This is a genomic window from Azospirillum sp. ST 5-10, from assembly GCF_051225715.1.
Lineage (GTDB): Bacteria > Pseudomonadota > Alphaproteobacteria > Azospirillales > Azospirillaceae > Azospirillum.
This window is the reverse complement of sequence record NZ_JBPJSP010000023.1, coordinates 1-54,429: the sequence shown is the minus strand read 5'-3', so window position 1 is coordinate 54,429 and position 54,429 is coordinate 1. Positions and strand designations below refer to the sequence as shown.

The 54,429-nt window shown below is 72.3% G+C and carries 55 protein-coding genes and 1 pseudogene (1 of these 56 only partly in view); 36 read left to right on the top strand and 20 right to left on the bottom strand.

The annotated features are described in order from the left end of the window. A protein-coding gene (locus ACSBPG_RS22305) for a hypothetical protein (RefSeq protein ID WP_435539422.1) crosses the window boundary here: on the bottom strand, positions 1–12 show its 5' end (the start). It extends 576 nt beyond the left edge of the window; 12 of the gene's 588 nt are visible here — the first part of the coding sequence; it begins with the start codon at positions 10–12; the stop codon falls past the left edge of the window. Between the two features lie 981 nt (positions 13–993). Between ACSBPG_RS22305 and ACSBPG_RS22300 the strand changes: the two genes are divergently transcribed. From ACSBPG_RS22300 to ACSBPG_RS22240, 13 genes are all read left to right on the top strand, one after another. Continuing rightward, positions 994–1,734, top strand: a complete 741-nt coding sequence (locus tag ACSBPG_RS22300) for a hypothetical protein (RefSeq protein ID WP_435539421.1) — start codon at positions 994–996, stop codon at positions 1,732–1,734. After that, a complete protein-coding gene (locus tag ACSBPG_RS22295) occupies positions 1,731–2,156 on the top strand; it encodes a phage holin family protein (RefSeq protein WP_435539420.1) in 426 nt (141 codons plus the stop codon). The genes ACSBPG_RS22300 and ACSBPG_RS22295 overlap by 4 nt, the downstream gene beginning before the upstream one ends. Positions 2,157–2,247: 91 nt before the next feature. Further along, positions 2,248–2,955 carry a hypothetical protein gene (locus ACSBPG_RS22290; protein ID WP_435539419.1) on the top strand — a complete coding sequence of 236 codons (708 nt, stop codon included), beginning with the start codon at positions 2,248–2,250 and terminating at the stop codon, positions 2,953–2,955. A 316-nt stretch (positions 2,956–3,271) separates the two neighbouring features. After that, positions 3,272–3,742 (top strand): SUF system Fe-S cluster assembly regulator, encoded by a 471-nt coding sequence (locus ACSBPG_RS22285; protein WP_435539418.1) that lies wholly within the window; start codon positions 3,272–3,274, stop codon positions 3,740–3,742. Between the two features lie 54 nt (positions 3,743–3,796). Continuing rightward, entirely contained in the window at positions 3,797–5,281 is a 1,485-nt protein-coding gene (gene sufB / locus ACSBPG_RS22280) for a Fe-S cluster assembly protein SufB (protein WP_435539417.1), read from the top strand. Between the two features lie 5 nt (positions 5,282–5,286). Continuing rightward, entirely contained in the window at positions 5,287–5,754 is a 468-nt protein-coding gene (locus ACSBPG_RS22275; protein ID WP_435539416.1) for a DUF29 domain-containing protein, read from the top strand. A 31-nt stretch (positions 5,755–5,785) separates the two neighbouring features. Next, the gene (gene sufC / locus ACSBPG_RS22270) at positions 5,786–6,538 is read left to right on the top strand and encodes a Fe-S cluster assembly ATPase SufC (RefSeq protein ID WP_435539415.1); all 753 of its coding nucleotides are present in this window, start codon (positions 5,786–5,788) and stop codon (positions 6,536–6,538) included. A gap of 3 nt (positions 6,539–6,541) precedes the next feature. After that, positions 6,542–7,903, top strand: coding sequence for a Fe-S cluster assembly protein SufD (gene sufD / locus ACSBPG_RS22265; RefSeq protein WP_435539414.1), 1,362 nt, complete (start codon positions 6,542–6,544; stop codon positions 7,901–7,903). Next, complete coding sequence (locus tag ACSBPG_RS22260; protein WP_435539413.1) at positions 7,900–9,174, top strand: aminotransferase class V-fold PLP-dependent enzyme; 1,275 nt, start codon at positions 7,900–7,902, stop codon at positions 9,172–9,174. The genes sufD and ACSBPG_RS22260 overlap by 4 nt, the downstream gene beginning before the upstream one ends. After that, on the top strand, positions 9,171–9,641 hold the full coding sequence (sufU, locus tag ACSBPG_RS22255; protein WP_435539412.1) for a Fe-S cluster assembly sulfur transfer protein SufU: 471 nt from the start codon (positions 9,171–9,173) through the stop codon (positions 9,639–9,641). The genes ACSBPG_RS22260 and sufU overlap by 4 nt, the downstream gene beginning before the upstream one ends. 20 nt (positions 9,642–9,661) lie before the next feature. Beyond that, positions 9,662–10,030, top strand: coding sequence for an SUF system Fe-S cluster assembly protein (locus tag ACSBPG_RS22250; protein ID WP_435539411.1), 369 nt, complete (start codon positions 9,662–9,664; stop codon positions 10,028–10,030). A 12-nt stretch (positions 10,031–10,042) separates the two neighbouring features. Further along, positions 10,043–10,381, top strand: a complete 339-nt coding sequence (locus ACSBPG_RS22245) for a HesB/IscA family protein (protein WP_435539410.1) — start codon at positions 10,043–10,045, stop codon at positions 10,379–10,381. Between the two features lie 451 nt (positions 10,382–10,832). Then, positions 10,833–12,461, top strand: coding sequence for an SLC13 family permease (locus ACSBPG_RS22240; RefSeq protein ID WP_435539409.1), 1,629 nt, complete (start codon positions 10,833–10,835; stop codon positions 12,459–12,461). A 13-nt stretch (positions 12,462–12,474) separates the two neighbouring features. Here the strand turns inward: ACSBPG_RS22240 and ACSBPG_RS22235 are convergent, their stop codons facing one another. After that, positions 12,475–13,101 carry a MarC family protein gene (locus ACSBPG_RS22235; protein ID WP_435539408.1) on the bottom strand — a complete coding sequence of 209 codons (627 nt, stop codon included), beginning with the start codon at positions 13,099–13,101 and terminating at the stop codon, positions 12,475–12,477. A gap of 233 nt (positions 13,102–13,334) precedes the next feature. Here ACSBPG_RS22235 and ACSBPG_RS22230 point away from each other — a divergent pair, with 233 nt between their 5' ends. Together ACSBPG_RS22230 and pepN are read left to right on the top strand one after the other, a co-directional pair. Continuing rightward, entirely contained in the window at positions 13,335–13,655 is a 321-nt protein-coding gene (locus ACSBPG_RS22230) for a hypothetical protein (protein ID WP_435539407.1), read from the top strand. Between the two features lie 171 nt (positions 13,656–13,826). Beyond that, a complete protein-coding gene (gene pepN / locus ACSBPG_RS22225) occupies positions 13,827–16,502 on the top strand; it encodes an aminopeptidase N (RefSeq protein WP_435539406.1) in 2,676 nt (891 codons plus the stop codon). Between the two features lie 74 nt (positions 16,503–16,576). Here pepN and ACSBPG_RS22220 read toward each other — a convergent pair whose 3' ends face one another. The 4 genes from ACSBPG_RS22220 to ACSBPG_RS22205 form a co-directional block, all read right to left on the bottom strand. After that, positions 16,577–16,981, bottom strand: a complete 405-nt coding sequence (locus ACSBPG_RS22220; RefSeq protein WP_435539405.1) for a c-type cytochrome — start codon at positions 16,979–16,981, stop codon at positions 16,577–16,579. A 202-nt stretch (positions 16,982–17,183) separates the two neighbouring features. Continuing rightward, positions 17,184–17,822, bottom strand: coding sequence for an SRPBCC family protein (locus ACSBPG_RS22215; RefSeq protein ID WP_435539404.1), 639 nt, complete (start codon positions 17,820–17,822; stop codon positions 17,184–17,186). A gap of 116 nt (positions 17,823–17,938) precedes the next feature. After that, a complete protein-coding gene (locus tag ACSBPG_RS22210) occupies positions 17,939–18,601 on the bottom strand; it encodes a TetR/AcrR family transcriptional regulator (RefSeq protein ID WP_435539403.1) in 663 nt (220 codons plus the stop codon). A gap of 88 nt (positions 18,602–18,689) precedes the next feature. Beyond that, positions 18,690–19,526: a universal stress protein gene (locus tag ACSBPG_RS22205; protein WP_435539402.1), complete on the bottom strand. Its 837-nt coding sequence runs from the start codon at positions 19,524–19,526 to the stop codon at positions 18,690–18,692. A gap of 233 nt (positions 19,527–19,759) precedes the next feature. On the opposite strand from ACSBPG_RS22205, the gene ACSBPG_RS22200 reads away from it, so the two are divergent. From ACSBPG_RS22200 to ACSBPG_RS22185, 4 genes are all read left to right on the top strand, one after another. Next, positions 19,760–20,941, top strand: a complete 1,182-nt coding sequence (locus ACSBPG_RS22200) for an efflux RND transporter periplasmic adaptor subunit (protein WP_435539401.1) — start codon at positions 19,760–19,762, stop codon at positions 20,939–20,941. A gap of 14 nt (positions 20,942–20,955) precedes the next feature. Further along, a complete protein-coding gene (locus tag ACSBPG_RS22195; RefSeq protein WP_435539400.1) occupies positions 20,956–24,096 on the top strand; it encodes an efflux RND transporter permease subunit in 3,141 nt (1,046 codons plus the stop codon). A 365-nt stretch (positions 24,097–24,461) separates the two neighbouring features. Continuing rightward, on the top strand, positions 24,462–27,005 hold the full coding sequence (gene amt, locus ACSBPG_RS22190) for an ammonium transporter (protein ID WP_435539399.1): 2,544 nt from the start codon (positions 24,462–24,464) through the stop codon (positions 27,003–27,005). Next, positions 27,002–27,403 carry a PilZ domain-containing protein gene (locus tag ACSBPG_RS22185; protein ID WP_435539398.1) on the top strand — a complete coding sequence of 134 codons (402 nt, stop codon included), beginning with the start codon at positions 27,002–27,004 and terminating at the stop codon, positions 27,401–27,403. Before amt ends, ACSBPG_RS22185 begins: the two co-directional genes overlap by 4 nt. 75 nt (positions 27,404–27,478) lie before the next feature. Here ACSBPG_RS22185 and ACSBPG_RS22180 read toward each other — a convergent pair whose 3' ends face one another. Together ACSBPG_RS22180 and ACSBPG_RS22175 are read right to left on the bottom strand one after the other, a co-directional pair. Continuing rightward, complete coding sequence (locus tag ACSBPG_RS22180; RefSeq protein WP_435539397.1) at positions 27,479–27,934, bottom strand: hypothetical protein; 456 nt, start codon at positions 27,932–27,934, stop codon at positions 27,479–27,481. Between the two features lie 77 nt (positions 27,935–28,011). Next, positions 28,012–28,944 carry a chorismate mutase gene (locus ACSBPG_RS22175; protein WP_435539396.1) on the bottom strand — a complete coding sequence of 311 codons (933 nt, stop codon included), beginning with the start codon at positions 28,942–28,944 and terminating at the stop codon, positions 28,012–28,014. A gap of 130 nt (positions 28,945–29,074) precedes the next feature. Here ACSBPG_RS22175 and folK point away from each other — a divergent pair, with 130 nt between their 5' ends. Further along, complete coding sequence (gene folK, locus ACSBPG_RS22170; protein ID WP_435539395.1) at positions 29,075–29,587, top strand: 2-amino-4-hydroxy-6-hydroxymethyldihydropteridine diphosphokinase; 513 nt, start codon at positions 29,075–29,077, stop codon at positions 29,585–29,587. Here the strand turns inward: folK and ACSBPG_RS22165 are convergent. Then, complete coding sequence (locus tag ACSBPG_RS22165; protein ID WP_435539394.1) at positions 29,581–29,859, bottom strand: hypothetical protein; 279 nt, start codon at positions 29,857–29,859, stop codon at positions 29,581–29,583. The genes folK and ACSBPG_RS22165 overlap by 7 nt on opposite strands. Then, positions 29,856–30,062 carry a hypothetical protein gene (locus ACSBPG_RS22160; protein ID WP_435539393.1) on the bottom strand — a complete coding sequence of 69 codons (207 nt, stop codon included), beginning with the start codon at positions 30,060–30,062 and terminating at the stop codon, positions 29,856–29,858. The genes ACSBPG_RS22165 and ACSBPG_RS22160 overlap by 4 nt, the downstream gene beginning before the upstream one ends. 275 nt (positions 30,063–30,337) lie before the next feature. Here ACSBPG_RS22160 and ACSBPG_RS22155 point away from each other — a divergent pair, with 275 nt between their 5' ends. Together ACSBPG_RS22155 and ACSBPG_RS22150 are read left to right on the top strand one after the other, a co-directional pair. After that, the gene (locus ACSBPG_RS22155) at positions 30,338–30,718 is read left to right on the top strand and encodes a hypothetical protein (RefSeq protein ID WP_435539392.1); all 381 of its coding nucleotides are present in this window, start codon (positions 30,338–30,340) and stop codon (positions 30,716–30,718) included. Positions 30,719–30,907: 189 nt separating this feature from the next. Further along, positions 30,908–31,075, top strand: coding sequence for a hypothetical protein (locus ACSBPG_RS22150; protein ID WP_435539391.1), 168 nt, complete (start codon positions 30,908–30,910; stop codon positions 31,073–31,075). Positions 31,076–31,150: 75 nt separating this feature from the next. Here the strand turns inward: ACSBPG_RS22150 and ACSBPG_RS22145 are convergent, their stop codons facing one another. The 3 genes from ACSBPG_RS22145 to cueR are packed head-to-tail and all read right to left on the bottom strand — an operon-like array spanning position 31,151 to position 32,960. Continuing rightward, positions 31,151–31,354, bottom strand: a complete 204-nt coding sequence (locus ACSBPG_RS22145) for a heavy-metal-associated domain-containing protein (protein ID WP_435539390.1) — start codon at positions 31,352–31,354, stop codon at positions 31,151–31,153. A gap of 53 nt (positions 31,355–31,407) precedes the next feature. Continuing rightward, a complete protein-coding gene (locus ACSBPG_RS22140) occupies positions 31,408–32,517 on the bottom strand; it encodes a divergent polysaccharide deacetylase family protein (RefSeq protein WP_435539389.1) in 1,110 nt (369 codons plus the stop codon). Continuing rightward, a complete protein-coding gene (gene cueR, locus ACSBPG_RS22135) occupies positions 32,517–32,960 on the bottom strand; it encodes a Cu(I)-responsive transcriptional regulator (RefSeq protein WP_435539388.1) in 444 nt (147 codons plus the stop codon). The genes ACSBPG_RS22140 and cueR overlap by 1 nt, the downstream gene beginning before the upstream one ends. A gap of 181 nt (positions 32,961–33,141) precedes the next feature. On the opposite strand from cueR, the gene ACSBPG_RS22130 reads away from it, so the two are divergent. From ACSBPG_RS22130 to lexA, 7 genes and pseudogenes are all read left to right on the top strand, one after another. Continuing rightward, a complete protein-coding gene (locus tag ACSBPG_RS22130; protein ID WP_435539387.1) occupies positions 33,142–33,732 on the top strand; it encodes an anthranilate synthase component II in 591 nt (196 codons plus the stop codon). Then, the gene (trpD, locus tag ACSBPG_RS22125) at positions 33,729–34,781 is read left to right on the top strand and encodes an anthranilate phosphoribosyltransferase (RefSeq protein WP_435539386.1); all 1,053 of its coding nucleotides are present in this window, start codon (positions 33,729–33,731) and stop codon (positions 34,779–34,781) included. The genes ACSBPG_RS22130 and trpD overlap by 4 nt, the downstream gene beginning before the upstream one ends. Beyond that, positions 34,778–35,575 (top strand): indole-3-glycerol phosphate synthase TrpC, encoded by a 798-nt coding sequence (gene trpC, locus ACSBPG_RS22120; protein ID WP_435539385.1) that lies wholly within the window; start codon positions 34,778–34,780, stop codon positions 35,573–35,575. Before trpD ends, trpC begins: the two co-directional genes overlap by 4 nt. A gap of 16 nt (positions 35,576–35,591) precedes the next feature. After that, a pseudogene (locus tag ACSBPG_RS22115) lies at positions 35,592–35,984 on the top strand (GNAT family N-acetyltransferase); the annotation flags it as partial. Between the two features lie 84 nt (positions 35,985–36,068). Further along, positions 36,069–36,554, top strand: coding sequence for a cyclic pyranopterin monophosphate synthase MoaC (gene moaC, locus ACSBPG_RS22110; RefSeq protein ID WP_435539475.1), 486 nt, complete (start codon positions 36,069–36,071; stop codon positions 36,552–36,554). Further along, positions 36,533–37,783 carry a molybdopterin molybdotransferase MoeA gene (locus ACSBPG_RS22105; RefSeq protein ID WP_435539384.1) on the top strand — a complete coding sequence of 417 codons (1,251 nt, stop codon included), beginning with the start codon at positions 36,533–36,535 and terminating at the stop codon, positions 37,781–37,783. The genes moaC and ACSBPG_RS22105 overlap by 22 nt, the downstream gene beginning before the upstream one ends. 137 nt (positions 37,784–37,920) lie before the next feature. After that, positions 37,921–38,670, top strand: a complete 750-nt coding sequence (gene lexA / locus ACSBPG_RS22100) for a transcriptional repressor LexA (RefSeq protein WP_435539383.1) — start codon at positions 37,921–37,923, stop codon at positions 38,668–38,670. 33 nt (positions 38,671–38,703) lie between these two features. Here lexA and ACSBPG_RS22095 read toward each other — a convergent pair whose 3' ends face one another. After that, positions 38,704–40,848, bottom strand: coding sequence for a ComEC/Rec2 family competence protein (locus ACSBPG_RS22095; RefSeq protein ID WP_435539382.1), 2,145 nt, complete (start codon positions 40,846–40,848; stop codon positions 38,704–38,706). 264 nt (positions 40,849–41,112) lie between these two features. Here ACSBPG_RS22095 and gltA point away from each other — a divergent pair, with 264 nt between their 5' ends. Beyond that, entirely contained in the window at positions 41,113–42,426 is a 1,314-nt protein-coding gene (gltA, locus tag ACSBPG_RS22090; RefSeq protein WP_435539381.1) for a citrate synthase, read from the top strand. Next, entirely contained in the window at positions 42,419–42,637 is a 219-nt protein-coding gene (locus tag ACSBPG_RS22085; RefSeq protein ID WP_435539380.1) for a hypothetical protein, read from the top strand. Before gltA ends, ACSBPG_RS22085 begins: the two co-directional genes overlap by 8 nt. On the opposite strand, the gene ACSBPG_RS22080 is transcribed toward ACSBPG_RS22085, so the two are convergent. Continuing rightward, positions 42,634–43,242 carry a glutathione S-transferase family protein gene (locus ACSBPG_RS22080; protein ID WP_435539379.1) on the bottom strand — a complete coding sequence of 203 codons (609 nt, stop codon included), beginning with the start codon at positions 43,240–43,242 and terminating at the stop codon, positions 42,634–42,636. The genes ACSBPG_RS22085 and ACSBPG_RS22080 overlap by 4 nt on opposite strands. Positions 43,243–43,326: 84 nt before the next feature. Here ACSBPG_RS22080 and ACSBPG_RS22075 point away from each other — a divergent pair, with 84 nt between their 5' ends. Next, positions 43,327–43,860 carry a hypothetical protein gene (locus ACSBPG_RS22075; RefSeq protein WP_435539378.1) on the top strand — a complete coding sequence of 178 codons (534 nt, stop codon included), beginning with the start codon at positions 43,327–43,329 and terminating at the stop codon, positions 43,858–43,860. Between the two features lie 6 nt (positions 43,861–43,866). On the opposite strand, the gene ACSBPG_RS22070 is transcribed toward ACSBPG_RS22075, so the two are convergent. The 5 genes from ACSBPG_RS22070 to ACSBPG_RS22050 are packed head-to-tail and all read right to left on the bottom strand — an operon-like array spanning position 43,867 to position 48,363. Continuing rightward, the gene (locus tag ACSBPG_RS22070; RefSeq protein WP_435539377.1) at positions 43,867–44,073 is read right to left on the bottom strand and encodes a DUF1656 domain-containing protein; all 207 of its coding nucleotides are present in this window, start codon (positions 44,071–44,073) and stop codon (positions 43,867–43,869) included. Further along, positions 44,070–46,079 (bottom strand): FUSC family protein, encoded by a 2,010-nt coding sequence (locus ACSBPG_RS22065; RefSeq protein WP_435539376.1) that lies wholly within the window; start codon positions 46,077–46,079, stop codon positions 44,070–44,072. Before ACSBPG_RS22065 ends, ACSBPG_RS22070 begins: the two co-directional genes overlap by 4 nt. Then, the gene (locus ACSBPG_RS22060; RefSeq protein ID WP_435539375.1) at positions 46,076–46,969 is read right to left on the bottom strand and encodes an efflux RND transporter periplasmic adaptor subunit; all 894 of its coding nucleotides are present in this window, start codon (positions 46,967–46,969) and stop codon (positions 46,076–46,078) included. Before ACSBPG_RS22060 ends, ACSBPG_RS22065 begins: the two co-directional genes overlap by 4 nt. Positions 46,970–47,005: 36 nt before the next feature. Continuing rightward, entirely contained in the window at positions 47,006–47,458 is a 453-nt protein-coding gene (locus tag ACSBPG_RS22055) for a MarR family winged helix-turn-helix transcriptional regulator (protein WP_435539374.1), read from the bottom strand. Positions 47,459–47,514: 56 nt separating this feature from the next. Then, positions 47,515–48,363 (bottom strand): glycosyltransferase family 2 protein, encoded by an 849-nt coding sequence (locus tag ACSBPG_RS22050; RefSeq protein ID WP_435539373.1) that lies wholly within the window; start codon positions 48,361–48,363, stop codon positions 47,515–47,517. A 230-nt stretch (positions 48,364–48,593) separates the two neighbouring features. Here ACSBPG_RS22050 and ACSBPG_RS22045 point away from each other — a divergent pair, with 230 nt between their 5' ends. From ACSBPG_RS22045 to ACSBPG_RS22030, 4 genes are all read left to right on the top strand, one after another. Then, positions 48,594–49,232 (top strand): ATP-dependent Clp protease proteolytic subunit, encoded by a 639-nt coding sequence (locus tag ACSBPG_RS22045; protein ID WP_435539372.1) that lies wholly within the window; start codon positions 48,594–48,596, stop codon positions 49,230–49,232. Positions 49,233–49,372: 140 nt separating this feature from the next. Then, positions 49,373–51,403, top strand: coding sequence for a M3 family metallopeptidase (locus ACSBPG_RS22040; RefSeq protein WP_435539371.1), 2,031 nt, complete (start codon positions 49,373–49,375; stop codon positions 51,401–51,403). Between the two features lie 93 nt (positions 51,404–51,496). Next, positions 51,497–52,594 (top strand): branched-chain amino acid ABC transporter substrate-binding protein, encoded by a 1,098-nt coding sequence (locus ACSBPG_RS22035; RefSeq protein ID WP_435539370.1) that lies wholly within the window; start codon positions 51,497–51,499, stop codon positions 52,592–52,594. A gap of 122 nt (positions 52,595–52,716) precedes the next feature. Then, complete coding sequence (locus ACSBPG_RS22030) at positions 52,717–54,351, top strand: fumarate hydratase (RefSeq protein WP_435539369.1); 1,635 nt, start codon at positions 52,717–52,719, stop codon at positions 54,349–54,351. The last annotated feature ends 78 nt before the right edge of the window (positions 54,352–54,429 follow it).

Genomic DNA, 54,429 nt, shown 5'->3' with positions numbered 1-54,429 from the left:
GGAAGCGGTCATGGACCCGGGCCTTTCAAAGAATTACTGTTGCTTGTTCCGGCGGCCGCTCGCGAACCTTCGTTTGCGCCCCGCGTCCGGTGACCCGAATTTCTGTCGATGCTGGTTAATGCGGGGTTAAACAGCGACAGGCTACCACCATTTTGCAGGCTTTTCAGGACATTTTTCTGGCAGAAGCGGGACCAACAGCGGACATGGCGCAAACAAGCGTCGAGTTTCGATTGGATTTTATGGTGCTGGATCAACCAGTTTTGCGGCGATTTTGATCCGCCCCGCGTGAAATGCGAACTCTCGGGCGCTCATGCGCATCGCGGTCGTGGGCGCACGCCGGATGGCCGCGGGTGGCGCGGCACCGGCGGCGGTTCGGGCGTGCAAGGTGGGAGATCCCGGCGGGCGGCGGACAAAACTTCGGCGGCGGGACCACCCGGGTATGGTCCCGCCGCCGTTCAGTCGGATGGGCAACGTGGCGTGAAAAGCCGTCCGCTTTCGGCTGCCGCTCCCGGCCGGGGCGGCATCCGGAGCCTGCGACGGCCGGACGGTTGCCTCTGGCGATCCGACCGTTCATCCGGCCGGCCGCGTGGCCGGTCGGCGTCGCGTGTCCGATGCTGTCTGTCGCATCATCGTCACGGCAAGAAGCGTGCACCCATCGAAACGCGCCGTCAATAGGCGGAACGCCGCACAAACAGGGGGGTCGCGCCGGCCGGATTAGGCCGATCGGCGAAGCGCGGCCGGCGGACGGGCGGGCGGACGGGCCGGCGAACGGAATGCGCGCGCGGGCCTGCGGCACCGGGGTTCCACGGCCCGCCGCCGCTTGCGGCGCCGATCGACGGCGCGGCATCCCCCCTTCGGAGTCCCTCGCCTTTCGGGCAGTGACTGACCGGAACCCCCACCCCTGGCCGGTGTTAACGCATCGAGTTTTCGCGTGGCGGCGCGGCGCTGCACATCCCGCCCCACCGCAACGATAAGTCCGTGAGGAGGATCAGCATGGCAAGGCGCGAGACGTCCGACATCGGCGGGGCGGAGCGGAAGGCCCGCGAGGCGATGGAGCGGGCGGAGCACGAGGCGGGTCGGATGCGGGAAGACGCCGCGGACCAGGGCCGCCACATGGTCGGCTCGGCCCGCGACCGCATCCGCACCCTGTTCGAACAGCAGTCCCACCGCGCCGCCGACCAGCTCGGCGGCGTCGCCCACGCGCTGCACCAGGCGGCGCAGCAGCTCGAGGAGGAGAACCAGGGGCCGGCGGCGCGCTACGTCGACACCGCCGCCGAACGGGTCGAGCGGATGGCCGACACCCTGCGCGACTCGAGCGTCGACGACCTCGTCGGCATGGTCGAGTCCTACGCCCGCCGGCAGCCGGAAATCTTCCTGGGCGCGGCCTTCGCCGCCGGCTTCCTGTTCTCCCGGTTCGTCAAGAGTTCGGGCGAGCGGCGCTACGGCGGCGGCGCGCCGGCCGCCGGGCGTCGCACCGGCTACGCCGGCTCCTACGGCAGCTACGCCCCGGCCGGCGCCGCCGGCAACGCGGCGCACGGCCCGGCCGGCTACGCGCCGACCGGCACCCGGCCCGCCTACCCCGCCACCACGCGCGGCGCCACGTCGGCCGCCGCCGGCCGGCCGGCCGGGGCGACGACGGCCAATCCGGCCCATGTCCCGGACGAGACGCTCGGCCCGACGCCGGCGCTCGGCGCCCGGCCGGACAACGGCACGCCCCAGGGGATCAAGCCATGAGCTTCGCCGAAGACCGCACCTACCACGACCGGCCGCCGCGGGCGGAACGCTCGGTCGCCGGCCTGATCGCCGACCTGGCGCGCGAGATGTCGAATCTCGTCCGTGCCGAGGTGGCGCTCGCCAAGACGGAGGTGTCGCACAAGGTCGGCGCCGCCGCCGGCGGCGTCGCCTTCCTGGCGGCGGGCGGGCTGATCGCCTTCGCCGGCTTCCTCTATCTTCTGGCGGCGGCGACGATCGCGCTGTCCGCCGTGGTGGAGCCCTGGCTGGCCGCCCTCATCGTCGGCGGCGTGGTCCTGCTGATCGGCCTGGCCTTCGTGATGGCCGGGCGCAGCCGCCTGAAGCCGGCCAATTTGCAGCCCGAGCGCACCATCGAGACGCTGCGCCAGGACAAGCGCTGGGCGCAGTCGCAACTCAGCCGCTGAGGGGCAAACCGAACGAACCGGTCGCCCGCCGGACCGTCCCGCCGCCGGCGGGCGCCGTCCGGCGGCGCAGAAGACCAGGATGGAGAGGACCATGAACCGCACGAACAAGACCACCTATTACCCCGGGTCCTACGACGCCGACGACCATCGCGGCGCGTCCTGGGGCGAGACCCTGCGCGCCAACCCGATCCCGCTGGCGATGATCGGCCTCGGCGTGGGCTGGATGCTGCTGTCGGGGACCGGCTACGACCGCCGCATCGCCCACAGCAGCACGATGCGCTCGGTGCGCGAGCGCGCCTACGGCGCGGCCGGCAGCGTCCGCCAGGCGGCCGAGCACGCGTACGACCGGGCGGGCGAATCGCTGCATCACGCCGGCGACCGCGTCGGCGGCGCCATGCAGCGCGCGCGCGGCGCGGCCGGCCGTATGGGCGATCAGATGGGCGGCCACGAGAGCGCCGGGCGCGCCCGGAGCATGGCCAGCGGCTTCTGGGACATGGTCGACGACCATCCGCTGGTGGCCGGCGTCCTCGGCGTCGCCATGGGGGCGGCGCTCGGCGCCAGCATCCCCTCGACCCGTTACGAGGACCGCTGGGTCGGCGACTACGCCGACGAGGCGTACGACCGCGCCCGCAGCTACGCCGAGGATGCCATCGACCGCGGCACCCGCGCCGCCAAGGCGGCGGTGGAGACCGCCCGCGAGGACGTCAAGGAGGCGGTCGGCGACATGAAGGACGCCGCCAAGAACGTGGTGAACGACAGCAAGCAGGCGGCCAAGGAGGAAGCCAAGAAGTCCTCCTGACCGGAGCGTCCCCGGGCAATCCGGCGGCCCCGCGCGCGGCGCGGGGCCGCCGTCTTCTTTTTGGGGAACGGCCATGCCGTCCGCTGCGGCGGAACGCCGGATGATCCCGTGCGGCGGAACGCCGGACGATCCCGTGCGGCGGAACGCCGCTACCCAATCCGTACCGTTCCGGTCTAGAATGCCCGCCGGCGCCGTGGCCCCGCCATAAAACCGACGCTTTCGCTTGACTTTCCGACCGGCCTGACCACGTAATCAGGACCGATTTAGTCCTGTTTGAGCGGCGGCCCTCCCCGGCCGCCCGCGCGTGGGAGCGGCGATGATCCGTCTCAGCAAGCTGACCGACTACGCCATCGTCGTGATGAGCGAGATGGCCCGCCAGATGGGCACGGTGCACACCGTGTCCCATCTGGCCGATCGCACCGGCGTGCCGGCGCCGACCGTGGCCAAGCTGATGAAGGCGCTGGCCCAGGCCGGCCTGATGACGTCGCACCGCGGGGCGGCCGGCGGCTACGCGCTGGCGCGGCCGTCCGGCGCCATCAGCATCGCCGACATCGTCACCGCGCTGGACGGGCCGATCGCGCTGACCGCCTGCGTCGAGGGCGCCGACGACCAGTGCGGGGTGGAGAGCCTGTGCCCGATGCGCGGCAACTGGGAGAAGATCAACACCGCGATCTGCGCCGCGCTGGAGCAGGTGACCCTGGCGGACATGATGGTGCCGGTGTGGACGCCGCCGGCGGGCGAGGCGCCGCCGCGCCGCCGCGCCGCCGCGCCGCGCCACACGGGCTGACGAGCGAACACCGAATTTCACCGCCGCAAGGCAGTTTCAGGAGCACGATCCACGATGGCTGGCACGATGGACACCACCGAGCAGGTCCGCGCCCTCGCCGAGCAGAAGTACAAGTACGGCTTCACGACGGAAATCGACGCGGACATGGCCCCCAAGGGCCTGAACGAGGACATCATCCGCTTCATCTCCGCCAAGAAGGAGGAGCCGGAATGGCTGCTGCAGTGGCGCCTGCGGGCCTTCGAGGCGTGGAAGTCCATGGAGGAGCCGCATTGGCCGGCGCTCGACTACGGCCCCATCGACTACCAGGACGCCTACTACTACGCGGCGCCCAAGCAGAAGAACAAGCCGAAGTCCCTCGACGAGGTCGATCCGGAGCTGCTCAGGACCTATGAGAAGCTGGGCATCCCGCTGAAGGAGCAGGCGATCCTCGCCGGCGTCGAGGGCACCGAGGAGCAGGCTCCGGCGGTGGCGGTCGACGCCGTGTTCGACAGCGTCTCGGTGGCGACCACCTACAAGGCCAAGCTCGAGGAGATGGGCATCATCTTCTGCGCCATCTCCGAGGCGGTGCACAAGTGCCCCGAGCTGGTGCGCAAGTACCTGGGCTCGGTGGTGCCCTACACCGACAACTTCTTCGCCACCCTGAACTCCGCCGCGTTCACCGACGGCTCCTTCGTCTACGTGCCCAAGGGGGTGCGCTGCCCGATGGAGCTGTCCACCTACTTCCGCATCAACCAGAAGAACACGGGCCAGTTCGAGCGCACGCTGATCATCGCCGACGAGGGCAGCTACGTCTCCTACCTCGAGGGCTGCACCGCGCCGCAGCGCGACGAGAACCAGCTCCACGCCGCCGTGGTCGAACTGGTGGCGCTCGACAACGCCACCATCAAGTATTCCACCGTGCAGAACTGGTACCCCGGCGACGAGAACGGCAAGGGAGGCATCTACAACTTCGTCACCAAGCGGGGCGCCTGCCGCGGCGTCAACTCGAAGATCTCGTGGACCCAGGTGGAGACCGGCTCGGCCATCACCTGGAAGTACCCGAGCTGCATCCTGCAGGGCGACAACTCGGTGGGCGAGTTCTACTCGGTCGCCATCACCAACAACCGCCAGCAGGCCGACACCGGCACCAAGATGATCCACATCGGCCGGAACACCCGCTCGACCATCGTGTCGAAGGGCATCTCGGCCGGCAAGGCGCAGCAGACCTACCGCGGGCTGGTGAAGATCCTGCCCAAGGCGGAGGGTGCGCGCAACCACACCCAGTGCGACAGCCTGCTGATCGGCGACAAGTGCGGCGCCCACACCGTGCCCTACATCGAGAGCCGCAACCGTTCGGCCCGCGTCGAGCACGAGGCGACCACCGCCAAGATCAGCGACGACCAGCTCTTCTACTGCCGCCAGCGCGGGCTGGCCGAGGAGGACGCGGTGTCGCTGATCGTCAACGGCTTCTGCAAGGAGGTCCTGAAGGAGCTGCCCATGGAATTCGCCGTGGAAGCCCAGAAGCTGGTCGGCATCAGCCTGGAAGGCAGCGTGGGGTAACGGCCATGGGCGAGCCTCTCTACGACACGGACTTCTACGCCTGGACCCGCGAGCAGGCCGAACGCCTGCGCCGCGCCGCCCGGGAGCGCGTCAACGCCGACGTCGACTGGGAAAACGTGGCGGAGGAAATCGAGAGCATGGGCCGCAGCGACCGACGGGAAATCGCCAGCCGGCTGGAAGAGCTGCTGCTTCACCTCGCCAAGCTGAGATGGTCACCCGACGTCTATCCGCGCCGACAATGGAAGGTCTCCGTCGTCAAGCAGCGGATCGGGATAGCCAAGCGCATCAAGGAAAGCCCGAGCCTGAAACACCATCCGGCAGAGATCCTCGGTGAGGCTTGGTCCGATGCCCGCCTGCTGGCGGAAGCCGACCTCGACCTGCCGGATGGCAGCCTGCCGCCCGCATGCCCCTGGAGCCTCGACGACGAGGTTCTGCAAGAAACCTGGTTCCCCGAGCCCTCCTCCCTTGTCTGAAGCCCAAGGTTTTCCTGAAGGAACGTCCCGCATGATCGACATCAAGAACCTGCACGCCACCGTGGATGGCAAGGAAATCCTCAAGGGCATCGACCTGACCATCCGTCCGGGCGAGGTGCACGCCATCATGGGCCCCAACGGCTCGGGCAAGAGCACGCTCTCCTACGTGCTGGCCGGCCGCGACGGCTACGAGGTCACCGAGGGCTCGGTGGAGTTCTACGGCCAGGACCTGCTGGCGCTGGAGCCGGAGGAGCGCGCCGCCGCCGGCCTGTTCCTCGCCTTCCAGTACCCGGTGGAGATCCCCGGCGTGGCCAACATGACCTTCCTCAAGTCGGCGCTGAACGCCATGCGCAAGCACCGCGGCGAGGGCGAGCTGGACGCCATGCAGTTCCTCAAGCTGGTGCGCGAGAAGACCAAGGCGCTCAGCATGACCGACGAGATGCTGAAGCGGGCGGTCAACGTCGGCTTCTCCGGCGGCGAGAAGAAGCGCAACGAGACCCTGCAGATGGCGGTGCTGGAGCCGAAGTTCGCCATCCTCGACGAGACCGACAGCGGCCTCGACATCGACGCCCTGAAGATCGTCGCCGACGGCGTGAACGCCCTGCGCTCGCCGGAGCGCTCGATGCTGGTGATCACCCATTACCAGCGTCTGCTCAACTACATCGTGCCCGATTGCGTGCACGTGCTGGCGCACGGCCGCATCCAGCGCTCCGGCGGCAAGGAGCTGGCGCTCGAGCTGGAGCAGAAGGGCTACAAGGACTTCGGCGTGGACGAGGCGGCCTGACCCATGACGACGACCCGATCGACCCGAACCGGCGACACCGAGGCCGCCAAGCCCTTCCTGGAGCCGTTCGAGCGGCTGCAGGGCGAGCTGCCGGGCGCCGCGCTGTCCTGGGTGCGCGACCTGCGCGAGCAGGGGCGCGACCGCTTCGCGGCCCTGGGCCTGCCCACCGTGCGCCAGGAGGCGTGGAAGTACACCAACCTGCGCCCGCTGGAGAAGACGGCCTTCCGGCCCGCCACCGCGGCGGCCGCCGGCGCCCATTTCGACGTGCTGCCCACGGTGCGCGCCGGCGGCACGCCCGGCGCCCGGCTGGTCTTCCTGGACGGCCGGCTGCGCGCCGACCTGTCCTCGACCGCCGGCCTGCCCGACGGCGTCGAGCTCCTCGGCCTCGCCGACGCGCTGAGCTCCCATCCCGAGCTGGTGGGCGAGCGGCTGGGCCGGCTGGCCGCCGTCGACGAGCACGCGCTGGTGGCGCTCAACACCGCCTATCTGGCGGACGGCGCGATGCTGCGCATCCCCCGCGGCGTCGCGGTGGCCGAGCCCATCGAGCTGGTCTTCGTGTCGCTGGGCGCCGACGACCACGCCACGTCCTTCCACCCGCGCACGCTGATCGTCGCCGAGCCGCAGAGCCGGGCCACGGTGGTGGAGCACCACATCGGCCTGGGCGGCACCCCCACCTTCGCCAACCACGTGGCCGAGATCGAGGTCGGCGAAGGGGCCACCCTGCACCACTACAAGGTCCAGCGCGAGCATGCGGACTCCTTCCACACCGCCCACACGGCGGCGCGGGTGTGCCGCAGCGCCTGCTACGACAACTTCATCCTGACCGCCGGCGCCCGCCTGTCGCGCAACGAGGTGCGCACGGTGCTGGACGGCGAAGGCGGCACCTGCCGCGTCAGCGGCGCCTATCTGGTGAACGGCGAGCAGCACTGCGACACCACCACCCTGATCGACCACGCCAAGCCGCACTGCACCAGCCGCGAGGTCTACAAGGGCGCCATCGACGACCGGGCGCGCGCCGTCTTCCAGGGCAAGATCATCGTCCGCCCCGACGCCCAGAAGACCGACGGGCACCAGCTCAACCGGGCGCTCCTGCTCTCCGACACGGCGGAGATCGACGCCAAGCCGGAGCTGGAGATCTACGCCGACGACGTGAAGTGCAGCCACGGCGCCACCGCCGGCGAGCTCGACGACGAGGCGCTGTTCTACCTGCGCTCGCGCGGCATCCCGCGGGAGGAGGCGCGCGGCCTGCTGATCGCCTCGTTCCTGGCCGAGGCCATCGACGAAATCCCCGAGGAGCCGGTGCGCGAGGCCTTCCAGGCCGTCGTGACCCACTGGCTTGCGACGCGCCGCGGAGGCACGCCATGACCCACCTGTCCCGGGTCGCCGCCGAACCCGCTCCCTTCGACGTGGAGCGGGTGCGCGCCGACTTTCCCGTCCTGGCGCAGACCGTTCACGCCCGCAAGGGCAAGCCGGGCAAGCCGCTGGTCTATCTCGACAGCGGCGCCAGCGCCCAGAAGCCGCGCCTGGTGATCGACGCCATGAGCCGCTTCATGGCGGAGGACTACTCGAACATCCACCGCGGCGTGCACGTGCTCTCGCAGCGCGCCACCGACGCCTTCGAGGCGGCGCGCGCCAAGGTGGCCGCCTTCCTGGGGGCGCCCTCGGAGGAGACCGTCGTCTTCACCCGCAACGCCACCGAGGCCATCAACCTGGTGGCGGCGAGCTGGGGCCGCACCTTCCTGCAGCGCGGCGACGAGATCGTGCTCTCGATCATGGAGCACCACGCCAACATCGTGCCGTGGCAGCTCCTGCAGATGGAGAAGGGCGTCGAGATCAAGGTGGTGCCGGTCGACGACGACGGCGTGCTCGACATGGACGCCTACGCCCGCCTGCTGGGGCCGCGCACCAAGCTGGTGGCGATGACCCACTGCTCCAACGTGCTGGGCACCGTCACCCCGGCCAAGGAGATCGTCCGCCTGGCCCACGAGCGCGGGATTCCCGTGCTGCTCGACGGCAGCCAGGCCGTCGTGCACGGGCGGGTCGACGTGGCCGAGATCGACGCCGACTTCTACGTCTTCACCGCCCACAAGCTGTACGGGCCGACCGGGCTGGGCGTGCTCTACGGCAAGTACGAGCTGCTGAAGGCGATGCCGCCCTACCAGGGCGGCGGCGACATGATCCAGTCCGTCAGCTTCGCCGGCACCACCTTCAAGGAGCCGCCGGCGCGCTTCGAGGCGGGCACGCCGGCGATCGTCGAGGCGGTCGGCCTCGCCGCCGCCATCGACTACGTCGAGGCGCTGGGACGCGACGCCATCGCCGCGCACGAGTACGACCTCCTGGGCTACGCCACCCAGCAGCTCGGCCAGGTCGAGGGGCTGCGGATCGTCGGCACGGCGCCGGGCAAGGCGGCCATCGTCTCCTTCACCGTCGACGGCGTGCACCCGCACGACCTCGGCACCGTGGTCGACCAGTACGGCGTCGCCGTGCGGGTCGGCCAGCACTGCGCGGAGCCGCTGATGGACCGCTTCGGGGTCGGCTCCACCGCGCGGGCTTCCTTCGCCCTCTACAACACCCGCGCCGAGGTCGACGCCCTCGTCGACGCCGTCCGGGCGGTCAAGGAGTTCTTCGGAGCATGATGGACGAGCTGCGCGAACTCTACCAGGAAGTCATCCTGGACCACGGCAAGAACCCGCGGAACCTGCGCCACCCGCCGGACGCCAACCGCGAGGCGCGGGGCGAGAACCCGATGTGCGGCGACAAGTTCACCGTCTATCTCAAGGTGAACGACCAGGGGCTGGTCGAGGACTGCGCCTTCGAGGGGCGCGGCTGCGCCATCTCCACCGCCAGCGCCTCGATGATGACCGAGCTGGTGCGCGGCAAGACGGCGGAGCAGGCCCACGTCCTGTTCGAGACGTTCCACGACCTCTGCACCAAGGACGAGGAGCACCACCACGACCACGGGCCGGTGGACGAGGACACCATGGAGAAGCTCATGGTGCTGTCGGGCGTGCGCCAGTTCCCGGTGCGGGTCAAATGCGCCACGCTCGCGTGGCACGCCATGAACGCCGCCATCGCCGGCGAGGCGAAGGCGTCCAGCGAATGAGCCAGACGATGGAGACCGCGATGCCCGATGACGCGATCGCGAACCGGCAGCCCGACGCGGCGCCCGAGACGCCCCCCGATCCCAAGCAGCGGCTGATGGACGACATCGTCGCCGCGGTGAAGACCTGCTACGACCCGGAGATCCCGGTCGACATCTGGGAGCTCGGCCTCATCTACCGCATCGACGTCGACGACGCGGGCGTGGTCGCGGTCGACATGACCCTGACCAGCCCCATGTGCCCGGTGGCCGGCGAACTGCCGGAGCAGGTGCAGCGGGCCATCTCCTGCGTCGAGGGCGTCGAGGACTGCAAGGTGGAGCTGGTGTGGGAACCGCCCTGGCGCCCCGACATGATGTCGGACGTCGCCAAGATCCAGCTCGACATGTACTGAACGAGGACCAGCATGGCTGCAACCAATGCGATCACCCTGACCGATGCCGCGGCCGCGCGCGTCAAGCACCTGATGGCGAAGGCGCCGGGCGAGATGATCGGCCTGCGCATCGCCGTCAAGGCACGGGGCTGCTCCGGTCTCAGCTACGACATCCAGTACGCCAAGGAGAAGCTGAAGTTCGACGAGGTGGTGGAGGACAAGGGCGTCACCGTGCTGATCGCCCCCGACGCCGTGATGTTCCTGATCGGCAGCGAGATGGACTACGTCGACGACAAGTTCGAGACCGGCTTCAAGTTCCGCAACCCGAACGAAAAGGGACGGTGCGGCTGCGGCGAGAGCTTCCACGTGTGATAGCGTCGGGCGGAACGGCCGACGCATCTCCCGCCCCCACCCTCCCCACGGCTTCGCCGCGGGTCGGGGCGGGGACAAACGCGTGTCGCGGTTTCGGCTCGGAGGTATGACAGAAGGGTCCGCTCGGTCGCTGCGATCGAGCGGACCCCCTACGAGATCCGGACGCTCTTTCCCGTTCCCGACGCGACCACCGCGGCCGCGCACCGGCCGAGCGAAAGCCCTTCTTCCGCCGCCGGAAGAAGGGCTTTCGCGTTTCCCGCCCGGCCCTGCCACCCGCACGCCGTCCCGGCGCCGAGCGCCAGAATGCCGCAGGCGCCCGCGTCGACAAGGGACGCCGCCGGCGCTAACCTGATCTCGCATACTAGTATATTAAAAATTGTCCGACGCCCCGGCGCCGCATCCGGAAACGCCCGGCAGCGCGCCGCGCGTCGATCGGTGAAGGACGGCTCACATGGTGAAAGCACTCGCCGGCCTCGCGCTGGCGGCACTGGCGCCGGCTGCCCCGGCCCTCGCGGCCGAGGCGGAACACTTCGTGTATTCGACGAGCGGCGCGGCGCAGCTGACCGTCGGTCTCATGCTCGCCGCGCTGTTCCTGCTCCTCATCCTCGAAGCGTGCCACAAGACGCTCGCCGCCGCCGCGGTCGTCGCCGCCATGCTGATCGTCTCCGCCGCGACGCCGCTGAAGATCATGGACTTCGACACCGCTGCCCGGGCGGTGGACTGGAACGTGATCTTCCTGCTGGCCGGCATGATGGCGATCGTCTCGGTCCTCGTCGACACCGCGGTGTTCGACTGGCTGAACGGCCGCATGGTGCGCTGGGCCAGGGGACGCCCGCGCGCGCTGGCGAACGTCGTGGTGGCCGGCACCGGGCTCCTGTCCGCCTTCGCCGACAACGTCACCACCGTCCTGTTCATGGCCCCGGTGGTGTCCAAGGCGGCGCGCAGCCTGCGCCTGTCGGTCTGGGCCCTGGCCATGCCGATGATCATGGCCGCCAACATCGGCGGCACCGCCACCCTGATCGGCGACCCGCCCAACGTCATCGTCGGCGTGGCGGCCGACCTGCCCTTCATGGCCTTCATCGAATTCCTGACGGTGCCGGTCATCTTCATGATAGTCGCGCTGTGCTCGTTCTCCGCCTTCTGGTACCGGCGCGACCTCGACGGCACCGCCGCCGCCGACGCCGAGGGCATGGAGGAGGTCCGGCTGCGCGACCCCGCCGTGCTCGCCTGGACCCTGGCGGTGGTGGCGCTGGTCTTCGCCGGGTTCTTCAGCCACAGCCTCACCCACCTGCCGGTCGGCGTCATCGCCTTCGCCGGCGCGGCGCTGACCATGATCGGTCGGCACATCATCCTGCGCCGCCAGGTCGGCGCCAAGAAGGCCGACCACGTCTTCACCCACGCCTTCGAACGCGGCATCGAGTGGCTGACCCTCGGCTTCTTCATCTTCCTGTTCATGGCCATCAGCGCCGCCGAGCACACCGGCCTGATCGCCGGCGCGGCGGCGCGGCTGCACGAACTGGTGGAGCTGGTGTCCGCCGATTTCGGCCTCGGCCTGCAGGCCAAGCTGCTGACGGCGGCGCTGCTGATCCTGGCGTTCAGCGCCGTCGCCTCGGCGGTGGTCGACAACATCCCCTACACGATCGCCGCGGTGGCCATCGTGCGCGTCCTGGTCTCCTCCTTCGCCGACGAGTTCCACGCGGCCGGCATGGCCGCCGCCGACGTCACCCTGGCCACCAACGTGCTGTGGTGGTCGCTGGCGCTGGGCGCCTGCCTCGGCGGCAACGGCACCCTGATCGGCGCCAGCGCCAACGTGACGACGGTCGGCCTGCTGGAGAAGGACGGGCACCACATGCCGTTCGTGGCCTTCCTGAAGTTCGGCGTCCCGGTCACGGCCATGACGGTCGCCATCGCCGCGCTCTATCTCACCTGCTACGTCTACGTCGGTGCCGTCGAGACCAACGTGATCGGCGCCGCCGCCCTGGTCCTGCTCGCCACCCTGGCGCTCCTCCGGGGCATCGGGCGGCGCCAGCGCGGCCGCGACCTGGTCGAGGCGTCGACCCGCCAGCAGGTGCCGTCGTGAGGGCGGCCGGCCCTCATCCCGGCGGATAGATGGCGGTGATGCCGGACACCACGGTCTGGGTCGCCAGGGCCGCCAGCACGATGCCGAGGATGCGGCTGACGGTGTGGATGACGGTGCGCCCCAGCAGGCGCCCGACGGCATCGGCGGTGGCCAGCACGGCGGTGACGGAGGCGATGACGAGGGCGGCGGCGCCGAGCACCACCGCCTGGCCGGCGGCATCGGCGCCGTAGCGGTCCATCAGCAGCATGATGGAGGTGATCGCCCCCGGCCCGGCGATCAGCGGGATGGCCAGGGGAAAGACGGCGAGATCGTGTGCCTCCTCGTCGGTGCGCGCCTCGCCGGCGGTCCGCTCCTTGCGGTCGGTGCGCCGTTCGAACAGCATCTCGAAGGCGATCCAGAACAGCAGCGCGCCGCCGGCGATGCGGAACGCCGCCATGTCGATGCCCAAGGTCGCCAGGACCGAGCGGCCGAAATAGGCGAAGAAGACGATGATGGCCAGGCTGATGGCGGTGCCGCGCAGCGCGATCATGCGCTTGCGGCGGGCATCGAAGCCCTGGGTCAGGCCGAGGAAGATCGGCACCAGCCCCACCGGGTCGATCACCACGAAGAAGACCACGAGCGCGCTGACCAGCGTCTCCACTCCCCGACTCCCCTACCCCCTTTTCGGTGCCGCACAGGGGAGCGCCGATCGGCGCCGCCGTCAACGCAAAAGGACCGTCAACGCAAAAGGGTGGCTCCCCGTCCCCACCCTTGCCGGCGCCAGGCGCTGCCCCACGTCAAGGGCGAGGGTCCGGCCGGCGACACCGGACGGACGGAGCCGGCCACGCCTGCGTGGCCACGCGACGGACAGGCCACAGCAACGGAGACCCGGCCATGAGCATGGACGCCGAGCGCAGCCGGACCAGCCCCGTGGAATCGATCGTCGCGCGCGAGCACTGGGACGCCATCGCCCGCTCGGCGATGGCCCAGGGCGGCGTGCTGATCCTCGTCGCCCTGATCCTCGGCATGCCGGTCTACGGCGCGCTGACCCTGATCCACATCGTCACCCTGCTGGGCGCCATCTTCGCCAACGTCATGGCGCTGCGCCTGGAGGAGGAGGGCCGGATCGAGCCGGCGGTGCAGGTCGCCCGCCGGTCGCTGGGCGCCCTCGCCGTCTCGACCGCGTCGATGGCGGTGCTGACGGCGATGGGCTGAAGCCGCCGTCCGGCGGCCTGGGGACTGAAGCCGCCGTCCGGCGGCCTGGGGATTGAGGCCGCCATCGGGCGGCCCGGGGCGGAGGCCGCCATCGGGCGGGCGGGTTGAACGGCGGCGGCAGGGACACACCTATCCAGAACACCCTGCTTTCCCACCCCAGAGACGCCGTCCATGGACAAAGGCACACCCAAGGCCATCCTCCTGCAGGACTACCGGCCGCCCGCCCACCTGATCGACACCGTCGACCTGCACTTCGACCTGCGCGAGGACGTCACCACCGTCCACGCCACCCTGGCGGTGCGGCGCAACCCCGCCGCGGCCGGCGCGGACGGCGAGACGGTGGAGCGTCCGCCCTTGGTGCTCGACGGGCAGCGGCTGGAGCTGGTGTCGGTGGCGCTGAACGGCAGGCCGCTGACGGCCGACTGCTACGCCGTCGACGCCGACCGCCTGACGGTGCCGCGGGTGCCCGACGCCTTCACCCTGGAGACGGTGGTCCGCATCAAGCCGCAGGAGAACACCGCGCTGGAAGGCCTCTACAAGTCCTCCGGCAACTTCTGCACCCAGTGCGAGGCGGAGGGCTTCCGCAAGATCACCTACTTCCCCGACCGCCCCGACGTGATGGCCCGCTACACCACGCGGATCGAGGCCGACCGGGCGCGCTATCCCGTGCTGCTGTCCAACGGCAACCTCGTCGATTCCGGCGAGGCGCCGGGTGGGCGCCACTGGACGCGCTGGGAGGACCCCTACCCCAAGCCCTGCTACCTCTTCGCCCTGGTCGCCGGCGACCTGCGTTGCGTCGAGGACCGCTTCCGCACCGCGTCCGGCCGCGACGTCGCCCTGCGCATCTACGTCGAGCCGGGCAACGAGGACAAGGTCGACCACGCCATGGCCTCACTGAAGAAGGCCATGGCGTGGGACGAGGAGGTGTTCGGGCTGGAGTACGACCTCGACGTCTTCAACATCGTCGCCGTCGGCGACTTCAACATGGGGGCGATGGAGAACAAGTCGCTGAACGTCTTCAACACGAAGTACGTGCTGGCGAAGCCGGAGACCGCCACGGACCAGGACTTCCTCAACATCGAGGCGGTCGTGGCGCACGAGTACTTCCACAACTGGACGGGCAACCGGGTCACCTGCCGCGACTGGTTCCAGCTGTCGCTCAAGGAAGGGCTGACGGTGTTCCGCGACCAGGAGTTCAGCGCCGACATGAACTCGCGGCCGGTCAAGCGCATCGCCGAGGTGCAGCGCCTGCGCACCGTGCAGTTCCCCGAGGATTCCAGCGCCATGGCGCACCCCGTGCGGCCGGCCTCCTACGTCGAGATCAACAATTTCTACACGCCGACCGTGTACGACAAGGGCGCCGAGGTCATCCGCATGATGCACACCCTCCTGGGCAAGGAGGGGTTCCGCAAGGGCATGGACCTGTACTTCCAGCGCCATGACGGGCAGGCGGTGACCTGCGACGACTTCGCCGCCGCCATGGCCGACGCCAGCGGGGTCGACCTGTCCCAGTTCAAGCTGTGGTACAGCCAGTCCGGAACGCCGTCGCTCGACGTCGCCGGCCGCTACGACGCGGCGGCGCGCACCTACCGTCTGACCGTCCGCCAGTCGGTGCCGCCGACGCCCGGCCAGCCGACCAAGCGGCCCATGCACATCCCGCTCGCCATGGGCCTGCTCGGCCCCGACGGGCAGGACCTGCCGCTGCGCCTCGCCGGCGAGGCGGCGCCGGTCGGCACCAGCCGCGTGCTCGAACTGAAGGGCGCGGAGGAAGTGTTCGAGTTCCAGGACGTGCCGGCCCGCCCGGTGCCCTCCCTGCTGCGCGGCTTCTCGGCACCGGTGCGGCTGAACTCCGACCTTGCGGACGAGGACCTCGCCTTCCTCATGGCCCACGACAGCGACGCCTTCAACCGCTGGGAAGCGGGGCAGACCCTGGGCACGCGGGTCCTGCTGGGCATGATCGCCGACCGCGCCGCCGGACGCCCGGCCGAGTTGCCCGAGACCTACGTCGCCGCCTTCGGCGCGCTGCTGGAGGACGCCGCCGGCGATCCCGCCTTCGCCGCCCAGGCGCTGGTCCTGCCGGGAGAGGCCTATCTCGCCACCCAGATGGACGTGGTCGACCCCGTCGCCATCCACGAGGTGCGCGAGCACGCCCGGCGCACCCTGGCGGCGGCGCTGCGCCCACGCTGGCTGGCGACCTACCGCGCCAACGCCGGCAACCAGCCCTTCTCCGTCGACGCCGCCGCCATCGGCCGCCGCGCGCTGAAGAACCTCGGCCTGGCCTATCTCATGGCCCGGCCGGACGAGGAGGCGCTCGGCCTCTGCCTCGGCCAGTTCCACGGCGCCCACGCCATGACCGACGTGATCGCCGCCCTGCAGCAGCTGGCCGACACCGACGCCGCCGAGCGCGACGACGCGGTCGCCGGCTTCTACGAGCGCTGGAAGGGGGAACCGCTGGTCGTCGACAAGTGGTTCATGGTCCAGGCCACCTCCAAGCGGGCCGGGGCGCTGGCCGACGTCACCCGCCTGCTCTCCCACCCCGCGTTCGAGATCCGCAACCCCAACAAGGTGTACGCGCTGATCGGCGCGTTCGCCGGCGGCAACCCCGTGCGCTTCCACGACGCGTCGGGAGCGGGCTACGCCTTCCTCGCCGACCAGGTGCTGCGCCTCGACCCGCTCAATCCCCAGGTCGCGGCACGGTTGATGGGACCGTTCTCCCGCCTGCGACGCTTTGACGCGGACCGCCAGGAGCTGATGCGCGGGCAGCTGCGGCGTATCGTCGCACAACCGGACCTGTCGCCCGACGTCTACGAGGTCGCCAGCAAGAGCCTCGACGAACCGGCAGCCTGAACGCGAATCGGGCCGGAGGATCTCTCCTCCGGCCCGTCGTCCCGCTCACGCCGTCGCACGAAGCGACGCGTGCGTCACTTGCTCTGCGCCTCGAGGTAGGCGATCAGGTTGTCGGCGGCCACGTCCGGATCGGCCTTCCACTTCGGCGACTTCTCCAGGCCGGCATAGGCCATGGTGCCGCCCGGGACGATCTGCTTGGGCGCCTTGAGGTAGGCCTTCAGGTTCTCCGGCGTCCAGGTGAAGCCGGCGGCGGCCTTCTCCTGCATCGGCTTGGAATAGCGGAAGCCTTCGATGGAGCCGGCGGCGCGGCCGACGACGCCGTGCAGGCTCGGGCCCACCTTGTTCTTGCCGGCTTCCACGGTGTGACAGGCCATGCAGTCCTTGAACACGTCCTTGCCGGCTTCGGCGTCGGCAGCCATGGCCCCGGTCGAGGCGAGGCCGAGGACGAGCGCCGCACCGGTCAGCAACTTCTTGTTCATTGGTCGATTCCCCTTGCGTTTGATGCCGGCCATTGCCGACACGGGTGATCCTGAAGGTGCTTTTGTTTCGGCCGGCCGGTGATGGTCTTTCAACCGGCTGGTGGCCGTCGGGTTCGTCGGCAGAATACACATATTCGACGAAAGGCCAACACCCACGACTCTCCCGGGAACGGCGGGCGGTGCCCCTCCCGCTCTCATTTCTTCAACCGAAGATCCACATGGCCAGCACCAGCACCAGGCCGACGACGACGGCCGCCCAGGGCACGTAGAAGCCGCCCGCCGCGCGCCCGACGGGAATCGGCAACGGCAGCTCGGGCGGCGGCGCGACGGCGGCCGCGGCGACGGACGGCGCGGCGGCGGACGGCGCGGCGGCGGGCGGTACCGGCTCCGCGGCGGGAACGGCGGGACCGACCACCTCGGCGAAGCGGGCGAAGAAGTCGTCGGCCATCTTGCGGGCGGCCGCCTGCACGAGTCGGGAGCCGACCTGGGCGAGCTTGCCGCCGACCTTGGCGTCGGCGGTGTAGGACAGGACGGTCGCGCCCCCCTCCTCCACCAGCCGCACGGTGGCGCCGCCCTTGGCGAACCCGGCGGCGCCGCCGGAGCCCTCGCCGGTGATGGTGCAGCTCTGCGGCGGGTCGAGGTCGCCCAGCGTGACCTTGCCGCCGAAGCGGGCGCTGACGGGGCCCACCTTCGCCTGCACCTTGGCCGTGAACTCGGTGTCGGAGACCTTCTCCACCGTCTCGCAGCCGGGAATGCACTGGCGCAGCACCTCGGGATCGTTCAGCGCCTCCCAGACGCGGGTGCGCGGTGCTCCGATGCGGTATTGGCCGGTCATCTCCATGGCGTCGTCTCTCCCTTGGGCTTGCCAGACCGCGACCGTAGCGTGGCGCCCGGCGCCGGAAAATAGTCCGAAGGTCCGTGCAAGGCGGACGGCGCCGGGCGCGGCCGTGCGATCCGCTACGCCGCGCCGGCGCTCGGCCCCGGACGGCGCGCGCCGCCGAGGAACAGGGCGACCGCGTGGCGCACGTGGCGGTCCACCTCGGCCATGGGGAGCGGGTGCCGCGGCAGGATCAGGCGCCGCAGGGTGAGATCGCCGATGACCATGCCGATGAAGACGCGGGCCGCCACCGGCGGGTCCTCGATCCGCAGGGCGCCCGCCGCTCCGGCCCGCTCCAGGTAGTCGGCCAGCCGGCGGACGGCCGGCTCGGGGCCGACCCGGAAGAAGGATTCGGCGATGTCGGGAATGCGGCCGCCCTCGGCCACGAGGATGCGGACGATCGCCGTCGTCTCGTCGTCGAGCAGCGCCTGGACGAAGTACAGGGCGAACTTGGTCAGCGCCTCCTCCGGGGGCGCGCGCTCGTCGGCCTGGGCCGCCGCCATCCCCTCCAGGATGCGGGCGCTGTTCTCCACCATCATCGCCCGGAACAGGCCCTCCTTGTCGCCGAACTGCTCGTAGAGGGTGGCACGCGACCCGCCGGCCCGCTCGATGATGTCGCTGAGCGTCGTCTTCTCGAATCCCTTCTCGATGAACAGCCGCCCGGCGGCCTCGAGCAGGGCCTGGCGGCGTGCCCGTCCGCGCGGACCGACCGCCGGCGGCTCCGTCTGGTTGTCCCGGTTCATCCCGCTTCCTCCGCATGCCCGCGCGGCCTCGCCTCGTCCACCGCTGCGTCGGCGGCGCGCCGCCCACGGACATCTGCCCGATTCGCCGCTACCGCGACAACAGGATCGGCACGTCGGCGGCGCCGAGCACCGTGCGGGTGGCGCCGCCGAACACCCGTTCGCGCAGGCGCGACCGGCCGTACGCGCCCATCACCAGCAGGTCGGCGCCGAGCGTCCGGGTGCGATCCAGGAGCACGCGCCCGGCGTCGCGCCCGGCGCACTGCTCGAGGACGACGGGAACGCCATGGCGCACCAGGTGGCGGGACAGGTCGGCGCCGGGGTCCGCCCCCAGCGTGCCGCACAGGCGCGCCTCGGGAACGACGACGAGATGCACCGCCTCGGCCGCGGCGAGGAAGGGCATCGCCCCGGCGACGGCGCTCGTCGCTTCGCGGCTGCCGTTCCAGCCGACGACGACCCGCCGGGCGATGCGGTCGGTCGGCCAGTCGAGCGGCAGGAGCAGGGTCGGCCGCCCCGATTCGAAGATGACGCCCTCGGACAGGCCGAGCGTCCGCGGCGGCCCCGCCGGGCGGTCGGGCGGCCCGACGATCGCCAGCCCGGCGTGCCGGGCGTGGAGCATGAGCGGCTCGCCCGCCTCGTCCTCGGCGAACCGCCACTCGCCGCTGACCCCGGCGCGGCCGCACAGCTCCTCGAACGACGCCCGGGTGCGCGCGGCGGAGGCGACGACGTCGCCGCGGTGGCGGCGCAGCATCGCCGCCAGCCCGCCGCCCCGGGCGAAGGCCTTGCACGGGGTGAGCTCGATGCGGTCGGCGACGAACGTCGCGATGACGTGCGCCCCCCACCGCGCGGCGAGCGCCACGGCAAAGGCGAGGCGCCCGGTCCGCCCGCTCTCCTCCTCGACGAAAACCACGATGTCCTTCGGCGTCACGGCGGCCTCCCGGGGGATCGGCACGGCCTCTGCGGCCCCGCCCGCCGCGCAACCCCCTTGCATGCCCCGGCGGGATGAATGTATTGTCCGGTACAGTGTACTGAAAGAGACAGTACATTTCAACGGAGCATCCAGGCCGCCGGCACCCGCGGTGCAGCGGGTCGCGCGGCCGGCGGGCGTCCGCCGGCGCGGCGCGCCGCGACGCCGCCCCACGGCGCCTTACGGGGAACCAGATGTCCAAAGCGAACGCGTTTCTGTCGGTGGCCGTGGCGGCCTTCCTGCCGGTGGCGCTGGCGGGCTGCGACGAACCGACCCAGGCCGCCGGCCGACCGGCGGCCGGACCGCCCGAGGTCGCGGTGATGACGGTCGAGCCGGCCCCCCTGGCCATCACGACCGAGCTGCCGGGGCGGACCGCCGCCTACCGCGTGGCCGAGATCCGGCCGCAGGTCGGCGGCATCGTCCTGAAGCGTCTCTTCCGCGAGGGCAGCGACGTCCGGGCGGGCGACCAGCTCTACCAGATCGATCCGGCCACCTACGAGGCCAGCCTGGCCAGCGCCGAGGCCGACGTCCGCAAGGCCGAGGCCAACCTCCAGGCGGCCCGCAACAAGGCGGCGCGCTACACCGACCTGGTCCGGCGCAGCGTCGTCAGCAAGCAGGACTACGACGACGCCGAGGCGTCCCTGAAGCAGAGCGAGGCGCAGCTCGCCGCCGCGAAGGCCGCCCGCAACCTCGCCCGCATCAACCTCGACTACACCCGGGTCGTCGCCCCCATCTCCGGCCGGATCGGCAAGTCCGCGGTGACCGAGGGAGCGCTGGTCACCGCCAACCAGGCGACCGCGCTGGCGACCATCCAGCAGCTCGACCCGATCTACGTCGACGTGACGCAGACGGCGTCCCAGCTCATGCGGCTGCGCCAGGACATGGCGAGCGGGCGCATCCGTCCCGCCGAGCCCGACCGCATCCCCGTCACCCTGTTCGCCGGTGCGACCGACACCCCCTACGCCCGGCGCGGCGAGCTCCAGTTCTCCGACGTCACCGTGGATCCGGGAACCAGCTCGGTCCAGTTGCGGGCGGTCTTCCCCAACCCGGACCAGGACCTGCTGCCCGGCCTCTTCGTGCGCGCCCGGATCGAGCAGGGCGTCGCCGACGGCGCGATCACCGTGCCCCAGGCGGCCGTCGCCCGCGGCGCCGACGGTGGCGCCTACGTCTGGGTGGTCGGCGCCGACGACACGGTGGCGCAGCGGCCGATCGTCGCCGACCGGGCGGTCGGCAACGCGTGGCTGGTGACCGACGGGCTGCGGGCCGGCGACCGGGTGGTGGTGGAAGGGCTGCAGAAGGTCCGGCCCGGCGCCGCGGTGAAGGCGCTGCCGGCCGCGGACACGGTGGCCGCGCTGCCGGCCGCGACGGCACGCTGAGGCGGGGTGCGGCCATGTCCGGTTTCTTCATCGACCGCCCCGTCTTCGCCTGGGTGATCGCCATCGTCATCATGCTGGCCGGCGGCCTGGCGATCCTCGGCCTGCCGGTCGAGCAGTACCCGAAGATCGCGCCGCCCCAGGTGTCGATCACCGCCAGCTACCCCGGCGCCTCGGCGAAGACGCTGGAGGATTCGGTCACCCAGGTCATCGAACAGAAGATGACCGGGCTCGACCACTTCCGCTACATGTCCTCGTCCAGCGACTCCGCCGGCAACGTCACCATCACCCTGACCTTCGAACCCGAGGCCGACCCCGACATCGCCCAGGTCCAGGTGCAGAACAAGCTGCAGCTGGCGACGCCGCTGCTGCCCCAGGAGGTGCAGCAGCAGGGCCTCCAGGTGTCCAAAGCCGCCAACGACTTCCTGATGGTGGTCGGGTTCTATTCGTCGGACGGGCGCCTCGGCCAGGGCGACATCGCCGACTACGTCGCCTCGAACCTGCAGGACACGCTCAGCCGCGTCGGCGGCGTCGGCGACGTCACCGTGTTCGGCCCGCAGCACGCCATGCGGATCTGGCTCGACCCCGACACGCTGAACAGCCACGGGCTCACCACCGTCGACATCGTCTCCGCCATCGAGACCGAGAACGCCCAGATCGCCGCCGGCCAGCTCGGCGGCGCCCCCGCCGTTCCCGGCCAGCGGCTCAACGCCACGATCGTCGCGCAGACGCGGATGGAGACGCCGGAGGAGTTCGGCGCCATCCTGCTGCGGGTCAACGCCGACGGGTCCCAGGTGCGCCTGCGCGACGTCGCGCGCATCGAGGTCGGCTCCGAGAGCTACGAGATCACCGCCCGCTACAACGGCAAGCCGGCCGCCGGCCTGGGCATCAAGCTGGCGACCGGGGCCAACGCCCTCGACACGGCGGCCGCGGTGAAGGCCCGCGTCGCCGAGCTGTCCGCCTTCTTCCCGGCCGGGCTGGAGGTGATCTACCCCTACGACTCCACGCCCTTCGTCGAGCTGTCGATCCACGAGGTGGTCAAGACGCTGTTCGAGGCGATCGTCCTGGTCTTCGTGGTGATGTACGTCTTCCTGCAGAACCTGCGGGCGACGCTCATCCCCACCATCGCCGTGCCGGTCGTCCTCCTCGGCGCGTTCGGCGTCCTCGCGGCGTTCGGCTTCTCGATCAACACGCTCACCATGTTCGGCATGGTGCTGGCGATCGGCCTGCTGGTGGACGACGCCATCGTCGTGGTGGAGAACGTCGAACGGGTGATGGCCGAGGAGGGGCTGCCGCCGCGCGAGGCGACCCGCCGCTCGATGGGGCAGATCACCGGCGCGCTGGTCGGCATCGCCCTGGTGCTGTCGGCCGTGTTCGTGCCCATGGCCTTCTTCGGCGGATCGGCGGGGGCCATCTACCGGCAGTTCTCGCTGACCATCGTCTCCGCCATGGCGCTGTCGGTGGTGGTGGCGCTGGTGCTGACCCCGGCGCTGTGCGCGACCATGCTGAAGCCGGCCGCCGCGGGGCACGGGCACGGGGCGGGCGGTCCCTTCCGCCTGTTCAACCGCGGCTTCGACGCCGGCAGCCGGGCCTACGTGCGCGGCGTGCGCGGTGCGGTGTCGCGGCTCGGCCGCTACGGCGTCGCCTATCTGCTGATCCTCGCCGGCCTCGCCTATCTGTTCCTGCGGATGCCCTCGTCCTTCCTGCCCGAGGAGGACCGCGGCCAGCTCTTCCTCCTGTGGTCCGCCCCGCCGAACGCCACCATCGAGCGCACCCTGGAGACCGCCCGGGCGGTGGAGGCCCAGCTGCTCGACGGCGAGCGCGACAGCGTCGAGGGGTTGTTCACCATCGCCGGCTTCAACTTCGCCGGGCGCGGCCAGAACGCCGGCATGGCGTTCGTCCGGCTCAGGGACTGGGACGCGCGGACGACGCCGGACCGCAAGCCCCAGGCGATCGCCGCACGGACCATGGCGGCCCTTTCCCAGGTCAAGGACGCGGTGGTCTATGCGTTCCTGCCGCCGTCGGTTCCCGGCCTCGGCAACGCCACCGGCTTCGACCTGCAGCTGGTCGACCGCGGCGGCCTCGGCCACGAGCGGCTGATGCAGGCGCGCAACCAGCTCCTCGGCATGGCGGCGCAGAACCCCAAGCTGGTCGGCGTCCGCCCCAACGGGCTGGAGGACACGCCCCAGTACACGCTGAGCGTCGACCGCGAGAAGGCGAGCGCGCTCGGCCTGTCGCTCGGCGCCATCAACGCCACCCTGTCGGCGGCGTGGGGGTCGACCTACGTCAACGACTTCATCGACAACGGGCGGGTCAAGAAGGTCTTTCTCCAGGCCGACGCGCCGTTCCGCATGCAGCCGGGCGACCTCGACCGCTGGTACGTGCGCAACGGCGACGGCCGGATGGTCCCCTTCTCCGCCTTCTCCATGGCCCGCTGGACCTACGGCTCGCCGAAGCTGGAGCGCTACAACGGCATCTCCTCGGTCAACGTCCAGGGCGCCGCCGCGCCGGGGGTGAGCTCCGGCGAGGCGATGGCCGAGATGGAGGCGATGGCCGCCACGCTGCCGCCGGGCATCGGCTACGAGTGGACGGGCCTCTCCTACGAGGAGCGGCTGAGCGGCTCCCAGGCGCCGGTGCTCTACGCCATCTCCATGCTCGTCGTCTTCCTCTGCCTGGCAGCCCTGTACGAGAGCTGGTCGGTGCCGGCGGCGGTGATCCTCGTGGTGCCGCTGGGCGTCGTCGGCGCGGTGCTGGCGGCGCAGTTGCGCGGTCTGCCCAGCGACATCTACTTCCAGGTCGGGCTGCTGACCACCATCGGCCTGTCGGCCAAGAACGCCATCCTCATCGTCGAGTTCGCCAAGGCCCTCTACGACCAGGGCATGGAGCTGAAGGAGGCCGCCGTCGAGGCGTGCCGTCAGCGCCTGCGTCCGATCATCATGACCTCGCTGGCCTTCGTGCTCGGCGTCCTGCCGCTGGCCACCAGCAGCGGCGCCGGCTCGGAGAGCCAGAACGCCATCGGCGTCGGCGTGATGGGCGGCATGATCTCGGCGACGGTGCTGGCCGTGCTCTTCGTCCCGGTCTTCTTCGTCGCGGTCCACCGGCTGTTCGTCCGTCGTCCCGCCCCGTCCGCGGAACCGAGCCCCGCCGCCAGCCCCTGACCGCCGGCACCGGACCGGCCGGAAGCCTCCCCACCCGTTCGCCGATGGGCGGCCGCCCCTGCCGGGGCGGCCCGTCCGCAAGGCTTGGCACGATCGTTGCCAGATGGAGTACCGACGTTGCGCCGACGCCGGGGATTCGTTCGTTCACGACCGCCACACCGCGCCACGGCACCGGTCACGCCGCTCACCGGATGGGCAGGTGCCTGATTGTTGGTCAGGCAAGCCGCCGCCGGACGCGGCGGCCCCGCCCGATCCGGGAGCGGATTGACCGTGCGTGATTGCCTGTGTTACGGGCCAAGAGAAGGGACGAGTTTGTTCTGGCATTGGCAAAATACAGATAAGACATGCTGAACGGGACTCTTGCCATGCACAAGACGACGCCGCTGTTTCCTCCAGGACACGACGGGGTTCCGGCGGCACGGGACGGCACGAACCTTCGCCATGCGCGGCGCGCCGTCGCCACGGTCGCCGCCCTGGCCGTGCTGGCGGCTCCCGCCGCCGCCGTGGCGCAGACCGAGGAGCTCCTGGCGCGTCTGGAGGCGGTGGAGAAGATCCAGGCCAACCTGAACTTCGTCTGGGTGATGGCCGCCGCCGCCCTGGTCATGTTCATGCAGGTCGGCTTCCTGCTGCTCGAGGCGGGCCTGGTCCGCTCGAAGAACTCGATCAACGTGGCCCAGAAGAACCTCGTCGACTTCGTCCTGGCGGTGTCGATCTTCGGTGTCGTCGGCTTCGCCGTCATGTTCGGCAACAGCCTGGGCGGGCTGGTCGGCTGGAACACGAACATGCTGGCGTTCAATCACGCCAACGACTGGGACTACGCCTTCTTCATCTTTCAGCTCGTGTTCTGCGGCACGGCGGCGACGATCGTCTCCGGCGCGGTGGCGGAGCGCATGCGCTTCAACAGCTATCTCTGGGCGACGATGTTCGTCTCCGGCGTCATCTACCCGGCGTTCGGCCATTGGGCCTGGGGCAATCTGCTGATCCCGGACAACGCCACCTGGCTGAGCGGCCAGGGCTTCATCGACTTCGCCGGCTCCACCGTCGTCCACTCCGTGGGCGGCTGGGTCGCCCTCGCCGCGGTGATCGTGCTGGGCCCCCGCATCGGCCGCTTCGGTCCCGGCGGCCGCGTCAACACCATCCAGGGCCACAGCCCGGTGCTCGCCACCTCGGGCGCCCTCATCCTCTGGGTCGGCTGGATCGGCTTCAACGGCGGCTCGACCCTGGCCGGCACGCCGCAGTTCGCGCACATCGTCTTCAACACCATCGTCTCCGGCGCCGTCGGCGGCGTCGTCGGCATGATCGTCGGCCGCGTCCTCGACCGGCTGTGGCGGGTCGACCGCGTCATCAACGGGGTGCTCGGCGGGCTGGTCGCCATCACCGCCGGCTGCGACGCGGTGAGCGCGCTGGGAGCCGTGTTCATCGGCGCCTCCAGCGGCGTCGTCGTGCTGGTCGCCGGCGAGGCCATGGAGCGGCTGTTCAAGCTCGACGACGCGGTGGGCGCGGTGCCGGTGCACGGCGTGTGCGGCGCCTGGGGCACCTTGATGACCGCCTTCTTCGCCACGCCGGACAAGCTGCAGGCCGGCAGCGCCTGGGCGCAGTTCCTGGTCCAGGCGGAGGGCGTCGCCGCCGCCTTCGTCTGGGCCTTCGGGCTGTCGCTGCTCTTCTTCAAGCTGGTGGATTCCGCCACCACCGGCGGCATGCGCGTGTCGCGCGAGGACGAGCTGCTCGGCCTGAACGAGGCCGAGCACGGGGCGACGCTGGGCACCGGCGGCCTGCTCGCCAACCTGCTCGCCCTGTCGCGCGGCGGCGCCGACCTCAAGATCCGCCTCGACGAGGGGTCGGGGGACGAGGCGTCGGAGCTGGCGTTCGCCTACAACCGGCTGATCGACAACATCGAGCACGTGGTCGGCGGCGTCGCCGGCAGCGCCCGCGACCTCTCGCTGGCCGCCCGCGACCTGTCGGCGCTGTCGGCCGAGCTGGCGGTCCAGGCCCGCGACACCACGGCGAAGGCGTCGGTCGTGTCGGACAAGACGGCCACCGTGCGCACCAGCATCGACCGCATGGCCGGCGTGGTGCGCGCCGTCGACCAGCACGCCGCCGGCATCGACCGCGCCGCCGCCAGCATGGCCGACCACATCGGCCGCGCCAGCGCCGACACCGACCGCGTCACCGCCCGCATCGCCGCCATCGAAACCGGCATGGCGGCCGCCCGCCGGGTGGTCGACGGCGCCATGGCCCACGCCGGCAAGGCCAGCGCCACGGTCGACGAGCTGGGCCGCGCCGCCGGGGCGATCGGCGACGTGCTGAGCCTGATCCGCGAGATCGCCGAGCAGACCAACCTGCTGGCGCTGAACGCCACCATCGAGGCGGCCCGCGCCGGCGAGGCAGGGAAGGGCTTCGCCGTCGTCGCCGCCCAGGTGAAGACCCTGGCCGGCCAGACCGCCCATGCGGTGGAGGACATCGAGGCGAAGATCGCCGCCATCCAGGCCGAGGCCGGCGACGCCGTGACGGTGATCCGCGCCATCACCGGCGTCATCGACACCCTCGACGCGTCGGTGCACGACGTCTCCACCGCCGTCGGCGAGCAGGCCCAGGCGGCCCAGCAGATCGCCGCCAGCATGACCGAGGCCAACCACGAGGCCGCCGACGTCGCCGGCGCCATCGGCGACGTCGCCGCCTCGGCGCGTGACGCGCTGGGCGTCGTCGACACGGCGGTCCGCGAGAGCCGGCAGGTGGCCGGCGAAACGGTCGCCATGCGCGCCGCCGCCGAGGCCACCGACGCCCGCGCCGGGCAGCTCGCCGCCACCGCCGCGGCGATCGGCGACATCGCCCTGCGGCTGCGCGGCCTCGTCGGCACCATCGTCAGCGACGAGCCCGAACCGCACGCCCTGCCGCTGGCCGCCCAATGACCGACAGCGCCGCGCACCACCCGCCGCGGGCCGCCTCCGTGCTCCACCGCCTCTTCGGCCGCCCCCGGGAACGGCGCCGCGACCGCCGCGTCGACGGCAGCGGCGCCTGGCTGGTCTGCCGCGGCCACCGCCTGCCGCTGGCCGATCTGTCGCTGGGCGGGCTGCGCGTGCGCCAGGCGCCGGCGTCGCTGGTGTCCGTCGGCGAACGGATCGACTTCTCGCTCGAGCTGCCGATGGCGGTGCGCCCGCTGCTGGTGCAGGGCGAGGGCGAGGTGGTGCGGGTCGCTCCCGGCGAGTTCGCGCTCCGCTACGTCTCGGCCGACCACCGGCTGATGCGGGTGCTGCACTATTTCCTCGGCAGCCGCCCGCCGCAGGACGGTCGGCGGCACCGGTCCTGACCGCGCCCGCTCTAAATTCAAATGTTTGAAGCAAGATTCACGGTTTTGGCCGGATCGGCCAAAAGCGATCTTGCTCTAGCCGGCCGGCGCTGCGACGGGAACGCAGTTCTGCACGATGGGCGCGCAGGCCGACGGGTCGGCGCCGGGCGGGAAGGTGACGCGGCGGACGATGTCGCCGCCGAGGACGACGGTCGCCTCGCACCCCTCGTAGGTCCGCGTGCCGCTGCCGAACAGGGGAAAGCCGAGGCCGATGCCCAGCCCGACGCCGCCCGACCCGCCGGCCACGCCGAGGCTGGTCGACGGCCCGCCGTAGCCGTAGGCGCCGCGCGAGACGTAGGTGTAGAACTCCGCGCCGTCGGCCGTCGCCTGGCGCGCCGGCACGCCGGCGCACGACAGGAGCTGCGCCTTCGGCATGCCGACCATCGCCGTCTGGGCCCGCCGCACCAGCGCGGCGTCGTCGGCGCCCGTCGCGCAGGCGGCGAGCAGAAGCATGGGCGCCAGCGCCATCGCCGCGCGCGTCACCGTCGTCATGGCCGGACCTCCCGCGTCAACCACCATCCCCTCGTGAAACCCGGCCGGCCGGCCCCTGTTCCGCGGGCCGGCCGGCGCTACTCGCCGGCCGCCAGCGGCTCGGCGTAGAGGCCGACCGCGGTCACCCGCCGCAACGGTCCGGGAACCGCTCCGCCCGGGCCGGCGCCCGCCGTCCCGGCGGCGGCCGGCGGGGCGTCCGCTTCGACCAGGAAGCTGCTGCCGCCGTCGCCGTCGGCGCGGGCCAGCACGGCGGTCTCCCGCCAGCCGAGGGGCGCCAGCGCCGCGGCGACCGCCTCGGTCGACGTCGCCGCCGCCGCCTCGACGACCAGCAGGCTGCGGTCGCGGCCCGACGGGTCCGCCTCGTAGGGCGCGATGACGAAGCCCGGGGCATCCACGTGGCCTGCCGCCGGCGGCACGAAGGGCAGGCGCGCCACCACCCGGAGCGCCGTCCCCGGCAGGTCGCGCCACCACGGCGCGCCGCCGGCGTCCAGCGGCACCACGGCGACATCGGCCGCGCCGCTCTCCAGCACGCCGCGCAGGGCGGCCGCGGAGTCGGCCCGCGTCAACGCCGTGCCGGCCCCGAAGTAACCGGTCGCCAGCGCGTAGGACACCGCCTCGGGCGCGGCGTAGGCGACCGTGAAGTCGGTCTGCAGGCCGATCGACGAGGCGATGATCTCCTGCCAGACGCGCCAGGCCGCCGCGTCGGGCAGCGGCCCCTCGTTCTGCGCGGCGAGCCGGCGCATCAGCGCCGCCTGGCGGCCCGGCCGGTAGACCGGTCCGGCCCCGCCCTTCTTGGCCGCCGCCACCTCCAGGCTGATGGCGGACCGCCGGTTCAGCAGATCGAGCAGCCCGCGGTCGGCCGCGTCGATGTCCTTGCGGATCTCCTCCAGCGGGCGTGCCGGCTGGGCGTGGCCGGGCGCGGCGACCACCGCCAGGACGACGGCGAGGCAGGGAAGAAGGCGGTGACGGGTCATGGCACGGCAGACGGTCGTGGCGGATGCGTCGACCATAACACCCCGCCCGCCCGCCGGCGATGGCGGGATGACGGGGCTGCGGGGTGACGGTGGCCGGTTGACGACGGCCCTCCCGCCGCCGTAGGGGTGGAGGGCCGCGCCGCCGGCGCCATTCGGAGACCGTCCCATGACCGCCACCGTCCATCTCGCCCTGGGCAGCAACCTGGGCGACCGCCTGGGCAACCTCGAAGCCGCCATCGCCCGGCTCGGCGCGGGCGGCGTGCGGATCACCGCCCGTTCGCGGGTCTACGAGACGGCGCCGATGTACGTGACCGACCAGCCGGCCTTCCTCAACATGGCGGTGGCCGGCGAGACGGCGCTCGACCCGCAGGCACTGCTGGCCCTGGCCAAGCGCATCGAGGCGGAGCTGGGGCGGCGCACCGGCGGCCTGCGCTTCGGTCCGCGCGAGGTCGACGTCGACATCCTGTTCCACGGCGACCGCGTGCTCGACAGCGCCGACCTCACGGTGCCCCACCCCCGCATGGCCGAGCGGGCGTTCGTCCTGCGCCCGCTCGCCGACATCGCCGCGGCGGTCCGCCATCCCCGGCTGGGGCGCAGCGTCGCCGACCTGCTGGCGGCGGCCCCCGGCGCCGACACGGTGGTGCCGTACGCCGGGGGGGCGGCGGCGGACGGTCAGTAGAAGCGCCAGCGCCCCGTCAGCGCACGGTGTCGGCGCAGCAGGCGGGCGTAGGCGGCGAGCGCCGTGGCGAACAGGAGCCCGCCGAAGATGTCGTAGCCCGAGCCGGACGCCACCGCCATGACCGCCGCGGCCACCGGGATCGACCACGCCACGACGCGGATGTTCTTGACGAGTTGCCGGGCCTGCCGCTCGCGGTAGGCGTCGGCGATGCGGCGGGCGTCGCCGTCCTCCTCCAGCGGAGCGCCGGGCATGTCGAGGGCCGGGGCGGTCATTCGCACCACCGCGCCAGGGTGGCGTCGATCTCGGCGCCGCTGGCGACCCGGTAGCGCTCGCGGAACGCCGCCGCGCGCTGGCAGCGCCGGACGCCGTCGCCGTCGACGAAGAAGACATGGCCGGAGGACGCCTCGGAGACGCGCACGGCGCCCTCGACGGCGTTGTAGCGCGGAGAATACCAGCGGTGACGCGCGATCTGCACTGCAGCCTCCTCTTCCACGGTTCCCTCGGGCTTGCTCCGCCCGTGTCATATACGGAAAGCTCCGGCCTCCGTTCCGGACATTTCCGATCCCGTTTTTGGTATACCAGATCCCGAATGCCTGGTTCAAGCGCTCTTCCGCAGCGTCCCGCACACCGCTTTCGGCGGCCGCCGCTCGCCGGGGGGCTCCGGTCGGGTGGCATTCGTCGCACCGTGGGCTATACTGCCGGCCCTTCAGCCGATGCGGCGCCGACGCCCTCATCCGGGAGATCCAGCCCTTGGCCGACCAGCCCTCCGCGCGCAGCGCCGCCGCCTCCGGCGGGGCCACCTACACGATCTTCCTGCGCGACTTCACGTCGGCGGTGGCCCTGAGCGGGCGCGACGGACGCCACGCGGCGCGCATCAACATCCGCCTGACGGTCGCCCACCCCGGTGCCGGCTTCCCCGACGACATCGCCGCCGTCCTGTCCTACGAGGACATCGTCCTCGACCTGCGGGCCCTGTGTGCCGACGCGACGGTGGCCGGCCCGGCGGATCTCGCCGAGCGCACCGTCCGGCTGTGCCTGGCGCCGGCGCGGGTGCAGCGGGCCTGCGTCACGGCCGAGATCGCCGGGGCCGGCAGCGACGAGATCGTCCGCGAGCGGACGCCCGGACCCTGAACCGCCCGGACCAAGGTCCTATGACGTTGGGCCGGAATCGCGGAAAGCCGCCGGCCCGCGCTCACCCAAAGCGTTAATGACAGAATCCCTCGGGTTGTATTAGTGTGCGCCCACAGCGTTGGCGGGATTGTACGGGCCGGCAAGAGCCCGCGGCATCCCGGCGGCGCCCGATGCCGAGGGAGGAAAGGCATGGACCACCAGAGGGCCCCGAGTCTGTCCGAGATGCTGGATGACCCGATCGTCGTCGCCGTGATGCGCCGCGACGGCGTCAGCCGGGAACAGGTGCAGGCAGTGATCGAGCAAGTCCGCCGCAACCTCCGCGCCCAGCGCGCCCTGCGGGAGCGGCTCGCCGCCTGATCCCGTCCCTTCCGGTTCCGAACCGTCACCCGGAGAAAGGCGTTCGATGTCCCGCATCGAACGCCTTTCGTCTTGTCACGCCGCCTTGCCGTGGAAATCGAAGCCGGCGCTCTCCACCGCCTTGCGCACCACCTCGTCGGAGGCGCCGTCGACGGCCACCGTGCCGGACGGCAGGTCGACGTCGACCCGCGCCTGGGGTGCCAGCTTGACGATGGCGTTGGTGACCGAACGGGCGCAGCCGCCGCAGGTCATGCCGTCGACCTTGTACTTCTCTGCCATGGGATGGTCCTTTCCGGTGTCGTGGGTTGGTCGGATCGCAAGGTCCCTGCGGTTCAGCCGCACGAACAGCGGGCGCGCACGACGGTGCTGACCGGCACCAGGACGAAGCCGCGGCGCCGCATCTCGGGCAGCCAGTCGGCGAGCGCCGCCAGCGTGGCGTCGTGCGGGTGCCCGATGGCCACGGCGTAGCCGTGGGCGCGCGCCACCGCCTCGGTCCGGGCGAGCTGGGCGCGCACGGCGGCCACCGTCTGCGTGTTGTCGAGGAAGATGTCGCGCTCGGCGAAGGGCAGGTCGAGCCCGCGCGCCAGGTCCGGCCCGACGGTGCCGGGCGTGGTGCGGCTGTCGAGCCAGAGCAGGCCGCGGCGCCGCAGCTCCGCCAGGACCGGCGCCATCACGGCGCGGTCGGCGGTGAAGCGGCTGCCCATGTGGTTGTTGACGCCGACATAGCCGTCGAAGGCCGACAGCGCCTGCTCGAGGCGGCGCGCGATGTCGTCCGGCGCCAGGCCGACCAGCAGGGCCCCGGGGCCGGGGTCCGCCCGCACGCTCGGCTCCATCGGCAGGTGGACCATCAGCTCGTGCCCGGCGGCGCGCGCCGCCCCGGTCTGCTGCGGCAGGGCGTGGGCGTAGGGCAGCCAGGCCAGGGTCAGCGGCCCCGGCAGCGCGACGGTGCGGGCCGACCGCTTGCGGTCGACGCCGAGGTCGTCGATGACGACGGCGATGGCCGGCCGGCCGTCGACCGCCGGGGCCGCCACCGCGTTCCTCCGCCACGCCGGCACGCCGCCGCCGGCCGGCGGCGGTGGCGGTGGCGGCTGCATGGCCACCGGGACGACCGGCGGCCGCGGCTCCGGGACGGGGGGCACCGCCGGCGGCGCCGCGTCCGCCGCGTCCGGTGCCGCTCCCGGTGCCGTCACCGGTCCGGCCGCAGGGGCGGGTGGCGAGGCGGGCGGCGGCGCCGGACGGGCCGGCGGCATCGGGGCCGGAACCGGCGCCAGGGTCGGCGAGGCGACGACCACTCGCGCCGGTTCGGGCGGCGACGTGCCGACCAGCGCCGAGACCGCCGCCGCGCCGGCGAACACGCCGGCGACCGCCACCAGCCCGGCCAGCACCGGCCAGCCGGGCCGCTCCTTGGCGGCCGCCCGCCGCCGGCCCCGCCGCGCCGCCATCAGCCCCGGCCCCCGGCGCCGTGGCAGCAGTCGACGTGCCCGGCCGGCAGCCGCGACGGGTCGGCGATGCCGTCGAGGATCGGGCAATCGGGGCGATGGTCGCCGGCGCAGTGGTCGACGAGGTGCTGCAGGGTGCCGCGCATGCTCAGCAGCTCGGCCACCTTGGCGTCGATCTCGGCGATGTGGTTGAGCGCCAGCGCCCGCACGTCGGCGCTGGCGCGGCCGCGGTCGTGCCACAGCGCCAGCAGCGCCCCCACCTCCTTGACGGAGAAGCCGAGCGACCGGGCGCTCTGGATGAACCGCAGGGTCGACACGTCGCGCTCGCCGTAGACGCGGTAGCCGGCGGCGGTGCGCCCGGCGGACGGAATCAGCCCGACGCTCTCGTAGTAGCGGATCGTCTTCGCCGGCACGCCGGAGCGCTTGGCGACGGTGCCGATGTTCATGGCAGGTCCTGACCGTCCTCTGGGGAGCCGCGGGGCGCGACGGCGCCACGGTGCGCACACTGCGCCTTCCAGCCGCAGGAAGGTCAAGGCCTTTCGTCGCAGCGCCGGGAGGCTGGAAATCCGCCCACCGGCCGGTTAGGGTAGCCCCCCGTGAACGAGGCCGGAACGGCGGACCGCTGCCATGCTGCTCCTGATCGACAACTACGACAGCTTCACCTACAACCTCGTCCATTACCTGGGCGAGCTGGGGGCCGAGGTTGTGGTGCGCCGCAACGACGCGCTCTCGGTGGCCGAGGCGATGGCCATGAAGCCGGACGGCATCGTCCTCTCCCCCGGGCCGTGCGACCCCGACAAGGCCGGCATCTGCCTGCCGCTGATCGCCGCCGCCGAGCGGACGCGGATGCCGCTGCTCGGCGTCTGCCTGGGCCACCAGGCGATCGGCCAGGCGTTCGGCGGCAACGTGGTGCGGGCGCCGGTGCCGATGCACGGCAAGGTCGACGCCATCCACCACGACGGCCGCGGCGTGCTGGCCGGCCTGCCCTCGCCGTTCCGGGCCACCCGCTACCATTCGCTGATCGTCGAGCGCGGCAGCCTGCCGGAGTGCCTGCGCGTCACCGGCGAGACCGCCGACGGCCTGATCATGGCGCTGATGCACAAGGAGCTGCCGATCCACGGCGTCCAGTTCCACCCGGAGAGCATCGAGAGCGAGCACGGCCACGCCATCCTCAAGAACTTCCTGACCATCACGCGCCCGCTGGAGACCGTCGCATGAGCCAGCCCGCCGCCTCCGGCGACCTCACCGCCATGAAGGCCATCCTCGCCCGGGTCGCGGCCGGGCAGCGCCTGGACGAGGCGGACGCCGGCCGCGCCTTCGACATCATCATGTCGGGCAACGCCACGCCGTCGCAGATGGGCGGCTTCCTGATGGCGCTGCGGGTGCGCGGCGAGAGCGTCGACGAGATCACCGGGGCGGCCCGGGTGATGCGCGCCAAGGCGGTCCCCGTCGAGGCGCCGGCGGGCACCATCGACACCTGCGGCACCGGCGGCGACGGCGCCGGCACCTACAACATCTCCACCGCCGCGGCGCTGGTGGCGGCGGCCTGCGGCGTGCCGGTGGCCAAGCACGGCAACCGCGCCATGTCCTCAAAGTCGGGCGCGGCCGACGTGCTGGCGGCCCTCGGCGTCAACCTCGACTGCGACATGGCGCTGGTGAAGAAGGCGCTGTGGGAGACCGGCATCGGCTTCCTGATGGCGCCCCGCCACCACCTGGCGATGCGCAACGTCGGCCCGACCCGGGTCGAGCTGGGCACCCGCACCATCTTCAACCTGCTGGGCCCGCTCTCCAACCCGGCCGGCGCCAAGCGCCAGCTCCTCGGCGTCTATGCGCCGGAATGGGTGGAGCCGCTCGCCCAGGTGCTCAAGCGCCTGGGATCGGAGGCCGCCTGGGTGGTGCACGGCGCCGACGGGCTCGACGAGATCACCACCACCGGGCCGACGCGGGTCGCCCAGCTTCGCGACGGCGTCGTCAGCGTGTTCGACGTCGAGCCGCAGGATGCCGGTCTGTTCGTCGCCTCGCCCGAGGCGCTGAAGGGCGGCGACGCCGAGACCAACGCGGCGGCGATCCGGGCGCTGCTGGACGGGGCGCACGGCCCCTACCGCGACATCGTCCTCCTGAACGCCGCCGCCGCGCTGGTGGTGGCCGGCAAGGCGGCGGACCTGCGCGGCGGGGTCGACCTCGCCCGCCACGCCATCGACGGCGGCGGCGCCCGCGACGTGCTGCGCCGCCTCGTCACCATCACCAACGAAACGGTGCCGGCATGAGCGACGTCCTCACCCGAATCTGCGACGCCAAGCGGGCGCTGGTGACCGCGCGCAAGTTCGCCCGCCCCCTGGCCGACGTGGAGAAGGCCGCCCGCGCCGCGCCGCCGCCGCGCGGCTTCGCCGCGGCGTTGCGGCGCGCCGTCGCCGAGGGGCGCTACGGCCTGATCGCCGAGATCAAGAAGGCCAGTCCCTCCAAGGGTGTCATCCGGCCCGACTTCGACCCGCCGGCGCTGGCCCGCGCCTACGCGCTGGGCGGCGCCACCTGCCTGTCGGTGCTGACCGACGAGCCCTATTTCCACGGCCGCGACGAGTACCTGGTGGCGGCCCGCGGCGCCGTCGACCTGCCGGCGCTGCGCAAGGACTTCATGATCGACCCCTACCAGGTGGCGGAGGCACGGGCGCTCGGCGCCGACTGCATCCTGCTGATCATGGCGGCCCTCGACGACGCCCTCGCCGCCGACCTGGCGGCGGCGGCGCATGGCTGGGGGATGGACGTGCTGGTCGAGGTCCACGACCGTCCGGAGCTCGACCGCGCGCTCGCGCTCGACGCCGAGCTGTTCGGGGTCAACAACCGCAATCTCAAGACGTTAGCGGTCGATCTTAAGACGACGGAAGAGCTGGCGCCGCACGTTCCCGCCGACCGCACCCTGGTCGCCGAAAGCGGCCTCCACGGGCCGGCCGACCTGGCGCGCATGGCCGCCGCGGGGGCGCGCTGCTTCCTCGTCGGCGAGTCGCTGATGCGCCACGACGACGTCGCCGCCGCCACCCGCGCCTTGCTGGCGCGCGCGGCCTGAGCATCGGAGCGGCCCCGTGCCGGACATCGCCGTCACCGCCGAGAGCCCGCTCGCCGCGGAGGCCGCAGGGCTCATCGGCGAACTCGACCGCTATCTCAACGCCCTCTACCCGGCCGAGGAGAATTTCCTCCTCGACCCGGCGGCGCTGGCGGCACCGGAGATCCGCTTCTTCCTGGCGCGCCGGGACGGAGAGGCGGTGGGGTGCGGTGCGCTGCGCGTCGACAGGGCGGACGGCTACGCGGAGATCAAGCGCATGTACGTGCGCCCCGACGTCCGCGGCCGCGGCGTGGGCCGCCGCCTGCTGGCGCGGCTGGAGGCGCAGGCCCGTGCCGAAGGGCTGGGCGCCCTCCGCCTCGAGACCGGCATCCGGCAGCCGGAGGCGCTGGCGCTCTACCGCAAAGCGGGGTTCCGGGAACGCGGGCCGTTCGCCGACTATCCGCCGGCGCCCGCCAGCCTGTTCATGGAAAAGACCTTCCGAACCGGGGAGAACGAGATGAGCGGCGGCTTCACCCATTTCGACGCCGAAGGCCGCGCGGTGATGGTGGACGTCTCCGACAAGGCGGAGACCGAACGCACCGCGACGGCGCGCGGCAGCGTGCTGATGCGGCCGGAAACCGTCGCGCTGATCGTCGAGGGCGGCGTCAAGAAGGGCGACGTGCTGTCGGTGGCCCGCCTCGCCGGCATCATGGGGGCCAAGCGCACGCCCGACCTGATCCCGCTGTGCCACCCGCTGATGCTGACCTCGGTCAAGGTCGAGCTGACGGTCGACCCCGCGCGCAACGCCGTCGACATCGAGGCGACCTGCAAGCTCAAGGGGCAGACCGGCGTCGAGATGGAGGCGCTGACCGCCGTCTCGGTGGCGGCGCTGACGGTCTACGACATGTGCAAGGCGGTCGACCGCGGCATGACCATCACCGAGGTCCGCCTCGTCCACAAGGCCGGCGGCAAGAGCGGCGAGTGGGGCGCCGCCGCGCCGTGACCGCGGCCCTGCCGACCGTCGAGGAGGCGCTCGCCCGCATGCTGGCGGCCTGCCCGCCGCTGCCGGCCGAGACCGTGCCGCTGACGGCGGCGCTCGGCCGCGTGCTGGCCGAGCCGGTGGTCGCCCGCCTGACCCAGCCGCCCTTCGCCGCCTCCATGATGGACGGCTGGGCGGTGCGCGCCGCCGACGTGGCCGGCGCCGGGGCCGAAGCCCCCATGGTCCTGCGCCGCATCGGCGAGGCCTCCGCCGGCCACGCCTTCGCCGGCGCGGTCGGCCCGGGAGAGGCGGTGCGGATCTTCACCGGGGCGCCGCTGCCCGCCGGAGCCGACGCCGTCGTCATGCAGGAGGACTGCACGGCCGGCGACGGGACGGTGCGCGTCGGCCGCGCGGTGGCCGCCGGGCGGTTCGTCCGCCCGCCCGGCCTCGACTTCACCGCCGGCAGCCCGGTCCTGCCGGCCGGGCGCCGCCTGACCAGCCGCGACGTGGCGCTGGCCGCCGGCGCCAACGTGCCGTGGCTGGTGGTGCACCGCCGCCCCCGGGTCGCCGTGCTGGCCACCGGCGACGAGATCCGCCTGCCCGGCGAGCCCCTGGGCCCGAGCCAGATCGTCAGCTCCAACGCCTTCGGCCTGTGCGCCCTGATCGAGAGCCAGGGGGGCGTCGCCCACAACCTCGGCATCGCGCCGGACCGCGACGAGGCCCTCGCCGAGCGGGCGGCCGCGGCCGAGGGGGCCGATCTGCTGGTCACCGCGGGCGGCGCCTCCGAAGGCGACCACGACGTGGTCCGGCGTCTGCTCGACGGCGGCGAGCCGGTGGTGCGCGGCGTCGCCATGCGTCCGGCCAAGGGCGTCCTGTTCGGCCGCGCCGGCGGGCGCCGTCTGCTCGGCCTGCCCGGCAACCCGGCGTCGGGCACGGTCGCCGCCGTCCTCTTCCTCAAACCCCTGCTGCGCGCCTTCCAGGGGCTGCCGGCCGACGACGGCCGCCGCGGCGTCGCCCGCCTCGACGGCCGGCTGCCGGCGAGCGACGAGCGCGCCGACTACGTGCGCGCCGCCGTGACGTGGCGCGACGACGGCACGGCGGTCGCCACGCCCTTCGCGCGTCAGGATTCCGCCATGACGTCGCGGATGGCGCAGGCCGACGCGCTGATCGTCCGGCCGCCCCACGCACCGCCGGCGGAGACGGGGGCGCACGTCGCCTTCCTGCGGCTCGGCGGCGGCGTTCTGGAGCTTTGACCGCGGGGCGACTCGGCGCGTATCTTTTCAGCCGAGACAACGTTTCCAGGCTTGACGCCGGAGCGGAACCAAACTAGAACAAACCCAACCGTTTTTCTTTTGTTCCGATCGTTTCGGCCGGCGTCCGGGAGGGACTCATGCTCACGCGCAAGCAGCAGGAACTTCTGCTCTTCATCCACGAACGGCTCGGCCAGGGCGGGGTGTCGCCCTCCTTCGACGAGATGAAGGACGCGTTGGGGCTGAAGTCCAAGTCGGGCATCCACCGCCTGATCACCGGCCTGGAGGAGCGCGGCTTCATCCGCCGCCTGCCCCACCGCGCCCGGGCGCTGGAGGTGCTGCGCCTGCCCGACGGCATGGAGCCGCCGCGCGGCATCCAGCCCGAGCCGGTGGCTGCGGCGGCGCCCGCCGCGCCGGCCCGGACGCCGCGCCCGCGCTTCCAGCCCAACGTGATCCGCGGCGACTTCTCCGGCGCCATGCCGGGGCGCGAGGTGGTGGCCGCCGCCGAGACGGTGCAGCTCCCCCTCTACGGCCGGATCGCCGCCGGCACGCCGATCGAGGCGCTGCGCGACGGCGCCGGGGTGGTCGACATACCCGCCACCATGCTGAACCCGGGCGAGCACTACGCCCTCGAGGTGGCCGGCGATTCCATGGTGGAGGCCGGCATCCTCGACGGCGACACGGTGGTGATCCAGCGCTGCGACACCGCCGACAACGGCACCATCGTCGTCGCCCTGGTGGACAACCACGAGGCCACCCTGAAGCGCCTGCGCCGCAAGGGCAACACCGTGGCCCTGGAGCCGGCCAACGCGTCGTACGAGACGCGCATCTTCGGCGCCGACCGCGTGCGCGTCCAGGGCCGCCTCGTCGGGCTGATCCGCAAGTACTGACGGGACGGGTCCGAGCAGAGTCGCCCGACCGGCTTAACGCCCGGTCCACGGCCGCTCGCCGCGCCCGCTGCGCACGTCCTCCACCCGCACGCCGTCGGGCGAGAGGTAGAGCGCGTGGCCGCCGCGCCGCCAGCGGTGCCAGCGGTCGATCACCGCGGCGGCCGCGCAGCGGCCCGCCGCCTCGGCGCTGACGACGGCGTCCGCCGCCGCGCAGTCCTCCGCCAGCGCCTCCGGCGCCCGCGCCAGCGCCACCGTCCGCCCGCCGGCCCGGTAGAGGCAGCCCAGGGCGTCGCAGGCGAGCCGGCCGTCGGCGCTCCGCCCGGCCGCCGGCCAGGGGGCGCCGCGCGCCCGTGCCCCGTCGCGGCGCAGCCAGACCTCGGCGACGAAGCGCTGGCCGCGTGCCGAGGAGAAGGACAGGGTGCCGTCGGCGGCGCGCACGGCGACCAGGTCGCCCTCCCCCGCCACCAGCACGTCCGGCCGCCCGGCCAGGGCCGGCGAGACGAGGCCGAGCGCCAGGCCGGCGACGCCGAGGACCCGCCACGGCCGCCGCCACAGGGTCAGCCACAGCCCGCCCAGCGTGACCGCCGACAGGCCCCACAGCGGCATGGCGGGGACCGGCGCGGTCGCGCCCGGCAGGGCGCTCACCGTCTCGGCCGTCCACAGGATCGCCGACACGCCCCAGCCCATGGCGGCCAGCGCCGGCTCCTCCAGGCCCAGCGGCATCAGCAGATAGGCGAACAGCCCCGCCGGCATGACCCAGAAGGAGGTCACCGGCACCGCCAGCATGTTGGCCAGCACGCCGTAGAAGGCGATGGTCTGGAAATGGAAGAGGGCGAACGGCGTGGTCGCCGCCGAGGCGACGACGCTGGTCAGCGCCACCCCTCCCAGGTAGAGGACCGCCCGGCCGGCCCAGCCCTGGCCGCTGCGCCAGCGCCGCAGGGCCGGCGCCGCCAGCTCGTAGGTGGCGATCAGCGCCACCACGGCGGCGAAGGACATCTGGAAGCTCGGCCCCAGCAGGCTGTCGGGCAGGACCAGCAGCACGACCGCGGCGGCGAAGGCGACCAGGCGCATGCTGAAGGGGTCGCGGTCCAGCATCACCGCGGCCAGGATCAGCCCGGTCATCAGCACCGAGCGCAGGGTCGGCACCGGCGCCCCGACCATCAGGGTGTAGGCGACGGCCGCGGCGAGCCCGGCGGCGGCGGCGATCTTCTTGATCGGCCAGCGCAGCGCCAGCGGCTCGGCCAGCGCCAGCAGCGCCCGCACGGCGAAGAACACCAGCCCCGCCACCAGGCCGATGTGCAAACCGGAGATCGACAGCAGATGGGCGAGGCCGCTGTCGCGCATGGCCTGCAGCGCCGGTTCGGGAATGCCGGCCGGCTCGCCGTTCAGGAGCGCGGTGGTGATCCCCGCCTCCGGCCCGCCGAGGACGGCGGCGACGCGGGCGGCGACGGCGTCGCGCGCCGCCTCGAACGCCACCCGCACCGCCGGCCAGCCGCCGGGCGGCGGCGCCGCGAGCAGCGTCGGCGCGGCGACGGCGTAGCCGACGCCGCCGATCCCCTCGAAGAAGGCGTGACGGCGGAAGTCGAAGGCGCCCGGCGCCGCCGGCGCCGACGGCGCACGCAGGGAGGCCCGCAGCCCGACCATGGCGCCGGGCGGCGGCGGGTCGCCGGCGACCCGCACCCGGACGCGGCGCGGCGTCGCCTCGGCCGCCAGCCCGGCGATCGTCGGCCCCTCCAGCACCAGCCGCCCGCCGCGCGCCAGCCGCTCCACGCCGACCACGCGCCCGGTGACGGCCACGACGCCGGTGGGCCGCTCCAGGAGCGGCGCCGCCACCAGCGCGGTGCGGAGTTGCGCCGCGGCGAAGCCGAGCGCCACGGCCAGCAGCGCCAGGGCCGGCAGCAGGAGCGCCGGCCGCCGCCGGAGCGCGATGGCGAGGACGGCGGCCAGCGGCGGCGCCGCGACGCCGGCCCAGGCCGACGGCTCCGCCGGCAGGGCGAAATAGACGGCGGCCCCGGCGCCGAGTCCGGCCGGCGTCCACAGCGCCCAGCGGTCGCGCTCCGCCGCCGCGAGCGCCGCCAGGCGCGCGGCGGCGCGGGCCGCCGGGTGGGAGGACACCGCGCCCGGCAGGCCGCCCGGAAGGCCGCCCGGGCGGTCGTCGTCGAGCAGCCCTTCAGCCACCGCGGCACCGCCCTGCCCGCATCGAATGACTCCCTCCCACCGCTGAATGTGTTACACCTCCGCGGCAATGCCGCCGTGCCAGGACAGGACACGTGACGCCGACCGCCGTGCTCATCCGCTTCGCCCTCCCGCACGCAGGCGTGCTGTGTGCAGCCGCGAACGTCGGTCGCGCCGACGCGTTGATATCCGCCGCCCACGGAACTATGCTGCGCCGATTCGTCACGGGCGGGAAGGCCCCCAACCCATAAATAAGGACGTGCCGAGATGACCCAGACTGCGTCGTCCAGCGACACCGTCACCCTGATCGACAACCGCACGGGCAAGCAGGTCACCCTGCCCGTCATGCACGGCTCGACGGGGCCGAGCGTGATCGACATCCGCAAGCTGTACGCCGAGACCGGACATTTCACCTACGACCCGGGCTTCACCTCGACCGGCAGCTGCGAATCCCAGATCACCTACATCGACGGCGACGAGGGCGTTCTCCTGCACCGCGGCTATGCCATCGACGACCTGGCCGAACATTGCAACTTCCCGGAGGTCTGCTTCCTCCTGCTCAACAACCACCTGCCCAACGCGCAGGAGAAGCAGGAGTTCGAGAACATCATCCGCCGCCACACCATGGTGCATGAGCAGCTGACCCGCTTCTACAGCGGCTTCCGGCGCGACGCCCACCCGATGGCGGTGCTGTGCGGCGTGACCGGCGCGCTCTCCGCCTTCTACCACGATTCCACGGACATCGACGATCCGGTGCAGCGCAAGATCGCGGCGCACCGTCTGATCGCCAAGATGCCGACCATCGCCGCCATGGCCTACAAGTACTCGATGGGCCAGCCCTTCATGTATCCGCGCAACGACCTGACCTACGCGGAGAACTTCCTCTACATGACCTTCGGCACGCCGTGCGAGCCGTACAAGGTCAACCCGGTCCTGTCCAAGGCCATGGACAAGATCTTCATCCTCCACGCCGACCACGAGCAGAACGCGTCGACCTCGACGGTCCGCCTCGCCGGCTCGTCGGGCGCCAACCCCTTCGCCTGCATCGCCGCCGGCATCGCCTCGCTGTGGGGCCCCGCCCACGGCGGCGCCAACGAGGCGGTGCTGAAGATGCTCCAGGAGATCGGTTCGGTCGACCGCATCCCCGAGATCGTCAAGCGCGCCAAGGACAAGAACGACAACTTCCGCCTCATGGGCTTCGGCCACCGGGTCTACAAGAACTACGACCCGCGCGCCCAGGTGATGCGCCAGACCTGCCACGAGGTTCTCGGCGAACTCGGCATCAAGGACGAGCCGCTGCTCGACATCGCCATGGAGCTGGAGAAGATCGCGCTCGAGGACGACTACTTCGTCGAGAAGAAGCTGTACCCGAACGTCGACTTCTACTCCGGCATCATCCTGAAGGCGATGGGCTTCCCGACCAGCATGTTCACCGTGCTGTTCGCGGTGGCGCGCACCGTCGGCTGGATCTCGCAGTGGAAGGAGATGATCGAGGATCCGGTGCAGAAGATCGGCCGGCCGCGCCAGCTCTACACCGGCGAGACCAAGCGCGCCTTCGTGCCGCTGGCCGAGCGTGGCTAACCCACCGACAGCCCAGTTCGGAACGGGTGGCTCCGGCGGAGCCACCCGCCCCCCGACCTCGGCCATCGTCCCCGCCCGGCGGCTGCGGCTCCATCCCGCGGCCAACGACAACAGGGCGCCGCTGCGCCGGCGCGTGCTGCGCGCCGCCGCGGGGACGACGGTGGCGGCGGCCATCGCCCTGGCCGCCCTGCGCATCCTCGGCTGGTTCTAACCCTGCGTGATGGGAATGTGCCGCTCCTGCGCCGAGACGCGGTCGAGCCACGCCCGCACCCGCGGGTAGCCCCCGAGATCGAATCCCCCTTCGTGCGCCACATGGGTGTAGGCGTAGAGCGCGATGTCGGCGACGGTGAACCGGCCGGCCGCGAAGAAGTCGCGCGCCGCCAGATGCCCCTCCATCACCGCCAGCGCGTCGTAGCCGAGCCGGCGCTTGGTCGGCAGCGCCAGGGTGCGTTCCTCCGTCATCGTCACGTGGTGGGTGATCCAGTAGCGCACCGTGGCGACGTTCGGCTCATGGCTGTACTGCTCGAAGAACATCCATTGCAGCGCCTGGGCGCGGCCCAGGCGGTCGTCCGGCAGGAACGGCGTGCCCTCGGCGAGGTACCAGAGGATGGCGTTGGACTCCGGCAGCACCGTGCCGTCCTCCAGCTCCAGGGCGGGAATGCGGCCGTTGGGATTCTTGGCCAGGAACGCCGCCGTGCGGGTTTCCTCCCGGTCGATGTCCAGTTCGACCCGCTCGTACGGGATGCCGAGCTTGTGCAGCAGGAGCCGGCACTTGTAGCCGTTGCCGGAGGACAGGTTGTCGTACAGTCGCAGCATCGTCGCCTCGCGCGCCATTCATCCGCAGGCGGATGAAACCACGGAACGGGTGCGGACGCCACAGCCATCCTGGAAGGACCACGGATGACCGACGCGGCGGATTTCCTGGCGCCCTTCCTGGCGGCGCTCGGCGTCCGGTGCGCGGTGGAGGAGATTGCCGCCGCCGCCCTGCCGGCCGCCTTCCGGCGCCTCCTCGACCACGACTCCGGCATGACGGGGACGCTCGCCGCCCGCTGGGGCGGGACGGTCCGGGTGCGGCGCCTCGCCCAGTGGGAGGAACCGGCGGCGCTGTCGCGGCTGGTGGTCCTGCGCTGCGCCGCCGCCGGCCCGCCGGTCACCGCCGCGGTGGCGGCCATCCGGGTGTCGCTCGCCGCCCTGCCCGCCAGCGTTCCGGCCGGCATGCGGGCCGCCGACACGGCCTTCGGCCGCCTGCTCGACGAGGCCGGGGTCCGTCACCGGGCCGAGCCGCTGGCCTTCCTGCGCGCCGCCGCCGACGGCCCGCTGGCCGCCGCCGCCGGCGTGGCCGCCGGCGCGCCGCTGTACGGACGCTACGGCCGCCTGCGCGGCGACGACGGGCGCGAGCTGTGCCGCACCGTGGAGCTGCTGCCCCGCGCCTGAGACGGCTCAGGTCAGGCGCGCGGACAGCGCCGTCAGCCCGACCAGCACGACGACGTAGAGGGCGAGGTCGAACAGCGGCGGGTGCCACACCCAGCCGTAGAGGCCGGCGCCGCGCAGGCCGCGGCGCAGCAGGCGCGACACGCCCCAGGCGACGACGGCGAGGATGGCCAGCGGCGGCACGAAGAGGCCGTACAGGTCGATCTCCCCGATCATGCGGGTTCCTCCTCGGGAAAGAGGCTGCGGCGCAGCCCGGCCAGGGCGACGACGGCACGATCCCGCTCGGCCCCCGGCGCGGCGCCGACGACCCCGGACAGAGCGGTGTCCAGGCCGGCGCGCACGGCCGGCGGCAGCGGCGTCGGCGCGCGGCGCGGCAGCGTCCGGAAGTGCCGGCCGAGCGCGTCGAGCAGGGTCTCCACACCGGCCGCCGACGGGCGGTCGAGGGCGCGCTGCGCGCGCTGCAGCTCGGCGATGTTGAGACCGGTCCGCAGGTCGTTCACGGCGTCGGCGGCGGCGAGATCCTCGTGGGGACCGGCGAGCGCCAGGCGGGTCGACAGCAGCCCGACGCGGTCGAGCATGCGGCTCTGGAAACCGGCCGCCGGCTCGATCCCGCGCCCGGCGGCCAGCGCGGCGACGTCGCGCCAGCCGGCGCGCAGCAGGCGGCGCGCGCTCCAGGCGGCCCCCACCGAGCGGCACAGCCGCATCACCGTCATGGCGGTGACGATGCCGGCGACCTGGCCGAAGCTGCCGCTGAGGAAGGAGGCGACGTCGCCCTGGCCGGTGTCGAGCAGGCTGAGCGATCCCGCGGTGCCCAGCAGCATGGCCATGGCCTTGCCGGTGGTGGCCGGGCGCGCCGCGTAGGCGCCCAGCACCAGGAAGGTGGGGGCGAGGACGAGGGCCAGCAGCACGAAGCTGTCGATCGCCGGCAGCACGAACAGCAGGTAGGCGCCGGCGATCGGCACCGAGGCGAGGGTGAAGGTCAGGAACAGCCGGAGCCCCGGCACCGGATCGTCCAGGGCGGCGAAGAAGCAGGAGAAGATGGTGACCATCATCGCCGCGGACGCCCCCGACGTCCATCCCGTGGCGATCCAGAAGGCGCAGACCGAGAGGATCGCCAGCACCGCCGCGGCCGCCGACCACAGCGCCATGCCGCGGTCGAGGTGGAAGACCCGGCGCGACCGGCTGCGGGTCAGCGGATCGAGATGGCCGGGCAGCGCCGCGTCGCCCCTGCGGATGCGCGCCCGCAGCTCCCGGCAGTCGCCGTGGATGTCGACCAGCGCGCGCAGGCGGGTCAGCAGGTTGAGCAGGGTGGCGTCGCGCCACGTCATCGCCGCCGCGACGGGCGGCTGCAGACGGGCCAGGGCGTCGTGCAGCGCGCCGGCGCCGCCCTCCGCCTCGTCCGCGGCGATCCAGCGCTTCACGTCCTCCAGCACCGCCGCCAGCCCGGGCGGCGGCCCGGCACCGTCGGCCCGGAGCGCGGCCAGCCGGTCCTCGATGGCGGCGAGGATCGGCAGCAGATAGGCCATGCGGTCCTGCAGCGCCCGCACCGGACGCGCCGCCCGGCGCACGTCGGTGGTGTCATAGGGCAGATGGGTGGCCATGACCCGCAGCTCGGTGAGGTCGCGGGCCAGCTTCTGGCGGTCGCCGGACGTCTCCGCGCCGCGCCCCGACAGCACGTCGAGGGTCCAGCGCTCGGCGTCGCCCAGGATGGCGTCGAGCCGCCCCAGCAGCACCGGCCCGACGCCCTGGGGAAAGACCACGCTGTGGACCAGCGTCGCGCAGGCGATGCCGAGCAGGATCTCCTCGACGCGCGCCAGGCCGGTGTCGAAGATGGCGTCGGGCTGCGACACCCCGGGGAAGCCGATCACCCCGGCGGTGTAGCCGGCCAGCATGAACAGGTAGCTGCGCGGCGTCCGGTCGAGCAGTGAGACGTAGAGGCAGGCGGCGACCCAGAGGGCGAGCGCCAGGGCGAGCAGTTCCGGCGCCTGGGCCAGCGCCGGCACCATCAGCACCGTCGCCGTCGAGCCGACGACGGTGCCGACCACCCGGAACACCGCCTTGGAGCGCACCGTCCCCGACAGCGGGCCGGAGACGATGTAGGCGGTCATCATCGCCCAGAACGGCCGGGGCGATCCCATCGCCATGGCGACGTAGAGCGCCAGCATCGCCGCCGCGAAGGACTTCAGGGAGAACAGGGCCTCGGCGCAGCTCGGCAGGGTCATAGGCCGGCCACCGCCGCGTCGCCGCCGTCGTCGAGCACCTCGACCGTCGCCGTCCGGCCGGCGACGAGCACCCGCGGATCGGGCACGCCCTCCAGGACGATGCGGACGGGAATGCGCTGGGCCAGCCGGACCCAGTTGAAGGTCGGGTTGACGTTGGGCAGCAGGCCCGCCCCCTCGGTGCGGTCGCGGTCGACGATGGCGCGGGCGATGCTGTCGACGCGGCCGCGCAGGCGGGTGCCCAGGCCCATGATGGTGACCGCCACGGGGTCGCCGATCTCGATGCGGGGCAACTTCGTCTCCTCGAAGTAGCCCATGACGTAAAAGGAATCGCCGTCGACCAGGGCGATCACCGGCTGGCCGGCCGACACGTAGTTGCCCGCCTTGAGCTGCAGGTTGGTGACGTAGCCGTCCACCGTCGCCCGCACCTCGGTGCGTTCCAGGTTGAAGCGGGCGAGCGCCAGGGCCGCCTCGGTCTGGCGGGCGGCGGCCGCGGCCTTGGCCATCGCCGCCTCGGTCTCCTGGCGCTGCGCGGCCGAGACGACGTCGTTGCCCAGCCGCTCGTAGCGGCCGGCCTCCGCCGTGCGGTAGCCCAGCTCGGCGCGGGCGCTTTCCAGGTTGGCCTCGGCCTGCTCGACCGCCAGCCGGTAGCGGGCGGGATCGACGACGAACAGCACGTCGCCGGCCGCGACCGCCTGGTTGTCGGCGACGCGCACCTCGGTGACGAGGCCGGCAACGTCCGGCGACACCTGGACGACGTCGGCGCGCAGCCGGCCGTCGCGGGTCCACGGTTCGTTCATGTAGTAGTCCCACAGCCACAGGCCAGCGGCCACGGCGGCGAGCACCGCCAGCGCGGTGACGGCGAACCGCGGCAGGAAGGAGAGTGCGGTCACGGTGTTCGGTCCTCGGGCGCCGGCGCGACGCGCCGGTCACGGTTGTTCGGTCTTGGCGTTTCCGGCAACGGTCGCCAGCACACGGCGGCAGGCGGCGATCCCGTCCGCCTCGGCCCCGTGCAGCAGGCGGCCCCGCACGCCGTCGAGCGCCGCGTTCACGCGCACCAACAGCTCACGGCCGCGGTCGGTCATGTGCAGCGTCTTGGCCCGGCGGTCGCCCGGGTCCTCGCGGCGTTCCACCAGGCCGGCGGCCGTCAGGCCGTCCAGCAGCCGCACCAGCGACGGCCCCTCGACGCCCATCTCCTCCGCCAGCTCGCGCTGGTGCAGCCCGTCGCCGAGCTGGTCGAGCAGCATCAGCGGCTGGATCGCCGAGGTGGAGAAGCCGCACTCCGCCAGCACCTTGTTGGCCTCGCGCCGCCACAGATGGGCGGCGCGCAGGAGATGGATGCCGAAGTCGGAGGGAACGGCGGGACGGTCGTTCGATGCCATGGCTAATAGATAGCTTGGCTATCGAATTCCGCCAAGAACGCGGCGGCGCCGCCCTGCTATGCGCCGCCGGATGGCGGGCGCACCTGGGCCAGGAACTCCTGGAAGTTGGCGCAGCGCCCGGCGCGGAAGGCCGCCTCGTAGGCGGCGTTGAGGGCGCGCTTGCGCTCGATCGCCGTGGCGAAGCGGCGGCGCAGCAGGGGGTCGGCGATGCCCAGGCCGTCGCCGGCAATGCGGTCGAGGACATGCCGGTAGCAGCGCTCCGCCCGCTCGCCGGCGTCGGCGGCGAAGGTGATGGACCCCTCGCGCTGGCGGTATTCGTAGAAGGGGCGGCGCACCAGCGGCAGCCGGCCGACCCGGTCGAGGAGGTGGACGTTGAACACCACGTCGTCGCAGAAGGCGACGTCCTCCGACCAGGTGGGGCAGAGGTCACGCCGCACCACCGGAAACATCGGCACCGAGGTGGCGAGGAAGCCGTCGGCGTCCAGCTCCGCCACGCCGTCGGCCGGCGGGAACAGGGTGGAGAGCGGCGCGCCGTCGGCGTCGCGCACCACGGCGACGTTGTCCACCGCCGCCCCGCGCCCGGCCGCCAGGGGGGCGAGCGCCGCCAGCCGCTCCGGCGCGTAGCGGTCGTCGGCGTCGAGGGGGGCGACCAGGACGCCGGCGGCGGCGGCGAGGCCGGCGTTGCGCGCCGCCGGGGCGCCGGCGCCGGTGCGGCCGGTGGTTGCGAAGCGCAGGCGCGGATCGTCGAGTCCCTCGGCGCGCAGCAGGGCCGCGTAGTCGGCGCCGTCGTCGGCGACCACCACGGCCTCCCAGTCGGTCCAGGTCTGGTCCAGCAGACTGCGCACCGCGCGACCGATCGTCGCTTCGGCCCGGTAGGCCGGCACGATCACCGAAACCCTGAGCATGGCGCGCCCCATCCTTGCCTTTGTCCTGCGCCGGCGTTTGCCGGCAACCGACCTTCGCCGGCAAATGCCGGCAACTGACCTTCGCCGGCATTTGCCGGCAGCGGGCGCCGCTTTGTCAACGCGGCACCGGCAAATGATCGGGCGGCCGTTGAACACGGGCGGATTAGGGGCTATGTGGAAGGGCGACGTGCGTTCGCCGCACGACACTGACACCAGGGAGTTCGACAACGATGGCGCACGCCGGACACTACCGGTTCGACGACGAGGATCCGAACGAACCGGGCACCGAGCCGGACGAGAAGTCGAAGGAAAGCGCCCCGCCCCCCTTCGCCGCGGTCCAGCAGAGCCTCTTCAAATCGCGCACCGTGCTGATCTTCGGCCAGATCGACATGAAGCTGGCGCAAGGCGTCACGGCGCAGCTCCTGGCGCTCGCCCACGAGAGCGACGACCCCATCCGGGTGGTCGTCAACTCGCCGGGCGGCCACGTCGAGGCGGGCGACACCATCCACGACATGATCCGCTTCGTGAAGCCGCAGGTGAAGATGCTGGGCACGGGCTGGGTCGCCTCGGCCGGCTGCCACATCTTCCTGGCGGCCAAGCGCGAGAACCGCTACTGCCTGCCCAACACGCGCTTCCTGATCCACCAGCCGCTCGGCGGCGCCGGCGGGCGGGCGACGGACATCGCCATCGAGGCGAAGGAAATCATCCAGATGCGCGAGCGTCTGAACCGCATCATCGCCCGCGAGACCGGCCAGCCCTACGAGCGCGTCGCCAAGGACACCGACCGGAACTTCTGGATGCAGGCCGAGGCCGCCAAGGAGTACGGCATCGTCACCCACATCACCGAGAGCTGGTCGGAGCTCTTCTGATCCTGCGGCCGCCCCCTTCCCTCTCCCGTCCCGGGAGAGGGACCGCCGGCGTCGTCACGCCCCTCTCCCGCCGGGACGAGGGGCTTTTTTCATGCCCCTCGCGCCGCCATATTCCGGGGCGTCTCCTGCCTGAGGACCGCATGACCGAGAACCCGTTCTTCGAGACCTGGACCACGCCGTTCGGCCTGCCCCCCTTCGACCGCATCCGTCCCGAGCACTTCGCCCCCGCCTTCGAGCGCGGCATGGCGGAGCACGCGGCCGAGGTCGAGGCCATCGCCGGCAACCCCGAGGCGCCCACCTTCGCCAACACGGTGGAGGCGATGGAGCGCGGCGGCCGGCTGCTGAACCGGGTCTCGCACGTGTTCTACAACCTGAACTCCAGCCACACCGACGACGCGCTGGAGGCGGTCGCCCGCGAGGTGGCGCCCAAGCTGGCGCAGCACCACATGCGGGTGGCCCTGAACGCCGCCCTGTTCGCGCGCGTCGACGACCTCTTCGAGCGCCGCGCCGCCCTGGGGCTGGAGCCCGACCAGCTCCGCCTGCTGGAGCGCGAGCATCTGGGGTTCGTGCGCAGCGGCGCCCGCCTCGATCCGGACGCCAAGGCACGGATGTCGGCCGTCTCCGAACGGCTGGCGACCCTGCACACGCTGTTCGCCCAGAACGTCCTGCACGACGAGAAGGCGTGGCAGCTCGTGCTGGACGAGGCCGACCTCGCCGGCCTGCCCACCTTCGCCCGCGCCGCCGCCGCCCAGGCCGCCCGCGAACGCGGGCTGGAAGGCCGCTACGTCGTCACGCTGGCGCGCTCCTCGGTCGAGCCGTTCCTCACCTTCTCCGCCCGGCGCGACCTGCGCCGCACGGCGTTCGAGGCGTGGACCGCGCGCGGCGGCAACCCCGGCGACCACGACAACACGCCGCTGATCCGCGAGATCGTGGCGCTGCGCGCGGAACAGGCGCGGCTGCTGGGCTACGCCAGCTACGCCGACTACCGGCTCGACGACACCATGGCCAAGGACACCGGTGCGGTCGCCGCCCTGCTGCAGCAGGTGTGGGAACCGGCCAAGCGCAAGGCGGCGGCCGAGCGCGCGGACCTGCAGGAGGCCGCCCGCGCCGAGGGCCTGAACGAGCCGATCGCGCCGTGGGACTGGCGCTACTACGCCGAGAAGGTGCGCCAGGCCAAGTACGAGCTCGACGAGGCGGAGATCAAGCCGTACTTCGTCCTGGAGAACATGGTGCAGGCGGCCTTCGACTGCGCCGGCCGGCTGTTCGGCGTGAGCTTCGTGCCGCGCACCGACCTGCCGCTCTATCATCCCGACGTCCGCGCCTACGAGGTGCGCGACCGCGACGGCGCCCATGTCGGGCTGTTCCTGCACGACAACTTCGCCCGCGCCGGCAAGCGGTCCGGCGCCTGGATGAGCAGCTACCGCGACCAGGAGAGCTTCGACGGGCCGGTCGCGCCGATCATCGTCAACAACAACAACTTCGCCCGCGGCGAGCCGACCCTGCTCAGCTTCGACGACGCCGAGACCCTGTTCCACGAGTTCGGCCACGGCCTGCACGGGCTGCTGAGCCGGGTGCGCTACCCCTCGCAGTCCGGCACCTCGGTGCGCCGCGACTTCGTCGAGTTCCCCTCCCAGGTGTTCGAGCACTGGCTGGCGGCGCCGGAGATCCTGCGCCGCTACGCCCGCCACCACGAGACGGGCGAGCCGATCCCCGAGGCCCTGCTGCGGAAGCTCCTGGCCGCGCGCACCTTCAACCAGGGCTTCGCCACCGTCGAGTACACGGCCGCGGCGCTCCTCGACCTGGAGTTCCACACCCGCGCCGACACGCAGGACCTCGACGTCGCCGCGTTCGAGGCGGCGGTGCTGGACAAGATCGGCATGCCCGCCGAGATCGTCGTGCGCCACCGCCCGGCGCACTTCCAGCACCTGTTCGCCGGCAGCGGCTACGCCGCCGGCTACTACGCCTATCTCTGGGCCGAGGTGCTGGACGCCGACGGCTTCGCCGCCTTCACCGAAGCGGGCGACGTCTTCGACGAGCGCCTCGCGGCGGGGCTGAAGGCCATCTATTCGGCCGGCGACACCCGCGATCCCATGGAGCTCTATGCCGCCTTCCGCGGCCGCGCGCCGAAGATCGACGCGCTGCTGGAACAGCGCGGCCTGGCCGCGGCGTAAGGGAGGGTTGCGCATCATCGGTGTGGGAAACGGCTGGACGCGGAGCCATTGCCTGCTATCCATGCCCGTCGTCCCTCGATGGAGAGTGAGAGCATGCGCATCATCCTCGCGGCCGCCGTCGGCGCGGCGCTTCTGAGTGCCCCGGCCGCCGCGGCCGAGCCGATCCGCATCGGCATGGCGGCGCCGCTGAGCGGCTCCAGCGCCGCCATCGGCCACCAGATGCTCAACGGCACACGCCAGGCGGTGGCCGACATCAACGCCGCCGGCGGCGTGCTCGGCCGGCCGCTGGAGCTGCTGACCGAGGACGACGTGTGCGACCCGGGCCAGGCCGTCGCCGTCGCCAACCGGCTGGTCGGCGAGGAGGTGGTGGCGGTGATCGGCCACTACTGCTCCGGCGCCTCGATCCCCGCCTCGGACGTCTATGCCGACGCCGAGATCGTGCAGATCTCCCCGGGGTCCACCAATCCCGCCTTCACCGAGCGCGGCCTCGACAACGTCTTCCGGGTGTGCGGGCGCGACGACCAGCAGGCGGCGGTGGCCGCGGCCTACGTCGCCGAGCGCTTCAAGGGCGAGAAGGTCGCCGTCAGCCACGACATGTCGCCACCCGGCGTCACCCTGGCGACCATCTTCCGCGAGAACCTGGAGCGGGCGGGCGTGCCCGTGGTGTTCGACGAGTCGATCAACCTCGGCGAGCTCGACTTCTCGGCGCTGGTCACCAAGCTGAAGCACGCCGGCGCCACCGTGCTCTACCACAGCGCCTACCACAAGGAGGCCGGCCTGATCGTGCGCCAGGCGGCGGAGCAGAGCCTGAAGCTGCGCCTGGTCTCCAACGACGACCTCAACGTCCCCGACTTCTGGGCCATCACCGGCGCCGCCGGCGACGGCGCCCTCTTCACCTTCCAGGCCGACGTCAGCCGCAACCCGCAGGCCAAGCCGGTGGTCGAGCGCCTGCACGCCGCCGGCAGCGACGCCACCGGGTACACGCTCTACGCCTACGCCGCGGTGCAGGCCTGGGCCTCGGCGGTCACGGCGACGGGTGCCACCGACTTCGCGGCGGTGATGCCGGCGCTGCGCAAGGGGCCCCACGACACGGTGATCGGCAAGGTCTCGTTCGACACCAAGGGCGACGTCACCAACCCGGCCTACCGGGTCTACGAGTGGCGGGACGGCCGCTACGACTACGCCCCGTAGGGCGGCGGCGTCCGCCCATCGCCGGGCGTTGTTCCCGCCGCCGGCGGGTGTATAACGGGGCCGAAACCGGCCCCGCCAACGGCGCCGGAACAGCCGTGGACGCAAACGAAGGAACCGCACCGATGCCCGACGATTCCAGCCTTGGCCGGGGACACGCCACCCTGTTCCCGCTGGGCAAGGACGACACGCCCTACCGCAAGCTGACCGCCGACCACGTCTCGGTCGTCGCGTTCGACGGCGAGGAGGTGCTCAAGGTCGATCCGGAAGGCCTGCGTCTGCTGGCCGAGGCGGCCTTCGCCGACATCAACCACCTGCTGCGTCCCGGCCACCTGCGCCAGCTCCGCGCCATCCTCGACGATCCCGAGGCCTCGGCCAACGACCGGTTCGTGGCGCTCGACCTGCTGAAGAACGCCAACATCGCCGCGGGCGGCACGCTGCCCATGTGCCAGGACACCGGCACCGCCATCGTCATGGGCAAGAAGGGCCGGCGCGTCTGGACCCGGGGCGGCGACGAGGCCGCCCTGTCGGCGGGCGTCAAGGACGCCTACCTCAAGCGCAACCTGCGCTACAGCCAGCTCGCACCGATCTCTATGTACGAGGAACGCAACACCCGCACCAACCTGCCGGGCCAGATCGAGATCTACGCCGAGGGCGAGGACGCCTACAAGTTCCTGTTCATGGCCAAGGGCGGCGGCTCGGCCAACAAAACCTTCCTGCACCAGGCGACGCCGTCGGTGCTGGCGCCCGACCGCCTGCTGAAGTTCCTCGAGGACAAGATCCGCTATCTCGGCACCGCCGCCTGCCCGCCCTATCACCTGGCGGTGGTGATCGGCGGCCTGAGCGCCGAGCAGAACCTGAAGACGGTGAAGCTGGCCTCGGCCCGCTACCTGGACGGCCTGCCGACCTCCGGGGGCGAGGACGCCCACGCCTTCCGCGACCTGGAGATGGAAGCCGAGATCCACAAGCTGACGCAGTACATGGGCATCGGCGCCCAGTTCGGCGGCAAGTACTTCTGCCACGACTGCCGTGTCATCCGCCTGCCCCGCCACGGGGCGTCGCTGCCCATCGGCATCGGCGTCTCCTGCTCGGCCGACCGGCAGGCGGTGGGCAAGATCACCCGCGACGGCATCTTCCTGGAGCAGCTGGAGACGGACCCGGCCAAGTACCTGCCGGAGATCGACGGCGACCAGCTCGCCGACGAGGTCGTGAAGATCGACCTCAACCGGCCGATGGACGAGATCCGCGCCGTCCTGTCCCGCCACCCGATCCGCACGCGGGTGTCGCTGACCGGGCCGCTGATCGTCGCCCGCGACCTCGCCCACGCCAAGCTGCGCCAGCGCCTGGAAGCCGGCCAGGGGCTGCCCGACTACGTCAGGAACCACCCCATCTACTACGCCGGCCCGGCCAAGACGCCGGAGGGCATGCCGTCGGGGTCCTTCGGCCCGACCACGGCCGGGCGCATGGACAGTTTCGTCGACCAGTTCCAGGCGGCCGGCGGCTCCATGGTCATGCTCGCCAAGGGCAACCGGAGCCGCGAGGTGACCGAGGCCTGCAAGAAGCACGGCGGCTTCTATCTCGGCTCCATCGGCGGCGCCGCGGCGCGCCTCGCCCAGGACTGCATCAAGAAGGTCGAGTGCATCGAGTACCCCGAGCTCGGCATGGAAGCGATCTGGCGCATCGAGGTGGAGGACTTCCCGGCCTTCGTCGTCGTCGACGACAAGGGCAACGACTTCTTCCAGGAGCTGAAGCTGGGCTGAGCAGGGGAATCGCATTTGAGAAAAGAGGGTAGCGTGGCGGGCTGACATGGATTCTGTAGGGAGGCTGAAGGGTTCAGG

Bases quoted from the DNA above. Each gene is read 5' to 3' on its own strand.
- folK (WP_435539395.1), top strand. From the start codon at position 29,075: ATGACCGCCACCGTCCATCTCGCCCTGGGCAGCAACCTGGGCGACCGC.
- ACSBPG_RS22180 (WP_435539397.1), bottom strand. From the start codon at position 27,934: ATGACGACGGTGACGCGCGCGGCGATGGCGCTGGCGCCCATGCTTCTG.
- ACSBPG_RS22175 (WP_435539396.1), bottom strand. From the start codon at position 28,944: ATGGTCGACGCATCCGCCACGACCGTCTGCCGTGCCATGACCCGTCAC.
- ACSBPG_RS22145 (WP_435539390.1), bottom strand. From the start codon at position 31,354: ATGGCAGAGAAGTACAAGGTCGACGGCATGACCTGCGGCGGCTGCGCC.
- trpC (WP_435539385.1), top strand. From the start codon at position 34,778: ATGAGCGACGTCCTCACCCGAATCTGCGACGCCAAGCGGGCGCTGGTG.
- ACSBPG_RS22290 (WP_435539419.1), top strand. From the start codon at position 2,248: ATGAACCGCACGAACAAGACCACCTATTACCCCGGGTCCTACGACGCC.
- sufC (WP_435539415.1), top strand. From the start codon at position 5,786: ATGATCGACATCAAGAACCTGCACGCCACCGTGGATGGCAAGGAAATC.
- ACSBPG_RS22220 (WP_435539405.1), bottom strand. From the start codon at position 16,981: ATGAACAAGAAGTTGCTGACCGGTGCGGCGCTCGTCCTCGGCCTCGCC.
- cueR (WP_435539388.1), bottom strand. From the start codon at position 32,960: ATGAACATCGGCACCGTCGCCAAGCGCTCCGGCGTGCCGGCGAAGACG.
- sufD (WP_435539414.1), top strand. From the start codon at position 6,542: ATGACGACGACCCGATCGACCCGAACCGGCGACACCGAGGCCGCCAAG.
- ACSBPG_RS22250 (WP_435539411.1), top strand. From the start codon at position 9,662: ATGCCCGATGACGCGATCGCGAACCGGCAGCCCGACGCGGCGCCCGAG.
- lexA (WP_435539383.1), top strand. From the start codon at position 37,921: ATGCTCACGCGCAAGCAGCAGGAACTTCTGCTCTTCATCCACGAACGG.
- sufB (WP_435539417.1), top strand. From the start codon at position 3,797: ATGGCTGGCACGATGGACACCACCGAGCAGGTCCGCGCCCTCGCCGAG.
- ACSBPG_RS22030 (WP_435539369.1), top strand. From the start codon at position 52,717: ATGCCCGACGATTCCAGCCTTGGCCGGGGACACGCCACCCTGTTCCCG.
- moaC (WP_435539475.1), top strand. From the start codon at position 36,069: ATGAGCGGCGGCTTCACCCATTTCGACGCCGAAGGCCGCGCGGTGATG.
- ACSBPG_RS22045 (WP_435539372.1), top strand. From the start codon at position 48,594: ATGGCGCACGCCGGACACTACCGGTTCGACGACGAGGATCCGAACGAA.
- ACSBPG_RS22055 (WP_435539374.1), bottom strand. From the start codon at position 47,458: ATGGCATCGAACGACCGTCCCGCCGTTCCCTCCGACTTCGGCATCCAT.
- ACSBPG_RS22150 (WP_435539391.1), top strand. From the start codon at position 30,908: ATGGACCACCAGAGGGCCCCGAGTCTGTCCGAGATGCTGGATGACCCG.
- ACSBPG_RS22300 (WP_435539421.1), top strand. From the start codon at position 994: ATGGCAAGGCGCGAGACGTCCGACATCGGCGGGGCGGAGCGGAAGGCC.
- ACSBPG_RS22165 (WP_435539394.1), bottom strand. From the start codon at position 29,859: ATGACCGCCCCGGCCCTCGACATGCCCGGCGCTCCGCTGGAGGAGGAC.
- ACSBPG_RS22050 (WP_435539373.1), bottom strand. From the start codon at position 48,363: ATGCTCAGGGTTTCGGTGATCGTGCCGGCCTACCGGGCCGAAGCGACG.
- ACSBPG_RS22210 (WP_435539403.1), bottom strand. From the start codon at position 18,601: ATGAACCGGGACAACCAGACGGAGCCGCCGGCGGTCGGTCCGCGCGGA.
- ACSBPG_RS22185 (WP_435539398.1), top strand. From the start codon at position 27,002: ATGACCGACAGCGCCGCGCACCACCCGCCGCGGGCCGCCTCCGTGCTC.
- ACSBPG_RS22295 (WP_435539420.1), top strand. From the start codon at position 1,731: ATGAGCTTCGCCGAAGACCGCACCTACCACGACCGGCCGCCGCGGGCG.
- ACSBPG_RS22245 (WP_435539410.1), top strand. From the start codon at position 10,043: ATGGCTGCAACCAATGCGATCACCCTGACCGATGCCGCGGCCGCGCGC.
- gltA (WP_435539381.1), top strand. From the start codon at position 41,113: ATGACCCAGACTGCGTCGTCCAGCGACACCGTCACCCTGATCGACAAC.
- sufU (WP_435539412.1), top strand. From the start codon at position 9,171: ATGATGGACGAGCTGCGCGAACTCTACCAGGAAGTCATCCTGGACCAC.
- trpD (WP_435539386.1), top strand. From the start codon at position 33,729: ATGAGCCAGCCCGCCGCCTCCGGCGACCTCACCGCCATGAAGGCCATC.
- ACSBPG_RS22240 (WP_435539409.1), top strand. From the start codon at position 10,833: ATGGTGAAAGCACTCGCCGGCCTCGCGCTGGCGGCACTGGCGCCGGCT.
- ACSBPG_RS22140 (WP_435539389.1), bottom strand. From the start codon at position 32,517: ATGGCGGCGCGGCGGGGCCGGCGGCGGGCGGCCGCCAAGGAGCGGCCC.
- ACSBPG_RS22200 (WP_435539401.1), top strand. From the start codon at position 19,760: ATGTCCAAAGCGAACGCGTTTCTGTCGGTGGCCGTGGCGGCCTTCCTG.
- ACSBPG_RS22040 (WP_435539371.1), top strand. From the start codon at position 49,373: ATGACCGAGAACCCGTTCTTCGAGACCTGGACCACGCCGTTCGGCCTG.
- pepN (WP_435539406.1), top strand. From the start codon at position 13,827: ATGGACAAAGGCACACCCAAGGCCATCCTCCTGCAGGACTACCGGCCG.
- ACSBPG_RS22080 (WP_435539379.1), bottom strand. From the start codon at position 43,242: ATGCTGCGACTGTACGACAACCTGTCCTCCGGCAACGGCTACAAGTGC.
- amt (WP_435539399.1), top strand. From the start codon at position 24,462: ATGCACAAGACGACGCCGCTGTTTCCTCCAGGACACGACGGGGTTCCG.
- ACSBPG_RS22130 (WP_435539387.1), top strand. From the start codon at position 33,142: ATGCTGCTCCTGATCGACAACTACGACAGCTTCACCTACAACCTCGTC.
- ACSBPG_RS22075 (WP_435539378.1), top strand. From the start codon at position 43,327: ATGACCGACGCGGCGGATTTCCTGGCGCCCTTCCTGGCGGCGCTCGGC.
- ACSBPG_RS22215 (WP_435539404.1), bottom strand. From the start codon at position 17,822: ATGGAGATGACCGGCCAATACCGCATCGGAGCACCGCGCACCCGCGTC.
- ACSBPG_RS22260 (WP_435539413.1), top strand. From the start codon at position 7,900: ATGACCCACCTGTCCCGGGTCGCCGCCGAACCCGCTCCCTTCGACGTG.
- ACSBPG_RS22230 (WP_435539407.1), top strand. From the start codon at position 13,335: ATGAGCATGGACGCCGAGCGCAGCCGGACCAGCCCCGTGGAATCGATC.
- ACSBPG_RS22065 (WP_435539376.1), bottom strand. From the start codon at position 46,079: ATGACCCTGCCGAGCTGCGCCGAGGCCCTGTTCTCCCTGAAGTCCTTC.
- ACSBPG_RS22035 (WP_435539370.1), top strand. From the start codon at position 51,497: ATGCGCATCATCCTCGCGGCCGCCGTCGGCGCGGCGCTTCTGAGTGCC.
- ACSBPG_RS22275 (WP_435539416.1), top strand. From the start codon at position 5,287: ATGGGCGAGCCTCTCTACGACACGGACTTCTACGCCTGGACCCGCGAG.
- ACSBPG_RS22070 (WP_435539377.1), bottom strand. From the start codon at position 44,073: ATGATCGGGGAGATCGACCTGTACGGCCTCTTCGTGCCGCCGCTGGCC.
- ACSBPG_RS22195 (WP_435539400.1), top strand. From the start codon at position 20,956: ATGTCCGGTTTCTTCATCGACCGCCCCGTCTTCGCCTGGGTGATCGCC.
- ACSBPG_RS22285 (WP_435539418.1), top strand. From the start codon at position 3,272: ATGATCCGTCTCAGCAAGCTGACCGACTACGCCATCGTCGTGATGAGC.